General features: G+C 72.8%; 53 protein-coding genes and 1 pseudogene (2 of these 54 cut by a window edge). 32 read left to right on the top strand and 22 right to left on the bottom strand.

Translation table 11 applies throughout. From position 1 onward, the window contains the following. The 4 genes in view from KLP28_06415 to KLP28_06400 are tightly spaced (at most 33 nt apart) and all read left to right on the top strand, a layout consistent with a single transcriptional unit that may run on beyond the window. Positions 1 to 1,064, top strand: partial view of a hypothetical protein gene (locus KLP28_06415; GenBank protein QWC86322.1) — the 3' portion only. It extends 145 nt beyond the left edge of the window; the window shows 1,064 of its 1,209 coding nt (coding positions 146-1,209); its start codon lies off the left edge, out of view; it ends in the stop codon at positions 1,062 to 1,064. Then, positions 1,061 to 2,281, top strand: coding sequence for a hypothetical protein (locus KLP28_06410; protein QWC86321.1), 1,221 nt, complete (start codon positions 1,061 to 1,063; stop codon positions 2,279 to 2,281). The genes KLP28_06415 and KLP28_06410 overlap by 4 nt, the downstream gene beginning before the upstream one ends. Beyond that, positions 2,278 to 3,531: a hypothetical protein gene (locus KLP28_06405; protein QWC86320.1), complete on the top strand. Its 1,254-nt coding sequence runs from the start codon at positions 2,278 to 2,280 to the stop codon at positions 3,529 to 3,531. The genes KLP28_06410 and KLP28_06405 overlap by 4 nt, the downstream gene beginning before the upstream one ends. A gap of 33 nt (positions 3,532 to 3,564) precedes the next feature. Next, entirely contained in the window at positions 3,565 to 4,728 is a 1,164-nt protein-coding gene (locus KLP28_06400; GenBank protein ID QWC86319.1) for a hypothetical protein, read from the top strand. Positions 4,729 to 4,738: 10 nt separating this feature from the next. Here the strand turns inward: KLP28_06400 and KLP28_06395 are convergent, their stop codons facing one another. Next, on the bottom strand, positions 4,739 to 5,449 hold the full coding sequence (locus tag KLP28_06395) for an EcsC family protein (protein ID QWC86318.1): 711 nt from the start codon (positions 5,447 to 5,449) through the stop codon (positions 4,739 to 4,741). A gap of 129 nt (positions 5,450 to 5,578) precedes the next feature. On the opposite strand from KLP28_06395, the gene aat reads away from it, so the two are divergent. Further along, positions 5,579 to 6,328 (top strand): leucyl/phenylalanyl-tRNA--protein transferase, encoded by a 750-nt coding sequence (gene aat / locus KLP28_06390; protein QWC86317.1) that lies wholly within the window; start codon positions 5,579 to 5,581, stop codon positions 6,326 to 6,328. On the opposite strand, the gene KLP28_06385 is transcribed toward aat, so the two are convergent. The 3 genes from KLP28_06385 to KLP28_06375 all read right to left on the bottom strand — a co-directional run bounded on the left by KLP28_06385 (position 6,288) and on the right by KLP28_06375 (position 7,827). Continuing rightward, entirely contained in the window at positions 6,288 to 6,560 is a 273-nt protein-coding gene (locus KLP28_06385; GenBank protein QWC86316.1) for a hypothetical protein, read from the bottom strand. The genes aat and KLP28_06385 overlap by 41 nt on opposite strands. A gap of 76 nt (positions 6,561 to 6,636) precedes the next feature. Further along, positions 6,637 to 7,509, bottom strand: coding sequence for an Fpg/Nei family DNA glycosylase (locus KLP28_06380; GenBank protein ID QWC86315.1), 873 nt, complete (start codon positions 7,507 to 7,509; stop codon positions 6,637 to 6,639). Between the two features lie 72 nt (positions 7,510 to 7,581). Next, on the bottom strand, positions 7,582 to 7,827 hold the full coding sequence (locus KLP28_06375; GenBank protein ID QWC86314.1) for a hypothetical protein: 246 nt from the start codon (positions 7,825 to 7,827) through the stop codon (positions 7,582 to 7,584). Positions 7,828 to 7,922: 95 nt separating this feature from the next. Here KLP28_06375 and KLP28_06370 point away from each other — a divergent pair, with 95 nt between their 5' ends. Both KLP28_06370 and KLP28_06365 read left to right on the top strand, forming a co-directional pair. Continuing rightward, positions 7,923 to 9,113, top strand: coding sequence for an ATP-binding protein (locus KLP28_06370; GenBank protein QWC86313.1), 1,191 nt, complete (start codon positions 7,923 to 7,925; stop codon positions 9,111 to 9,113). A 122-nt stretch (positions 9,114 to 9,235) separates the two neighbouring features. Next, on the top strand, positions 9,236 to 10,564 hold the full coding sequence (locus tag KLP28_06365) for a DUF222 domain-containing protein (GenBank protein QWC86312.1): 1,329 nt from the start codon (positions 9,236 to 9,238) through the stop codon (positions 10,562 to 10,564). 18 nt (positions 10,565 to 10,582) lie between these two features. On the opposite strand, the gene KLP28_06360 is transcribed toward KLP28_06365, so the two are convergent. Continuing rightward, entirely contained in the window at positions 10,583 to 13,024 is a 2,442-nt protein-coding gene (locus KLP28_06360; protein QWC86311.1) for a glycoside hydrolase family 3 C-terminal domain-containing protein, read from the bottom strand. A gap of 59 nt (positions 13,025 to 13,083) precedes the next feature. On the opposite strand from KLP28_06360, the gene KLP28_06355 reads away from it, so the two are divergent. The 4 genes from KLP28_06355 (at position 13,084) to KLP28_06340 (ending at position 16,208) form a co-directional block, all read left to right on the top strand. After that, positions 13,084 to 13,818 carry an NAD(P)-binding domain-containing protein gene (locus KLP28_06355; protein QWC86310.1) on the top strand — a complete coding sequence of 245 codons (735 nt, stop codon included), beginning with the start codon at positions 13,084 to 13,086 and terminating at the stop codon, positions 13,816 to 13,818. 77 nt (positions 13,819 to 13,895) lie between these two features. Then, complete coding sequence (locus KLP28_06350) at positions 13,896 to 14,696, top strand: glycerophosphodiester phosphodiesterase (GenBank protein QWC86309.1); 801 nt, start codon at positions 13,896 to 13,898, stop codon at positions 14,694 to 14,696. 57 nt (positions 14,697 to 14,753) lie between these two features. Continuing rightward, a complete protein-coding gene (locus KLP28_06345; GenBank protein ID QWC86308.1) occupies positions 14,754 to 15,218 on the top strand; it encodes an ATP-binding protein in 465 nt (154 codons plus the stop codon). A gap of 42 nt (positions 15,219 to 15,260) precedes the next feature. Next, positions 15,261 to 16,208 carry an SEC-C domain-containing protein gene (locus KLP28_06340; GenBank protein QWC86307.1) on the top strand — a complete coding sequence of 316 codons (948 nt, stop codon included), beginning with the start codon at positions 15,261 to 15,263 and terminating at the stop codon, positions 16,206 to 16,208. Between the two features lie 178 nt (positions 16,209 to 16,386). Here KLP28_06340 and KLP28_06335 read toward each other — a convergent pair whose 3' ends face one another. From KLP28_06335 to KLP28_06325, 3 genes are read right to left on the bottom strand one after another with little or no spacing between them, the layout of a single operon-like run. Further along, complete coding sequence (locus KLP28_06335; GenBank protein ID QWC86306.1) at positions 16,387 to 17,724, bottom strand: cation:proton antiporter; 1,338 nt, start codon at positions 17,722 to 17,724, stop codon at positions 16,387 to 16,389. Positions 17,725 to 17,753: 29 nt separating this feature from the next. Continuing rightward, positions 17,754 to 18,206, bottom strand: a complete 453-nt coding sequence (locus KLP28_06330; GenBank protein QWC86305.1) for a SufE family protein — start codon at positions 18,204 to 18,206, stop codon at positions 17,754 to 17,756. Then, positions 18,203 to 19,129, bottom strand: a complete 927-nt coding sequence (locus KLP28_06325; protein QWC86304.1) for a sulfurtransferase — start codon at positions 19,127 to 19,129, stop codon at positions 18,203 to 18,205. Before KLP28_06325 ends, KLP28_06330 begins: the two co-directional genes overlap by 4 nt. A gap of 123 nt (positions 19,130 to 19,252) precedes the next feature. On the opposite strand from KLP28_06325, the gene KLP28_06320 reads away from it, so the two are divergent. Further along, positions 19,253 to 19,768: a hypothetical protein gene (locus tag KLP28_06320; GenBank protein ID QWC86303.1), complete on the top strand. Its 516-nt coding sequence runs from the start codon at positions 19,253 to 19,255 to the stop codon at positions 19,766 to 19,768. Between the two features lie 179 nt (positions 19,769 to 19,947). Continuing rightward, complete coding sequence (locus KLP28_06315; GenBank protein QWC86302.1) at positions 19,948 to 20,922, top strand: hypothetical protein; 975 nt, start codon at positions 19,948 to 19,950, stop codon at positions 20,920 to 20,922. Positions 20,923 to 21,017: 95 nt separating this feature from the next. Here KLP28_06315 and KLP28_06310 read toward each other — a convergent pair whose 3' ends face one another. From KLP28_06310 to KLP28_06300, 3 genes are all read right to left on the bottom strand, one after another. Next, positions 21,018 to 21,653 (bottom strand): CPBP family intramembrane metalloprotease, encoded by a 636-nt coding sequence (locus KLP28_06310; GenBank protein QWC86847.1) that lies wholly within the window; start codon positions 21,651 to 21,653, stop codon positions 21,018 to 21,020. 218 nt (positions 21,654 to 21,871) lie between these two features. Beyond that, complete coding sequence (locus tag KLP28_06305; protein ID QWC86301.1) at positions 21,872 to 22,789, bottom strand: NAD(P)H-binding protein; 918 nt, start codon at positions 22,787 to 22,789, stop codon at positions 21,872 to 21,874. An 8-nt stretch (positions 22,790 to 22,797) separates the two neighbouring features. After that, the gene (locus KLP28_06300) at positions 22,798 to 23,727 is read right to left on the bottom strand and encodes a hypothetical protein (protein ID QWC86300.1); all 930 of its coding nucleotides are present in this window, start codon (positions 23,725 to 23,727) and stop codon (positions 22,798 to 22,800) included. 35 nt (positions 23,728 to 23,762) lie between these two features. Here KLP28_06300 and KLP28_06295 point away from each other — a divergent pair, with 35 nt between their 5' ends. Then, entirely contained in the window at positions 23,763 to 24,731 is a 969-nt protein-coding gene (locus tag KLP28_06295) for a pirin family protein (protein QWC86299.1), read from the top strand. Positions 24,732 to 24,754: 23 nt separating this feature from the next. On the opposite strand, the gene KLP28_06290 is transcribed toward KLP28_06295, so the two are convergent. Next, positions 24,755 to 25,258 carry a GNAT family N-acetyltransferase gene (locus tag KLP28_06290; GenBank protein QWC86298.1) on the bottom strand — a complete coding sequence of 168 codons (504 nt, stop codon included), beginning with the start codon at positions 25,256 to 25,258 and terminating at the stop codon, positions 24,755 to 24,757. Positions 25,259 to 25,299: 41 nt separating this feature from the next. Between KLP28_06290 and KLP28_06285 the strand changes: the two genes are divergently transcribed. Next, positions 25,300 to 26,646: a cytochrome P450 gene (locus tag KLP28_06285; GenBank protein QWC86297.1), complete on the top strand. Its 1,347-nt coding sequence runs from the start codon at positions 25,300 to 25,302 to the stop codon at positions 26,644 to 26,646. 80 nt (positions 26,647 to 26,726) lie between these two features. Here the strand turns inward: KLP28_06285 and KLP28_06280 are convergent, their stop codons facing one another. Then, on the bottom strand, positions 26,727 to 26,882 hold the full coding sequence (locus KLP28_06280) for a CsbD family protein (GenBank protein QWC86296.1): 156 nt from the start codon (positions 26,880 to 26,882) through the stop codon (positions 26,727 to 26,729). 181 nt (positions 26,883 to 27,063) lie between these two features. On the opposite strand from KLP28_06280, the gene KLP28_06275 reads away from it, so the two are divergent. Then, positions 27,064 to 27,678, top strand: coding sequence for a hypothetical protein (locus KLP28_06275; GenBank protein QWC86295.1), 615 nt, complete (start codon positions 27,064 to 27,066; stop codon positions 27,676 to 27,678). A 17-nt stretch (positions 27,679 to 27,695) separates the two neighbouring features. On the opposite strand, the gene KLP28_06270 is transcribed toward KLP28_06275, so the two are convergent. The 9 genes from KLP28_06270 to KLP28_06230 all read right to left on the bottom strand — a co-directional run bounded on the left by KLP28_06270 (position 27,696) and on the right by KLP28_06230 (position 40,703). Next, entirely contained in the window at positions 27,696 to 28,400 is a 705-nt protein-coding gene (locus tag KLP28_06270) for a hypothetical protein (protein QWC86294.1), read from the bottom strand. 37 nt (positions 28,401 to 28,437) lie between these two features. Next, a complete protein-coding gene (locus tag KLP28_06265; GenBank protein QWC86293.1) occupies positions 28,438 to 29,550 on the bottom strand; it encodes a uroporphyrinogen-III synthase in 1,113 nt (370 codons plus the stop codon). Between the two features lie 73 nt (positions 29,551 to 29,623). Beyond that, on the bottom strand, positions 29,624 to 30,058 hold the full coding sequence (gene nirD, locus KLP28_06260) for a nitrite reductase small subunit NirD (protein QWC86846.1): 435 nt from the start codon (positions 30,056 to 30,058) through the stop codon (positions 29,624 to 29,626). 2 nt (positions 30,059 to 30,060) lie between these two features. Next, positions 30,061 to 32,682 carry a nitrite reductase large subunit NirB gene (gene nirB, locus KLP28_06255; GenBank protein QWC86845.1) on the bottom strand — a complete coding sequence of 874 codons (2,622 nt, stop codon included), beginning with the start codon at positions 32,680 to 32,682 and terminating at the stop codon, positions 30,061 to 30,063. Between the two features lie 28 nt (positions 32,683 to 32,710). Then, positions 32,711 to 34,387 (bottom strand): FAD-dependent oxidoreductase, encoded by a 1,677-nt coding sequence (locus KLP28_06250; GenBank protein ID QWC86292.1) that lies wholly within the window; start codon positions 34,385 to 34,387, stop codon positions 32,711 to 32,713. Next, positions 34,384 to 36,555 (bottom strand): molybdopterin oxidoreductase family protein, encoded by a 2,172-nt coding sequence (locus tag KLP28_06245; GenBank protein QWC86291.1) that lies wholly within the window; start codon positions 36,553 to 36,555, stop codon positions 34,384 to 34,386. The genes KLP28_06250 and KLP28_06245 overlap by 4 nt, the downstream gene beginning before the upstream one ends. A gap of 2 nt (positions 36,556 to 36,557) precedes the next feature. Continuing rightward, positions 36,558 to 37,937 (bottom strand): MFS transporter, encoded by a 1,380-nt coding sequence (locus KLP28_06240; GenBank protein ID QWC86290.1) that lies wholly within the window; start codon positions 37,935 to 37,937, stop codon positions 36,558 to 36,560. A gap of 145 nt (positions 37,938 to 38,082) precedes the next feature. Next, entirely contained in the window at positions 38,083 to 40,146 is a 2,064-nt protein-coding gene (locus KLP28_06235) for an NADPH-dependent 2,4-dienoyl-CoA reductase (protein QWC86289.1), read from the bottom strand. After that, the gene (locus tag KLP28_06230) at positions 40,143 to 40,703 is read right to left on the bottom strand and encodes a PadR family transcriptional regulator (GenBank protein ID QWC86288.1); all 561 of its coding nucleotides are present in this window, start codon (positions 40,701 to 40,703) and stop codon (positions 40,143 to 40,145) included. Before KLP28_06230 ends, KLP28_06235 begins: the two co-directional genes overlap by 4 nt. A 73-nt stretch (positions 40,704 to 40,776) precedes the next feature. Between KLP28_06230 and KLP28_06225 the strand changes: the two genes are divergently transcribed. From KLP28_06225 to KLP28_06150, 16 genes and pseudogenes are all read left to right on the top strand, one after another. Beyond that, a complete protein-coding gene (locus KLP28_06225) occupies positions 40,777 to 41,670 on the top strand; it encodes a transporter substrate-binding domain-containing protein (GenBank protein ID QWC86287.1) in 894 nt (297 codons plus the stop codon). A gap of 12 nt (positions 41,671 to 41,682) precedes the next feature. After that, positions 41,683 to 42,546, top strand: a complete 864-nt coding sequence (locus tag KLP28_06220) for an amino acid ABC transporter permease (GenBank protein QWC86286.1) — start codon at positions 41,683 to 41,685, stop codon at positions 42,544 to 42,546. A 5-nt stretch (positions 42,547 to 42,551) separates the two neighbouring features. Further along, positions 42,552 to 43,274 carry an amino acid ABC transporter ATP-binding protein gene (locus tag KLP28_06215; protein QWC86844.1) on the top strand — a complete coding sequence of 241 codons (723 nt, stop codon included), beginning with the start codon at positions 42,552 to 42,554 and terminating at the stop codon, positions 43,272 to 43,274. A 72-nt stretch (positions 43,275 to 43,346) separates the two neighbouring features. Then, positions 43,347 to 44,504, top strand: a complete 1,158-nt coding sequence (locus tag KLP28_06210) for a CoA transferase (protein ID QWC86285.1) — start codon at positions 43,347 to 43,349, stop codon at positions 44,502 to 44,504. Positions 44,505 to 44,623: 119 nt separating this feature from the next. Next, positions 44,624 to 44,863, top strand: a complete 240-nt coding sequence (locus KLP28_06205; protein ID QWC86284.1) for a hypothetical protein — start codon at positions 44,624 to 44,626, stop codon at positions 44,861 to 44,863. 43 nt (positions 44,864 to 44,906) lie between these two features. After that, positions 44,907 to 45,416, top strand: a complete 510-nt coding sequence (locus tag KLP28_06200; protein QWC86283.1) for a hypothetical protein — start codon at positions 44,907 to 44,909, stop codon at positions 45,414 to 45,416. A gap of 103 nt (positions 45,417 to 45,519) precedes the next feature. Continuing rightward, positions 45,520 to 46,740 carry an acetyl-CoA C-acetyltransferase gene (locus tag KLP28_06195; protein ID QWC86282.1) on the top strand — a complete coding sequence of 407 codons (1,221 nt, stop codon included), beginning with the start codon at positions 45,520 to 45,522 and terminating at the stop codon, positions 46,738 to 46,740. A 14-nt stretch (positions 46,741 to 46,754) separates the two neighbouring features. Beyond that, the gene (locus tag KLP28_06190; GenBank protein QWC86281.1) at positions 46,755 to 48,947 is read left to right on the top strand and encodes an enoyl-CoA hydratase/isomerase family protein; all 2,193 of its coding nucleotides are present in this window, start codon (positions 46,755 to 46,757) and stop codon (positions 48,945 to 48,947) included. Between the two features lie 60 nt (positions 48,948 to 49,007). Then, entirely contained in the window at positions 49,008 to 49,892 is an 885-nt protein-coding gene (locus KLP28_06185) for an ABC transporter ATP-binding protein (protein QWC86280.1), read from the top strand. Beyond that, positions 49,867 to 51,477 carry a hypothetical protein gene (locus KLP28_06180; protein ID QWC86279.1) on the top strand — a complete coding sequence of 537 codons (1,611 nt, stop codon included), beginning with the start codon at positions 49,867 to 49,869 and terminating at the stop codon, positions 51,475 to 51,477. Before KLP28_06185 ends, KLP28_06180 begins: the two co-directional genes overlap by 26 nt. Positions 51,478 to 51,528: 51 nt before the next feature. Then, positions 51,529 to 52,537, top strand: a pseudogene (locus KLP28_06175) (acyl-CoA dehydrogenase family protein). Positions 52,538 to 52,601: 64 nt separating this feature from the next. Then, a complete protein-coding gene (locus tag KLP28_06170) occupies positions 52,602 to 53,423 on the top strand; it encodes an SDR family NAD(P)-dependent oxidoreductase (protein ID QWC86278.1) in 822 nt (273 codons plus the stop codon). A gap of 4 nt (positions 53,424 to 53,427) precedes the next feature. Beyond that, complete coding sequence (locus KLP28_06165) at positions 53,428 to 54,573, top strand: phosphotransferase family protein (protein ID QWC86277.1); 1,146 nt, start codon at positions 53,428 to 53,430, stop codon at positions 54,571 to 54,573. Then, positions 54,573 to 55,235: a histidine phosphatase family protein gene (locus KLP28_06160; protein ID QWC86276.1), complete on the top strand. Its 663-nt coding sequence runs from the start codon at positions 54,573 to 54,575 to the stop codon at positions 55,233 to 55,235. The genes KLP28_06165 and KLP28_06160 overlap by 1 nt, the downstream gene beginning before the upstream one ends. Before the next feature lie 28 nt (positions 55,236 to 55,263). After that, on the top strand, positions 55,264 to 56,001 hold the full coding sequence (locus KLP28_06155) for an SDR family oxidoreductase (GenBank protein ID QWC86275.1): 738 nt from the start codon (positions 55,264 to 55,266) through the stop codon (positions 55,999 to 56,001). Between the two features lie 183 nt (positions 56,002 to 56,184). Continuing rightward, positions 56,185 to 56,403 carry the 5' end (the start) of a hypothetical protein gene (locus KLP28_06150; protein ID QWC86274.1) on the top strand. It continues 606 nt past the right edge of the window, so only the first 219 of its 825 coding nucleotides appear in the window; the start codon lies at positions 56,185 to 56,187; its stop codon lies beyond the right edge, outside the window.

The following is a 56,403-nucleotide window of genomic DNA, read 5'->3' as shown; positions in this document are numbered from 1 at the left end:
TGGACGGCGGTGACCACTTCAGCGCCGCGCTCGACCTCATCGACATGGACTGGGGCGGTCAGCGCGAGCAGGTGCGCGGCTCGTGGGACGAGCTCGTCGCCGACGTCGCCGCAGCACCCGACGGCGCGACGGTCATCGTGTCGCACGAGCTGCTGGCCGGGGCGAGCAAGGCCCAGGTCAGGCAGGCCGTGGCCCAACTCGAGGCAGCCGGCTGCACCGGGGAGGAGACCAACGAGGTGCACGTCGTGTACGCGGCGCGCGACCTCGCCCGGCAGATCCCCGCCGAGTGGCAGGAGGGCGTGAAGCACCGGCGCAAGCGCTCGTTCGCGAAGTTCACGACGGTCATCGGTTCCGCCCGCAAGGGGCCGGGGGCGAAGATCTGGTTCTGGCGTGCCCAGGACGTGCGCGGCGTGCTGACCCGCTGGGGGGTCGCGGTCCCGACCGAGCGGCTGCACCTGGTGACGGTGCCGCGCTCGGGGGCGGGGCCCGACGAGCTCTTCCACCGCTACTGCACGGCCATGGGCATCGACCCCTCCTGGGCCCCGGAGCCGGCGGGCGGCGCCAACACCTCGATCGGCACCGCGGAGACCGCGATGCTGCGACGGCTCAACAAGCGGCTGAAGGCCGTCGACTTCCGCAACGAGGCCTACCGGGTGCTCGTCCGCCAGCTCGTCGTGCACGAGACCCTCGCGCAGCGACCGGGCAGCGACAAGGCCGCGATCGACGCGACCGTGCACTCCTGGGCCGCACCGCTGGCCGAGGAGTGGATCGGCTGGGTCCAGGAGCAGGGCATCCCCGTGGTGGGGGACCTCGACGAGCTGCGTGTCCCGGCGCCGCGACCCGGCGAGCGCACCCGACCGGTCGACAAGCCGAAGCAGGGCGACGTCGCCGACGCCGCCATGGACGCCCTGGTGGCGGTGCTGCAGCGAGCCGCGCAGCACGACCCGCAGGCCCGGCCCGTCAGCCACCCGCGGGCGGCGGCCCTGGCACGTCGCGTGGCGCGACGGAGCAAGCGCGCGCTGCGCCGCGTGCAGGGCACCCCGACTCCCGGTGAGGGTCCGTGACCCGGCCGCTGCCGGACTTCCAGGCCGCCGCCTGGTCGTGGGTCCACCACCTGCGGGCCGGCGGGTCGACGCCGTGGGACACCTGGAGCGCCGGCGAGGTGCCCTCCGCGGCGCCTCCTGCGTACGGCGTGCCGTTGCCCGGCGCCGCGCAGCTCGAGCTGCTGCGCCGTCTCGCCGAGCGCGCCGAGCACAGCGTGGGCTCGGGCACCGCGGCCGACTTCGCGGCGCTCGCCGACACCGTCATGGCCGTCTCGGGGCCCGGTCGCGGGCTGCCGGAGCTGCCGCTGCCGGGTGCGCCCGTGGAGGGGTCCTCGGGTCCGCGCCCGGTGCCGATGGACGAGCTGCCACCGGCGGAGCTCGTCCGTGTCGCCTCGGGCGTGCTGGTCTCGCTGCTGCTGCGGCACGACGGCGTCCCGGCCGTCCGCGACCACGGCACGAAGCAGCCGTGGCGGCGCGCGGTCAAGATCACCGGTGCCCCGCAGACCGTCGACTCGCTGCGCGGTCAGCTGCGGCAGCGCGCGTACGACGACGCCGGTCCGCTCGAGGCCGCGGTCGTCGTGGTGCTCCCCGTCGACGTGATGGCCGCCGAGGTGTGGGCCCACCGCGTGCTGCGCGGCGCGGAGGTGAAGTGGGGACGGTTCTGGGCCAAGTGGCACAGCGACGACCAGCTCCCGGTGTACGCCGACCCGGCGTCGCTGGCCGAGAAGTGGGTCGACCGCCTCGGCGCCGACCGGGTCTTCGTCGTCGTCGCCCCCAGCTCCGCGCGTGCGGCCCAGCTGCTCGACCAGGTGCTCGAGGTCGACCTCGAGCCGCAGGACGTCGGACACCTCGACCTCGGTGCTGCGTGCGTGGAGGTCGTCCGCAACGTCAACACCGCGCTCGGCGTCGCCACCGACGAGGAGGGGCGCAACGAGGCGCGTCGTACGCTGCGCCGCCTGCTGGCCGTGGAGACGCGCACGCAGGGCCACCGCCCGAGCGGTGCAGACGTCGTGCCGGCGCCCCCGGCCCAGCTGCGTGGGTGGCTGCAGGACATGGCCCGGGAGTCCCAGGCGAGGCTGGCCGAGAGCGGCTGCGTCATCGTGGGCGACCTCGAGGACCACGGCCCCCGGGAGGCGCTCGGCCTCCCCGAGGGGCCCGACGAGCACGCGGTGCTCGAGGCGGCGGTGACGGGATGCCTCGCCGTCGCCCGAGGACTGCACGGACGGGAGTCGGCATGAGCGTGAGGCGTGTGGTGCTGCACATCGGGGCGCCGAAGACGGGCACCTCCTACGTGCAGGACGTGCTGTTCCGGCACGCCGAGCAGCTGACTGCCCAGGGCGTGCACTACGTCGCGGACCGGTTCGACGCCCACTTCCTGGCCTCGCTGGACCTGATGCAGCTCGACTGGGGCGGCCTCGAGCGGGAGGCCGTGGGGGCGTGGGACCGGCTCGCCGCGGCGACGCTGGAGCGTGAGGGCACGGTCGTCATCAGCCACGAGATCCTCGCGCGGGCCTCGCGCACGCAGGTGCGTCGCGTGCTGGAGAGCCTCGACGGGCTCGAGGGCGGCAGCAGCGAGGTGCACGTGCTGTACACGGCCCGGGACCTCGTACGCCAGCTGCCCGCGGAGTGGCAGGAGAACGTCAAGCACCGCCGCACGATGGGGTACGCGGAGTTCCTCGAGCGCATCCGCGAGAACGCGCTGGACGACGACGTGGCCCAGTGGTTCTGGGCCGTGCAGGACGTGCCGGACGTGCTCGACCGCTGGGGGTACGCCCTGCCCCCCGGCCGGGTCCACCTGGTCACCGTGCCGCAGCCCGACGCACCGCGGGAGCTGCTGTGGCAGCGCGTCCGCGACGTGATCGGCCTCGACGACACGGGTCTGGACCTCAGCGCCCAGCGGTCCAACGCCTCCCTGGGAGCGGCCGAGGCGGCCCTGCTGCGCCGGGTCAACGAGGCGGTCAACGCCGACACCCCGGCGCCGATGTACCGCGACTACGTCCGCGAGCTGCTGGCGCACCGCACGCTCTCCACGCGGCGTGACTCACCGCGCCTGGGACTTCCCGAGTCCGACCACGTCTGGGCGGCCGACCTCGCCCGGCAGTGGCAGCGGCTGCTGCAGCAGCGCGACGTCGACGTGGTCGGCGACCTCGCCGAGCTCGTCCCGGCGGACCCCGAGGAGCTGCCGGCGCACGGCAACCCCGACCGTCCCAACGAGGCGTACGTCGCGGACGCTGCCGTCGCCTCGATCGCCGCGCTGCTGGCCGAGACCGTGCGGCTGCGCGGCATCGAGGAGCACCTGCACGGCAAGCTGCAGCGCCAGGAGCGGGAGTTCGCCGAGGAGACCGAGCGGCTGGGTCGTGAGCTCGCCGAGGCGTACGAGACCCCGGGCTTCCGCGTACGCCAGGCCGTCGTCGGTGCTGCCCAGCGCAGCGAGACGGGACGCCGCCTGCACCGGGTGTACCGGCGCGCCCGGGGACGCCGCGACTGACCGACGGGTCGGGGCTGCGGGATACTCACGGCCATGTCACGCCGGGTCTACATCCACGTGGGGGCGCCGAAGACCGGCACCACCTACCTCCAGGACCGCATGCGGCTCAATGCCGGAGCGCTCGCCGAGCACGGCGTGCACTACGTCGTCGACGAGGAGATGCCGACGCACTTCGGTGCCGCGCTGGACCTGATCGAGGAACCGTGGGGCGGTCAGCGCCGTCACTTCGTGGGGGCCTGGGAGGAGCGGCTGATGCGCCGCGTCCGGGCGACCGACCGTGACGCGACGCTGGTCATCAGCCACGAGATCCTCGCCGGCGCACGGGCCGAGCACGTCGCCCGCGCCATGAGGGACCTCGGTGAGGGCGGCGACGAGGTGCACCTGGTCTACACGGCGCGGGACCTGGGGCGTCAGGTGCCCGCGGAGTGGCAGGAAGGCATCAAGCACCGTCGTCAGCGCAGCTTCGCCACGTTCCTGCAGCAGATCCGCGAGGCCGAGCACGAGGACCCGCGCGAGCTGTGGTTCTGGCGGGTCCAGCACGTGCCGGAGGTGCTGGCCCGGTGGGGCGCCTCGCTGCCGCCGGAGCGGGTCCACCTGGTGCTGGTGCCGCAGTCCCGTGACGGCGAGGACTCGCTGTGGTTGCGGTGGTGCCGCGCGCTCGGGGTCGACCCCGCGTGGGCGCCGAGGGACAGCCAGGCATCGAACTCCTCGATCGGTGTCGCCGAGATCCGGGTGCTGCGCGACCTCAACGAGCGCCTCGGCGAGGTCGACCTGCCGGGTCGGCCCTACCGGCGGCTCGTCCGCCAGCAGCTCGTGCACCACAACCTTGCCCAGCGCGAGGGCATGACGAGGGCGGCGATGCCACCGGACCAGCACGCCTGGGCCACCGACCTGGCCAGGGAGTGGGTGCGCGAGCTCGGGGCGTCGGGCTACCGGGTCTACGGCGACCTCGACGAGCTCGTGCCGCGTCCGGGGCCGGATGCCGAGGCGTGGGTGGATCCCGACGAGGTGTCGGTGGAGGACCAGCTCGACGTCGCGCTCGACGCCCTCACGGCGATGACCGAGATCGCGGCGGAGGAGGGTCGGCCCGGGCCTGCGGGTGCGCCCGCGCCGCCGGGCCCGGCCGCGCCGCCGGGCCGCCGCGAGACCCTGACGCTGGCGGTGGCGCGGCGCCTGCGGGACCGGCTGCGGCGCTAGTCGGCGCCCGTCAGCGGGCGGCGGGCCGCTTGCGCAGCTCGCGTGAGGCGTACGTCGCCAACCCGCGCGTGGACCAGGCGTCGGTGCCCGCGGCGACCGCCCCGCCCAGCACCGGCACGCGACGCCCGACCTGGGTGGCGAGGCGCCGTCCCGCGACGCGGGTGACGAGCTCGCTCGCGACCTCGGCGGCGATCACCGGGGCGAGCGTGCTGTCGTGCTCGGGGGCGGTGGCCAGCGCCATCGGAGGTGCGGGGACGCGGCGACGGCGCACGAGCTGGCGTACGCGGTCCTCGCCCAGCAGGGTGGCGAGCACGGCGTCGCGGACGCGCGGGTCCTCGACGTCGTAGCCGCGCAGGTGCGCGATGCCCGCGACCATGCGCGACTGGACGACCGTGATGCCGACGAGGTTGGCGGGGATGGACGCGAGCGAGGTCACGAGGCCGCCGAGGTTGGTCAGCAGGCCCTGAGCGCCGGCGAGCGCGATGTGGTTGCGGGTCCAGGCGTCGATGGCCTTCTCGACGTCGCCGTCGTGGTCTCGCAGCTGCTCGTCGGCGGCCTTCGTCGCGGCGGGGAGGGGGCCCACGCCGTGGAGCGCACGCTCCAGGGCCTGGTGCACGACCTTCGCGCTCATGCCGGGTGCATGCTCGCTCGCACCCTCCGCAGCACGATCGCGGGCGGCGTCGACGACCTTGCCCTTCGCGAAGTTGCGGATCCGGCCCATCGGGTTCCTCCAGGTGGCTGCGTGTCTCGACGGTCCCTGGCGGACGTGCCGGGCTCGTCTGCGAATCTAGCGGTACGGCGGAGGCTTCCCGTGGGAGTGCACGGGCACGCAGCGGGAAGGACGAGACCCATGGCACCGGTCGAACCCGAGCCGTCGCGGTGGGCTCTCCCCGACCTGCGGGGCACCGCTCACGGACGCCGTGCCGGCGACGTCGTCGCACTGGGCGCGGACCTGGCCCCCGGGACCCTCCTCGCCGCGTACCGGGCGGGGCTGTTCCCCATGCGGCTCGACGAGGGTGACTTCTCGGAGATGGCGTGGTGGTCGCCGGTGCACCGCGGCGTCCTGCCGGTCGGGGACTTCCCCGTACGCCGCTCGCTGCGCCAGTCGGCGCGCGACATGGAGGTGCGGGTCGACACGGCCTTCGCGCAGGTGGTGCGGGCCTGCGCCGACCCGCCGCGGGACGGGGCGTGGATCGACCCCGACATCGAGGAGGCGTACAACGAGCTCCACCGGCTCGGCTGGGCGCACTCGGTGGAGGTGTGGCAGCACGACGAGCTGGTAGGCGGGCTCTACGGCATCGCGGTCGGCGGCCTCTTCGCGGGGGAGTCGATGTTCCATCGCGTACGCGACGCCTCCAAGGTCGCCCTGTGGGGGCTGGTGACGCGGCTCGACGACGAGCACGCGGAGCGCCGCCTGCTGGACGTGCAGTGGCGGACGGACCACCTCGCGACCCTCGGCGTGGTCGAGGTCAGCCGCGAGGACTACCTTGACCGGCTCGCCCGCGCCCTGGACCTACCCCTGCCCGCGGCCTTCGCCGGGGCGGGCTCGGAGTCGGTGCTCAGCTCCAGGGACGTCCGTGTGCCTGGTCCTTGTTCGTGACCGCCTCAGCAGTGCCGATCAGCATCACCGCGGCGACCACCGCGAGGATGAAGCCGAGCACGTTGAGCTCCCAGATGCTGCCGGAGCCGATCAGCCAGGCGATGGTGCCGCCGATGAGCGACCCGACGAGGCCGAGGCCGAGGGTGGCGAGGATCGACAGACGCTGACGCCCGGGCTTGAAGAAGCGGGCGAGGACGCCGATGACGAGGCCTGCGACGAGAAATCCGATCATGCCTGCAGCATCCCCCGGTGCCACCGCGTCACGCCTGGCCGCTCCGGCCGCAGGAGGCGGTCTGGTCGGGCGGGACCTACTTCAGGAACTTCGAGGTGCGCCGGTCGGCCAGCGGCTTGCCGTCGGTCTGACAGGTCGCGCAGTACTGCAGCGAGGAGTCCGCGAAGCTGACCTCGCGCACGGTGTCGCCGCAGACCGGGCACGGTTGGCCGGTGCGGGCGTGCACGGCGAGGTTCGCCTTCTTCTCGCTCTTCAGCTCGGTCGCCGGGGTTCCCGAGGCCCGGTCGACGTGCGTACGCAGGGTGGTGCGGACGGCGTCGTACAGCGTGGCGAGCGCGTCGGGGTCCTCGGCGATCGCGCTGGCCGGCTTGAACGGCGACATGCGGGCGGCGTGCAGGATCTCGTCGGAGTAGGCGTTGCCGATGCCCGCGACGTTGCTCTGATGTCGCAGCACGCCCTTGACCTGTGCCCGGCCGGCGCCGGCGAGGATGCCGGCGAGGGTCTCGGCGGTGAAGTCGTCGGTGAGCGGGTCCGGCCCGAGGCGGGCGACGCCCTCGACCTCGGCCGGGTCGCGTACGACGTAGAGCGCCAGGCTCTTCTTCGTGCCCGCCTCGGTGACGTCGAGCCCGGAGCCGTCGTCGAGCACGATGCGCAGCGCCATCGGCGACTTGTTCGACGGCTTGGGTGGCGTGGCCGGCACCTCGTCGCGCCAGCGCACCCAGCCGGCGCGGGCCAGGTGCAGCACGAGCCAGGTGCCCGAGCAGGAGATCGCCAGGAACTTGCCGTGGCGCTCGACCCCGTCGATCGGCCGGCCCGACACCGCGCTGAGGGGCGGGTCGAAGGTCTTCAGTGCACTGAAGGCGGCGACGTCGACGCGCGCGACGGAGCGTCCGGCGAGGCGGCCACGCAGGTCGAGCACGAGCGCTTCGACCTCGGGCAGCTCCGGCACGCCGTCATCCTAGGCCGCAGGGGTGGCGCGACGCGTGCCTCTCGCCCAGTATGGAGCTCTCTAGCGCGAATGCTAGACGCGGTCAGACTTCGCTCGCGAGCGACGGACGAGCCAGAAGACGCCCCAGAGGACGAAGAGCTCCGCCGTGGCGAGCGACAGCAGCCGCACCATGACCTCGGCGCTGGTGGGCCGCGTCTCGCCCGGCTCGAGCGCGTCGAAGCTGCCCGTGACGAACAGGATCACGAGACCGATGGCGATGCTGATCAGGGTGACGAGCAGGGCCAGGGGGAGCGGGGACCGGATCCAACGACGACGCATGGGGCGAACGCTACGGCTCGGCGCCAGCGCGACACGCGCTAGGTGCCGCTAGCGCAATCTAGCAAGGAGCCTAGACAGCGCGATACCGTCCGATCGTGGACCCCGTGAGGAACCCGTACGCCCCCGGCGCCGGTCAACGCCCGCCCGAGCTGGCGGGTCGTGACCTGCAGCTGCAGCAGTTCGAGGTCACGCTCGAACGCGTCGCATCGGGCCGTCCCGAGCGGTCGATGGTCGTCTTCGGTCTGCGCGGCGTGGGGAAGACCGTGCTGCTCAACGCCCTGCGTGGTCAGGCCGTGCAGCGGCTCTGGGGCACCGGCAAGGTCGAGGCGCGCCCCGACCAGTCGCTCCGGCTGCCGCTCGCCCAGGCACTGCACGCCGCCATCCGGGAGGTCGCCCACCGCCACCGCGATCCTGAGCGCATCGACGAGGTCGCCGGGGTGCTGAAGTCCTTCGCGCTGCGCACGGAGCTGAAGGACCGCAAGGGAATCCGCTGGACCCCGCCCACCGACGTGGCGGCGGCGAAGGGGCGCGCCGACTCCGGTGACCTCGAGCTCGACCTGATCGAGCTGCTCACCGACATCGGGGAGCTGGGCCGCGACCTCGGTGTCGGGCTGGCCGTCTTCATCGACGAGATGCAGGACGTCGCCACCGAGGAGCTCGCCGCCCTGTGCGGGGCGTGCCACGAGATCAGCCAGCAGGGGTCGCCGTTCATCGTCGTGGGCGCGGGTCTGCCGCACCTGCCGGCGGCGTTGGCGGCGAGCAAGTCGTACGCCGAGCGCCTCTTCCGCTACGTGCGCGTCGACGCCCTGCCGCGGGAGATGGCCGACCGGGCGTTGCTGATCCCGGCGGAGTCCGAGGGGGTGGGCTTCGAGCCGGACGCGCTCGACGAGCTGTACCGGCTGACCGACGGTTACCCCTACTTCGTGCAGGCGTACGGCAAGGTCGTCTGGGACGCAGCCCTCGCCGACCCGATCACCGTCGACGACGTCCGGGAGGGTTCGCCGGAGGCCGAGGCCGAGCTCGCCGGGGGTTTCTTCGGGGTGCGGTACGACCGCGCGACCCCCGCGGAGCGCGACTACATGCGCGCGATGGCCGACCTGGGTGAGGCGGTCGGCGACGGACCGGTGAGCACGGCAGAGATCGCCAAGCACCTGGCGCGCAAGCCCCAGTCGCTGTCGCCGGCGAGGGACGGGCTGATCAAGAAGGGCCTCGTCTACTCCGCGGAGCGGGGGACGGTCGCGTTCACCGTGCCGCACTTCGGCAAGTTTCTGCGTACGCGCCGGTAGTCGGGTCTGCCTCGAGGCATCGGTTTCACCGCCGTCGCCGAACTGTCGGTGGTCGCACGTATGTTCGACTCAGGCACATCGAGCGCGAGACAGACGGACGGACGGGGCCGACCACGGTCCCCGTGTCCGACCTGCCTGCGGTGCTGCCCTCGCTGCTGTCGACGCACGAGGTCGAGGCCCTCGACGAGTCCGCGCTCCTCGAGCTGATCGGCTCCGCCGAACGCGCGAAGTCCGCACTCGCCGCCCTGCAGGCACGGGCGAGCGCGACACTGCACGAGAAGCGCTGCCGACGTGAGGAGGCCGGTGGCGTCCCGGCAGCCCAGCGGGGGCGGGGTCTGGCGTCTGAGATCGCCCTCGCTCGCCGCGAGTCACCGCACAAGGGATCCCGGCTGCTCGGGCTCGCCCGTGCGCTGGTCGACGAGATGCCTCACTCCCTGCGAGCCCTCGAGCGCGGCGAGGTCAGCGAGTGGCGCGCCACGATCGTGGTCAAGGAGACCGCCGTGCTCACGCCGGTGCATCGACGCCAGGTCGACGCCGAGCTCGCCCATCAGCTGCCCGACCTCGGCGACCGCCGCGCCGGCGCCGCTGCGCGCGCGATCGGCTACCGCCTCGATCCGACGTCCAGCCTTCGACGCGTCCGCGGTGCCGAGTCCGACCGCTGCGTCAGCGTGCGACCGGCTCCCGACACGATGACCTACGTGACCGGCTTCCTCCCGGTGAAGGACGGCGTGGCCTGTCACGCAGCCTTGCAGCAGGCAGCCGACGCCGCGCGGGCGCAAGGGGACGAACGCAGTTGCGGTCAGCTCATGGCCGATCTGCTCGTCTCGCGCGTGACCGGGGCAGAGCCGGCCACCGGCACGCCGATCGCGCTCCACCTCGTCATGGACCAGCAGGCGCTGCTGGCGCCGCCCACCGACAGCGCGGAGGGCGTAGGCGTCGACCCGGATGACGCGATCGACGGCAGCGAGTCCGCTGCGCATCTCGACGGCTACGGGCCCCTGCCCGCGTGGCTGGGGCGTCGTCTCGTGCGCGGTGCCGACCGGGTCTGGCTGCGCCGGCTGTTCACCGACCCCGTGACCGGACAGCTCGCCGCCACCGACTCCCGCGCCCGCGAGTTCCGCGGCGTGCTGCGCCGGCTCCTGGTGCTGCGCGACCAGACCTGCCGTACGCCGTGGTGCGACGCCCCCGTACGCCACCTCGACCACGCCACCGCCGTCAGCGACGGCGGGCAGACCACCTACGCCAACGGGCAGGGCCTCTGCGCACGCTGCAACCTCGTCAAGGAACTCGACGGCTGGTCACACCGACCAGACGCCACCGGCACCACCGTGCGCGGGCCGACCGGCCACACCTGGTTCAGCCCCACCCCGGTGCACCGCCCACCCGCGCGGGCACCCTCACCCCGCCGCAGCCCCGCGGAGACACAACTGGCCGGGCTGATCGCTGCCTGAGGGCCGGCAGCGATCGGCTCAGCCGAGGTCGAGCCGTGCCCTGACGTCCCCGAGACCCCGGGCCAACAGCACGGTGCCGTCCAGCGGCATCTGCTCCCATCGACCGGCCGCGGTGTCCCATCGGCGCATCATCCGCGCGTCCGCACAGACCCGCACCCGTCGCTCGGCTCCGGAGTCCACCGTTGCCGCGGTCCAACCGACGAGGCGTACGGGTTGGTCGTCGGCCGCCGGGTCCCAGTAGAGCTGCACGACCTCGCGACTCTCCCGCTCACCGAGGTTGCGCAGCGTCACCGCCACGTCCAGGGCGCCCGGGCCGGTGCCGTCGATGGTCACCTCGGCGTCGGCGTACTCCCAGGCGCCGTACCCGAGGCCGTGCCCCGCCCAGAACAGCGGCTTTGGCGCCCGTCCCGCCCAGTGACCCCGGTAGCCGATCCACGGCCCCTCGTCGTAGGTCAGCTCACCGTCGACCGGCGTCACGCTCCAGGCGACCGACCCGCCGTCGGCCCGTGGGAACGTCGTCACCAGTCGACCCGCCGGCTCGACCTCGCCCAGCAGGGCGGCTGCGACCGCGTGTCCGCCCTCCTGACCGGGAAGTCCCGCCCAGAGCACCGCGTCGACCTCATCGAGCCACGGCATGAGCACCGGCGTCGCGGCGTTCACGACCACGACCGTCCGCGGGGCGACCGCCGCGACGGCACGGACGAGGTCGTCCTGGTCCCCCGGCAGCGCGAGAGTGCTCTTGTCGACGGCCTCGGTCTCCTGCTCCTCCGTCAGACCGACGACCACCACCGCCACCTCGCACGCCCGGGCAGCGCGCCGGGCCTCCTCAAGGACATCCTCGGTCGGCCGCACCGCGGTGGTCGCCGCGATCTGCAGCCGTGCCACCCCGGCCATCGCCCCCTGGTCGTCAGCGTCCAGCAGGCGCACCGTGCCCTCCAGGTGGTGCGGTCCCTCGCCGCGCAGGTCGACACGGAACGTCTCCCCGGGCAGCTTCAGCATCTCCTCGCCGAAGCCGTCACCGTCCACGCGCGCCGCGTACGACCGCTCCTCGCCGGCGAGCCGCAGCGTCCAGTCGCCCACGCCGAGCCCGCCGACCTCGACCCCGCCGTCGAGCAGCACCTCGGCGCGTACGCGGATCCCGACGCACGGCCGAGGCAGGTCGTCGTCCCACCCGACGACGGTCTCGGCCTCCTCGGTGCGGCGGGTCTCCAGCACCTCGCCGTCGGCGTCGAGCAGCTCCCACACCACCGACGCGTCGCTGCCGCCGGGTGCGCACAGCACGTCCTGCCGCGCCATCGTCGGGCGCCGACGCACGGCCACCCCGTCGACCACGGCCGGGCCGGAGGCCAGCCGCGTACGCAGGCCCTCGACGATGCTCACCTGATGCGGCGGGTTGACCTTCGAGGAGCCTCCTCCCATGCAGATCGTCTCGACGGCGTGGCGGCCGACCAGCGCCACGGCGTCCGTCGACCGCAGTGGCAGCACCCCGCCGCGGTTGGTCAGCACGGTGAGGCCGGCCGCGGCGAGACGCGTCATCTGTTCGCGGCGCACCGTGGAGTCCGGCGTCGGCAGGTCAGCCGGCGCCTCGCGAGGAGCGCCCCGGGCCCCGACCCGGTCCGCGAGCAGCAGCAGGCGGCGTACGTGCTCGTCGACGGTCGACTCCGCGACCTCGCCGGACTCCACGGCCCGCACCAGCGCATCGCCCCAGGGCCCGTCCGGCCCGGGCATCACCAGGTCGAGGCCGCCGTTCGCCGCGGGGGCGGCAGAGGTGGTCGCGAACCAGTCCGACATCACCAGCCCGGTCCAGCCCCAGTCGTCCCGGAGCACCTCGACCTGCACGTGGTGCTGCTCGGTGGCGGGGATGCCGTTCACGCGGTTGTACGCCGACATCACCGACCACGGGTCGGCGTCGGCGACGGCGATCTCGAAGGGCAGCAGGTAGATCTCTCGCAGGGTCGCCTCGTCCACGACCGAGCTGACGGTGTTGCGCTGGGTCTCGGACTCGTTGGCCACGAGGTGCTTCAGGCAGGCGCCGACGCCCGCGGCCTGCATCCCGCGCACGTACGCCGCAGCCAGGCGCCCCGAGAGCAGTGGATCCTCGGAGTAGGCCTCGAACAAGCGCCCGCCGAGCGGCGAGCGGTGCAGGTTGATGGTCGGTCCGAGCACGACGTGCACGCCCTGGGCGAGCGCCTCCTCGGCCAGGATCCGGCCGACCTCCTCGGCGGCGTCCTCGTCCCAGGACGAGGCCAGCACGGTCGCGTTCGGCAGCAGCGTCACCTCGGGTCCGCCGCTGAACTGCAGTCCGCGCACACCGGTCGGACCGTCGGAGAACGCCATCGGTCGCAGCCCCAGACCGTCGTGGCCGTGCAGCGTGAAGGTGCTGGCGCCGGTCAGCAGGCGCACCTTCTCCGCCAGCGGCACCGTCGAGAGCTCCACCGGGGACTGCGGGACGTCGTTCATCGGACTGCACCTCCGCTCGCGGCGGGAACACGCGCCGTGCCCCGCGGGTTGACCCCAGCATGACGCGTGAGACGACACCTGAGGCGACCGAGACGACCATCGGGTTCATCGGTGCGGGCAACATCGGCGGCACCGTGGCGCGCCTGGCGGTCGACGCCGGACTGGACGTGGTGCTGTCCAACAGCCGTGGCCCGGAGACGCTGGCGGATCTCGCCGCCGACCTCGGCGAGCACGCGCGCGCCGGCACGACGGCCGAGGCGGCGGCCGCCGACGTGGTCGTGCTGACCGTGCCGCTGAACGCCCTGGACGACGTCGTGGCGGCGGTGCCGGAGGGGACGCTGGACGGCACGGTCGTCCTCGACACCCTGAACTACTACCCCGAGCGCGACGGGCGCGTGACGGCGCTGGAGGAGGAGTCCACGACGACCAGCGAGATGGTCGCGGAGGCGTTCCCCACCGCCCACGTGGTGAAGGCGTTCAACAACATCTTCTTCGGGCACCTCGGGGCGCTGGCGCGCCCTTCCGGCAGCCCCGAGCGCTCCGTGCTCGCGATCGCCGGCGACGACGAGGACGCCAAGCGCGCCGCCACCGAGGTGCTCGACCGCCTGGGGTACGACGCCCTCGACGCGGGGCCCCTGGCCGAGGGGTGGCGGTTCCAGCGGGACACGGCCGCGTACGGGCTGCCCTACGACGGCAGCGCCGACGGACGGTGGCAGGCAGCCACCGCCCGACCGGTTCCGGCCAGTGCGATGCAGGACGCCCTCGACCAGGCGCGGCGCTACCGCGACATGTGAGCCGACCCCACCCCTGAGGGGGCGGTCCCGGCCCCCAGGTGCGTGCAATCGCCCACGACGTGCGGTTGCATGGGTGCGTGCCCCCTCCGTCGCAGCCGCAGATCGTCGCCCACCGCGGCGACAGCGCGACGGAGGCCGAGCACACGCTGGGGGCATACGTGCGCGCACTCGAGGCAGGTGCCGAGGCGGTCGAGTGCGACGTACGCCTGACCGCGGACGGGCACCTCGTCTGTGCGCACGACCGGGACCTGCGACGCACCGCGAGCCACCGTGGCGTCATCAGCACGATGACGCTGGAGGAGCTCGACGCCATCGACGTGGCGAGCTGGAAGAACCCCTGGCGCGACTTCGACGACGAGGCCGAGGAGCGCGACCGCTCCTGGGACACGGTGCTGCCGCTGCGCACGCTGCTCGAGACCATCGCGAGCCAGCCCCGGCGCATCGAGGTCGCCATCGAGACCAAGCACCCGACCAGGTACGCGGGGCTGGTCGAGAAGCGGGTGGTGGACCTGCTGCGCGAGTTCGGGTGGCACACCGGCGAACGCGCCCGGGTGCTGAGCTTCTCGTGGGTGGCGCTGACGCGGGTCCGCCGGCAGGAGCCGCGGATCCCGATCGTCTACTGCATGGACAAGCGGCGCACGTGGGTACTCGCGCAGGGTGTCGACGACAGAGGGTGGATCGCCGCCCCGGACATCAAGCTGCTGCGGCGTGACGCCTCGCTGCGTGACGCCTGCCGTACGGGGGCGCGCCGCATGCACGTCTGGACGGTGAACGAGCTCGCCGACCTGGAATGGTGTGCCTCGCTGGGGGTTGAGGCGGTCATCACGGACAAGCCGGGCGACATGCTGCGAGGCCGTGACTCTTTACCCAGCGGCTAGTTGTTTCTTGTGCAGACACGCCGATCAACCCGTTGACTTGACGCTGAGGAGGTGTCGATGAATCCGCAGAAGGTACGCCCGTCGGTCGTCGACACACGTCTCGACGCCACGCGACAGGTCGAAGGCCACCTGCGCGTGCCGTTCCACCCCTCCTCGGCGGCGGTCGCGCGCCGCCAGCTGCGGCTGTGGCTCACGCGCCACGGGGCCGGCACGCGGGTTCCCGACTTCGAGGACCTCGTCGACTGCGCCGAGCTCGTCGTCTCCGAGCTCGTGGGCAACGCGATCCGCCACGCCCAACCGGTGCAGGGCGGCGTGCTGACGCTCTGCTGGAGCCTGAGCCCCGACGGCCTGGTCGTCTCGGTGACCGACGGTGGCTCCGCGCTCGTGCCGCACCGGGTGGACGCACCGCCGTCGGCACAGTCCGGCCGCGGCATGGCGATCGTCGACTCGCTGACCAAGCGCTGGTGGACCGAGCTGACCGCCGAGCGAGCCACGGTGCACGCCCTCATCGCTCCCGGCTGACCAGCGGCCTTCCCGGCGGCCGCCCCGCGTACGCTGCGCGCCATGGCGAAGAAGAACCGCACCAAGCCCTCGACCGGCGCCGGCGCCGGGACCCTCGCGCCCGGCGAGGTCGGCCCCAGGCAGCCGTGCCCGTGCGGGTCGGGCAAGCGCTTCAAGAACTGTCACGGTGCGTCGAGCGGCGCGGCCCCGTACGTCGCCCGGCCCTTCGCCGGCATGGCGGCCGAGGCCGAGCTCGTCGCGCTGCGTGAGCTGGTCCCCGCGGCGACGGCGCCGCTGCGCCTGGTCGGCGAGCACGCCGACCGTACGGTCACGCTCGCGACGCTGCTGCCCGGCGGCGCCCCCGCGCTCGTGCGGGAGGACGGCGAGGTGATGCTGGGCCTGCAGGTGCAGCGGGACTCGGGCGACGTCTCCCGCGACCTCGCCGTCGCGCTGCTCGCGGCGCTCGAGGCCGCCCCCGGCTCCGTGGTCGAGGTGCCCGCCTCTCCGGGGGTCGGGCCCCGCCTCGGCGACCTCCTCGCCGACGAGCCGCTCGAGGTCACGGTGCACGACGGGTTCGCGTTCTGGGTGGCCGAGGACGAGCCCGACCCCGGCGTGGCGGCGGCGATCGAGGCTGCGGACGACGTCATCTGGCCGACCCGGCGCCTGCCCGACCACGGCGCCGCCTACTGGACCGACGTCGGGTCCAAGGAGCACCTGCGGTGGGTGATGGGCGATGACGAGGACGCGTTGCTCGACGCGCTCGCCCGTCTTCACGCCGCGGACGAGGACCGCCTGGTCGAGGGTGGACGCCTGGTCGGCATGTTCCGCGCGCACGGCGTCCTCGCCCCGGTGTGGGACCTGCCGCTGGGCACCGGCGCGGACGTGCTCGCCGAGCCCGCGACCACGCTGCGTACGCGGCTGGAGGAGCTGATGGCCGAGAACGCCCCGCTCACCGCGTCGGAGCGCTCCGCGCGGGCCGGCCTGGCCAACCGTCAGGTCACCATCCGGTAGGCGGCCCGGTGCGCAGCCCGGTAGACAGCCCGATCGACGTCGGCGACGCAGACCACACGCCCGTCCCGGCGCGGCGCACGATGCACATGCGTCCCACTGGATAACGTCTGTCACGCCGGTCGCCGTTGTCTCCCCCGTCAACGGCGGCCGTGCTCACCTCATGGTCCCCTCAGCCGTCTCAGACGCTCGTCTCCTGGTGTCCCCGGCGGTGCTGACGCCGGTGGGCGTCGACCTTGCCCAGCACGGGCGTCGCGGTGATGCCGTGCAGCGTCACCGACAGCACGATCGCGAGGCCCGCGATCGACCACAGCTCGACGGTCTCGACGCCGAGGAAGCCCGTCGCGTACGCCAGGTAGTAGATCGTGCCCACGCCACGGACCCCGAAGAACGCGATGGTCCAGCGCTCGCCCTCCGTGGTTGCGTGCCGACAGTCGGCGGGTGCGGGGGCGATGCGCAGCGACAGGTAGGCCGTCAGCGGGCGGATCACCAGCACCAGCAGCACCGCCACCAGGGCGCCCTGCCAGGTCAACGCGCTCAGCAGGCCGCGGCTGACCGCGATGCCGAAGAACAGCAGCACCGCGAGCGTCAGTACCACCTCGACCCGCTCGATCACCTGGTGCATCGCACGGTTGTAGGCGGCGCGACGCTCGGCCGAGCGCATCGCCATCGCGCACAGGAACACCGCGAGGAAGCCGTAGCCCTGCAGCACCTCGGTCAGCCCGTACGCGGTCAGCAGCGCTGCGAGCACCAGCAGCGGCTCACCCCGGTCGGCCAGGCGCAGCGCCTTGATGCGGGACCCGTACGCGAACCTCGCCAGGACCCGCCCGACCGCGAGCCCGACGACCACGCCGATGGCCACCTTGACCAGCACGTAGTAGGAGCCCCAGCCCAGCGCGGCCTGCCAGGAGTCGACGGTGTGCACCGCGCCGGCGGCGAGCAGCGCGATGTAGACGAACGGGAACGCGAGACCGTCGTTCAGACCCGCCTCGGAGGTGAGCGAGAAGCGCACCTCGTCGTCGTCCACCTGGCGCGGGTCGACACCGGACTCGGAGTCCACCACCGGTCCGCCGATCTGCACGTCGGAGGCGAGCACCGGATCCGTCGGCGCCAGCGCGGCGCCCAGCAGCAGCGCCAGCGCGATCGGGACGCCGGCCAGCCACCAGGCCGACAGGGCGACGAGGGCGATCGAGAGCGGCATGCCGATCGCGAGCAGGCGCCAGGTGCCCGACCAGCGTCGCAGGGAGCCCTTGTCGCGCAGCGACAGCGGCCTCTCGATCGCCAGACCGACACCCATCAGGGCCACGATCACCGTCAGCTCGGTGACGTGCTCGATCGCCTGCTGGTTGGTGAAGGGGTCGATCGTGATGCCCTCGGTGATCGGGCTCAGGCCCAGCACGATGCCGAGTCCCATCAGCACCAACGGCGCCGACACGGCCACGCGCGTCAGTGCCGTGGGCAGCACGACCGCCAGCAGCAGGCAGGCACCGAAGAGGAGGAAGGCGACATCAGAACTCATCGTGGTGTCACTCTGCCCACCGACGTCCCTTACAGCCCTGCCTTCTGCGTCACCTGACGCGTGATCCGGGTGAGCATGCCCGCCATGCCGTTGAGGCGCAGCGGGCTGACCTGGTCGGTGATGTTGAGCCGCAGCGGCAGGTCCGGGGGAGTGCCGACCACCTCGGCGGCGGTACGGCCGTCGAGTCCCTCGTGCAGGATGCCCGCGAACCCACGCGTCGTCGGAGCCTCCGCCGGCGCGGAGAAGAACAGGTCGACCCGCGCCTCCGGACCCTCACCGTCGACCTCGACGACGACGAAGATCGGCGACTGGCACTCCGGCACCGGCTCGAGCAGCTCGGGGTGGTCGGCGTACCGCTCGGGCAGGTCGGGCAGCTCGTCGGAGAACTCCAGCAGCAGCGAGAGCCGCTCACCGGGTGGCATCGCGCCGAAGTCGTCGGCGATCTCCTGCAGCGCCGCGGGAAGGGGCTGCTGCCCGCTCATCGACCGAAGCCCGCGGGGACCTCCCCGGGCTCCTCGCCGGTGACGATCGGGACGCGGACGGCGTTGCCCCACTCGGTCCAGGAACCGTCGTAGTTGCGGACGCCGTCGTAGCCCAGCAGGTAGGTCAGCACGAACCAGGTGTGGCTCGAGCGCTCGCCGATGCGGCAGTACGCGATCACCTGGTCGGTGCTTGCGAGACCCTTCTCGCCCTCGTAGATCGCCTCGAGCTCCTCGCGGGACCTGAAGCGGCCGTCCTCGGCCGCGGCCCGGGCCCACGGCACCGAGTGCGCGGACGGGATGTGGCCGCCACGCAGGGCGCCCTCCTCGGGGTAGTCGGGCATGTGGGTGCGCTCGCCCGTGTACTCCGCGGGGCTGCGTACGTCGATCAGCGGGCCGTGTCCGAGGAAGCCGAGCACGTCGTCCTTGTACGCGCGGATGTCGCCGTCGTGGCGCTCCACGACCGGGTAGTCGGTCGCTTCGGGGGTGGGCTTGTCGCGGGTCATCGCGCGGTCCTCGGCGGTCCAGGCCGCGCGACCGCCGTCCAGGAGACGTACGTCGGCGTGACCGAACAGCTTGAAGACCCACAGGGCGTACGCGGCCCACCAGTTGGACTTGTCCCCGTAGATGACCACGGTGGAGTCGCGGTGCACGCCCTTGGCGCTCATCAGCGCGGCGAAGCCCTCGCCGTCCACGTAGTCGCGCGTCACGGGGTCGTTGAGCTCGGTGTGCCAGTCGATCTTCACCGCCCCGGGGATGTGGCCGGAGTCGTAGAGCAGCACGTCCTCGTCGGACTCGAGCAGCACCAGGTCGGCGGTGCCGACGCGACCGGCGTCGATCTGCTCGGCCAGCCAGTCGGTGCTCACGAGCACCTCGGGGTGTGCGTACGCGGCGAACTTGTCGTTGGTCTCGGTCTCGACGGTCATGACCCCATGGTGCCCGCTCGGTGATGACCGGTCACGGCGACGGTCGCGTGGTGAGACGTGGACCGCAGGACGGCCCCGCGTCGGCGTGGTTGGCGCGTGGCGAGCCCGGAAAGGATGCGGGGCATGAGTGAGCCCACGAACACCGAGTCCACACACGACGTCAACGACACCGAGCAGTTCTCCGGCGCCTACTCCGTCGACGCGGAGGACCAGCTGCAGCCCGAGGACACGCTCGTGCAGGGCGGCGCCGAGGACGTGCTGGAGGAAGGCATCGTCCCCTCGGAGAGCTACTCGCCCGGCCAGGGTTTCGGCACCACCCCCGAGGAGGCGCGGCAGGGCGAGACCATCGACCAGCGTGAGCGCCAGCGCGTGCCCGAGCCGGACCCGTACGCCGAGCCCGCCCGCGACGAGGACGGCGGCCCGGCCGACCGCGCCAGCCAGCTCGGCGACGAGCCCGCGGGTCAGATCAACGCCGACAACGACGAGATCTCCGCCGCCGGCCGCATGGACGACCGCTTCGCCACCGAGCGTGACCCCGCCCGTGGTGGGGACGACGTGCCCGCCGAGCAGGACGCCGTCCGTGTGATCCCCGAGCCCGGCGACGAGCACGACCACCAGAAGCCCCGCGGCTCCGCCTGACGCCGAGGGGTCACTTCTCGCGAGAGGGCAGTTCTCGCGAGGGGGCATTTTCCGCGAGAGGTCAGTTCTCGCGGGCGTGAGTGGGCCGGTTGTCCTCCCGGACGCCGCCTGGTGGGGGTTCTCCACCGCCGGCGTACGACTCGCGCGACCGCGAACCGGTTGGTCCCGAGGGTGTCCGCATGTCGACACCTTTCCTGTCAGACCTCCGCGTGCCCGGCGACCTGGATCGCGGCGACCCCTGGACCCGCGCCATGGCGCGCGACTGCGGCGTGGGCGACCACGACCTGCGTGCGCTGCTCGAGGCTGGTCTGGTGCGGCGCATCCTGCGCGGCGCGTACGCGACATCCGACGTCGCTGACACCCTGTCGCTGCGGTTGGCGGCGCTGCGTCTGGTGGTCCCTTCGACCTCTGTGACGACGGACGGTTCGGCGGCCTGGCTGTTCGCAGGAGACGCGGCCCTGGCGCCGGGTGAGCACATCTCCCTCGAGCCTCCGACCGTCTTCGACGCACGCCGCGGCCGTCGGCTCCGGCGGTCCGACGTCGCCAGTGGCACCCGGGACCTCGAGCCGGGCGACGTGATCGAGATCGAGGGCGTACGCGTCACCTCGCTGGTGCGTACGGCCATGGACGTGGCGCGGCTGCAACACCCGCAGCGCGCGCTGGCGACACTGGACGCCCTGCTCCGGCACACATCTCTGGTGAACGCCGAGATGGTCGCCGAGCTCGCGCGCTTCCGCGGAGCTCGCGGGATCGTGCAGGCCCGCAGCCTGGTGCGCTGGGCCGACGGGCGTGCGGAGTCGTACGGAGAGTCCGCGGGACGCTACGTGTGGCTGACGACGCCTGGACTGCCCCCGCCTCAGCTCCAGGTGCCGGTCGAGGTGGACGGGCATGTCTTCTACCTCGACCTGGCGGACGAGGACCTCATGATCGGCGTCGAGTACGACGGCGAGCGCTGGCACGGGCCGGACCGCGCCGAGCACGACGACTGGCGTCGTTCGCTGATCGAGGAGCTCGGGTGGCTCCTCGTGGTGCTCCGGCGTCGGCACGTCTTCGGGCGCGACCGCAACGTCGAGCAGATCCTCGTACGCACCTTCCACCAGCGTCGCCAGGCACGGGAGAGAGCCGAGCGAGAATCGACCTCTCGCGGGAAGTGACCCCTCGCGGGAAGTGACCCCTCGCGGGAAGTGACCCCTCGCGGGAAGTGACCCCTCGCGGGAAGTGACCCCTCGCGGGAAATGACCCCTCGGCGTCAGGCGGCCAGCGCGTCGAACAAGGGCGGCAGCACCAGCAGCATCGTCATCGACCACGTCACGTGGGTGATCATCGAGGCCTGCACACCACCGGTCACCCGTCGCTGCAGGCCGACCACGAAGCCCAGGATCAGGGCCGCGAAGACGAGCATCACGTTGAGCGTGGCGACGGTGGCGAGGCCGTAGACCACGGTCGAGATCGCCACCGGGTGCTTCACACCGATCGCGGCGAACAGCGCTCCTCGGAAGAAGAGCTCCTCGCAGAGCCCGTTCAGCAGCGTGATGAAGACGATGACCCACAGCGGGTTGTTGCGTGCGTGCACGAGCACCGAGTTGACAGCGTCGGTCAGGAACGGAACCTGCGCCACGAGCAGGGCACCCGCGACGAACACCGCGGCGGCGATGAGTCCGAGCAGGAACGGCTGCAGCACCGGACGCTCGAGCTTCTCGTTGCGCATGATGTAGCCGGCGTGGAGCGGCCCGGAGGCGAAGGCGCCACCGGTCCACACCAGCGCGAGCAGCACCGTCAGCCAGATGAAGCGTGGGTCACCGGGCTCGGTCGCCATCGACATCGCCAGCACGGCGGAGCCGATGACGAGCGTGATGGCGGCGACGATGCGCCGGCGCAGGAACATGCGGTCGGTCTGACGGTGGTCGCGGTCGACCCGCTGCACGAGGTTCTCGTTGAGCAGGGTGCCCAGCCAGGTGCCGGAGACCCGGTCGAGGATCTTGTCGGAGAACGAGACCACGGCCTCCGACCGCTCGTCGTCGAAACCGTCCGTCGGGTGGTCGGCGCCTCCTCGGTAGGGACCTGCCTCGGTCCCGGCCGTGCGGCTGGGGTCGTTGCCGGAGCTCATGCAGCGCCGGCCTCCTCCCGTGCTCGGAGTGCTTGCCTGACGGATTCGTCGTACCCGAGGGGTTCCCCCGGGACGATCGAGAGGATCGTGTCGTCGGTCACGACCACCTCGTTGTCCATGGAGTCGATGAGGTGACGGGCGGTGATCACGTCGACGTCGGTGACGAGGCTGAGCCAGTACGAGGACAGCCTCGGCGTCAGCAGCGGCACCTGCACGATGCGCGCCTTGCGCCCGTTCAGCAGGTGCGAGGCGCGCTCCATCATCTGCCGGTAGGTGAGCACGTCGGTGCCGCCGATCTGCAGCACCTTGCCCTTGGCCTCGTCGTTGTCGAGCACGCCGACGAGGTAGCGGATGACGTCGGTCAGGGCGACCGGCTGGCTGCGCGTGCTGACCCACTTCGGGGCGACCATGAGAGGGAGGTTCTTGACCAGCTGCCGGGTCAGCTCCCAGGAGATGCCCCCGTGGCCGATGACGATCGCCGCGCGCAGCACGGTGACCGGCACGCCGCCCTCGGCGAGGATCGCCTCGCAATCCCGCCGTGAGCGCAGGTGCGGCGACAGCGCGTCGGGGTCCCCGTCGGCGCCGAGTCCGCCGAGGTAGACGATCTGGCGTACGCCGCACGAGGCGGCCGCCTTGCCGAACGCCCGCGCGGCGGCGGCGTCCTTCTCCGCGAAGTCCGCGGAGTCCAGCGAGTGCACGAAGTAGTAGGCGACATCGACGCCGTCGAGGGCCTTCTCGAGCGACGCCGGGTCCTCGACGTCGCCGTGGACCGGGGAGCCGGGGCCGTCGTACGCCTCGGGGCGGCGGGTCATGGCCCGCACCTCGTGGCCGCGCTCGAGCAGCGCCGGGACGAGGTGGCCTCCGACGAATCCGGTGGCCCCGGTGACCAGCACGGTGAGTGACATGGGGTCCATGTACCCGGTCAGGCCTGCCGCGGCACCTCGTCGCGGGTGTCGGACGACCCGGACGACCCGGACGCGCCGGACGACCCGGACGACCCGGACGCGCCGGACGCGCGGTCGGCGGTCATGGCGAGCCAGGTCGCGTACGCGGCGCCGAGCGCGGCGTACGCCCAGAACCACGCACCCTCCGGGCCGACGGTCACCAACCGGACCAGCAGCACGGGGGCGAGCAGCCACGGCGCACCGGTCCGCAGGGCGACCGCCACGAACGGGAGCACCAGCAGACCGTCGACGAGCAGACGCTGGGCCAGGTCGACGAGGTCCAGGTCGACCACGGGCGGCGAGAGGTAGCCCGGGCCGACCACGGCGTAGACCGCCTCGCCGCCGAGCCCCGCGAGGGCGATCACCACGCCGGTCATCACCACCACCTCGGCCTGGGGGCGTCCCTGCCCCGGCCCCTCGCCCGCTCCGAGCAGCCGGGGCACCAGGGCGAGAGCGAGCAGCACCGAGGCGACGGCGATCAGGAGCAGCAGCACGGCGTACGACGCGACGTCGGCCGCGGAGCGCTCCGTGATGCCGACCAGGGCCCACGCCTGGCCGGCCTGCACGCCCCCGACCACCGCGCCGAGCACGACAAGCGCCACGAGCGGCAGCGCCGTCCACCCGTCCCGGCGGGCCGTGAGGCGGGTCAGGCCGGTGATCCTCCACCAGCGGGCCCAGGTCAACACAGCGACCAGCAGCAGCACCCCGACGGCGTCGCCGAACCACGGCTGCAGCAGCGGGCCGCTCAACGGGCCCGGCAGGTAGTCCAGGTACGCCCCGCCCCCGAGCAGCAGCAGCGCCGTGAGGGCGGCGTGCAGCGAGGCGAGTCCGAAGGCCCACAGGTACCCGGCCCGGGGCGCCCGGCGCGGCGCGGATGTCTCCGTGCTACCGGTATCCGAGCTCGTCATGGCCCCAGCGTAGGTGGGCGCGGCACGATGGGGCCATGAGCGCGACCGGCACCGCCCAGGCCCCCGACGTCCAGCTTCTCGAGCCCCGCGACGTGCCGCTGGGCGGCCAGCGGGCGATGACGGTGCGGCGTACGCTGCCCGCCCGGCAACGCTCCTTCGTCGGGGCGTGGTGCTTCGCCGACCACTACGGGCCCGACGACGTCGCCGAGACCGGAGGCATGGACGTCGCCCCCCACCCGCACACCGGCCTCGCGACCGTGTCGTGGCTCTTCGAGGGCGAGATCGAGCACCGCGACTCCGCCGGCGTCGTCGCGTGCGTACGCCCCGGCGAGATGAACCTGATGACCGCCGGCGCCGGCATCTGCCACTCCGAGGTCTCCACGGCCGAGACCACCGCTCTGCACGGCGTGCAGCTGTGGGTCGTGCTGCCCGAGCACGCGGCCGACGCGCCCCGGGACTTCCAGCACCACCGCCCCTCGCCCACGCATCCCGCCGGGCCCGAGGGCGGCGTGGAGCTGCGGGTGATGGTGGGCGAGCTCGCCGGGCAGTCCTCCCCGGTCACCTTCCCCACGCCGCTGCTGGGGGCGGAGGTCCGACTGGCCCCGGGCACGACGTGGCGGGCACCGGTCGACCCCGCGTACGAGCACGGGGTGCTCCTCGACGTCGGGTCGGTGACCGTCGAGGGTGTCGACGTCGGTCGCGGTGCCCTGGCGGTGCTCGACACGGGCCGCGACGCGCTGACGCTGGTCGCCGGCGAGGGCGGCGCGCGCCTGATGCTGCTCGGGGGCGAACCGTTCACCGAGGAGATCGTGCTCTGGTGGAACTTCGTGGGACGCAGCCACGACGAGGTCGTCGCGTTCCGGGAGGCCTGGCAGGCCGAGGGGGACCGGTTCGGTGCGGTCGAGGGGTACGTGGGCGGCGAGGACACCCCGCAGCGCATCCCGGCGCCGGAGCTGCCCGGCGTACGCCTGAAGGCGCGGGGGCGGCTCGGCCGGGGCTTCTAGCCGCGAGCCCCGAGCTCCCCGCGCTACTCGGGCTCCCCGACGGGGCCGACGAACAGGAGCATCCGGCCGTCCTCCTCACGCTCGACGTTGACCAGCCCGTGGCGCTCGTAGAAGCGCCGCGCACCGGCGTCGACCTCGTCGACGTTGACGTGCAGCTCGGGGCAGCCGCGGTGGCGCAGCTCCGCGCGGACCGCGGCGAGCAGTCCGGTGCCGTGGCCGGCACCCCGCTCCTCGGGCGCGACGTACAGCTCGTCGAGGGTCGCCACGGGGCCGTCGAACCAGATAGCGGGGCGCAGCGTCACGAGCGCGAAGCCGACCGGGGCCGCCCGCGCGGCACCGCCGACACCGTGCGCGAGGAGGGCGAACGCGGCGTCCCCGGTGAGGATCCGCCGGAACCGCGCGGCCAGCACCGGCTGGTCGTCGTGGGCGGTGCCGAACTCGTCGTCGAACGCCGCCAGCAGCTCGGCGAGCGCCTCGACGTCGTCGGTCGCGGGCCGCGCCAGGCGTACGTCCGTGTGCTCGCTCACTGACATACCGTCAGTGTGTCCGGTCTCCTACGATCGGGTCCATGGCTCTGCTCGATCCCGCCGCCCGTGTCGTCGACCGCGTACGCCAGCCGGTGCGCTGGGGCGTGAACCACGCGATCCCGCGTACGTTGGTCGCGCGGTCCGCCCGCAACGGCGACCTGCAGGGGCAGATGATCCTCGCCGGCAAGAGCGAGGACCACTGGGCCGTGCTCGACGTCTTCGAGCAGGTGCGCGCCAAGGGCACGCTGCACCAGGGCATGTTCGGCTTCGTCACCACCGACCTCGCGGCGTGCAAGGAGGTGCTGACCTCGGCCGACTTCGTCACCGGGTTCCCCACCGACGGCAACGGGCTGCTCGCGAAGGTGTCACGCTGGGCCGAGGACGACCGCCTCCTGGGGCCGCTGATCCCGCCGTCGCTGCTGGTGACCGAACCGCCGGACCACACCCGCTACCGCAAGCTCGTCACCCGGGTCTTCACGGTCAAGGCGGTCGAGAAGCTGCGCGAGCGCGCCGAGCAGATCGCCCACCAGCTGCTCGACGACCTCGAGGCCCGGGCGCGGGCGGGCGAGACCGTCGAGCTGGTCGAGGCGTACTGCTCCCAGCTGCCCGTCACGATGATCGCCGAGATCCTCGGGGTCCCCGAGTCCGACCGGCACCGCGTGCTCGACTTCGGTCAGGGGGCCGCGCCCAGCCTCGACCTCGGGCTGTCGTGGGGCGAGCTGCGTCGGGTCGAGCGGTCGCTCGCGGAGTTCGACGCGTGGCTCGGCGAGCACCTCGCCCAGCTGGCGGCTCACCCCGGCGAGGACCTGCTCAGCCAGCTCGCCGTTGCGCAGGAGGAGGGTGTCGGGCTCACCGACACCGAGCTGAAGTCCACCGCCGGCCTCGTGCTCGCCGCCGGCTTCGAGACCACGGTCAACCTGCTCGGCAACGGCGCCGTGCTGCTGCGTGAGCACCCCGAGCAGCTGCAGGCGCTGCGCGAGGACCCGGCGCTGTGGGGCAACGCCGTCGACGAGATGCTGCGCATCGACCCGCCGGTGCTGCTGACGGGGCGGCTCTGCGTACGCGACACCGAGATCGCCGGCCACACCGTGCCGGCCGGCTGGTTCGTCACCACCGCCCTGGCCGGCGCCAATCGCGACCCGCAGGTCTTCGACGACCCCGGCACCTTCGACGTACGTCGGGAGAACGCCAAGGACCACGTGGCCTTCTCCTCGGGCCGCCACTACTGCCTCGGTGCGGCGCTGGCACGCATGGAGGGCGAGGTCGGCCTGAAGGTGCTGTTCGACCGTTACCCCGACCTCGAGCTGGCACCCGGTCGTCGGCGGCGACCCACCCGCATCCTCCGCGGCTGGTCGCACCTGCCGGTGACGCTGGGTGAGCCGGCCTGAGCGGACACACGAAGGGGCCGTCGCGCACCTGCGCCACGGCCCCTCGAGCAGGTGCCGCGCGAGGCGGCACCTCGTGAGTCTCAGTTCTTGAACGCGTCCTTGACCTTCTTGACGCCGTCCTTGAGGTCGGACTTGGCCTGGTCGACCTTGCCTTCGGTCTCGCGCGACTTGTCGCCCGTGACCTTGCCCTCGGTCTCCTTGGCCTTGCCCTTGATGTCGTCTCCCATGCTGCCCATGGTGATCTCCTCTCGTCGGGGGTGGTGCCTGCTCTCAGGCGATGCCCGGGGGCACCACCAGTGAGATACCCGTGTCCAGACCACGGAAACAGCCGCGCACGTGAGGTGGATCCCGCGCGTGCCGCCTCGGATCCGGCCGAAAGGGCTCCGGCCGGGCCGCCGGCTTCCTAGGCTCCGCAGTGTGAGCAGCGGACCGCGGACACCTGGTGACGCGACCCTCGTGCGCGACCTCGCGGCGGCGATCTTCGGCCCCGCGGACACCCAGGGCAGCCGGGTGCGGTTCGCCGACGGCACCATCAGCCGGCTCGACCCGTACGGGCTGGTCTCCCGACCCGGGCTGCTGCACCGGGTCGCGGACGCGATGGTGCAGCACCTGCCCGACCGCACCGAGGTGATCGCGGGGCTCGAGCTCGCCGGGATCCCCCTCGCAGCCGCCCTGTCCTACCGCACCGGGCTGCCGGCGGCGTTCGTACGCCGCGCCGTCGTCGCCGACCCCGACGCCGCCCGCGTCGAGGGGACGGACGTGCGGGGCCGGCACGTGGTCGTGGTGGACGTGCTCACGGACTCCGGCGCGACGATGACCAGCGGCATCCGGGCCGTACGCCGCGCCGGTGCCGGCACCAGCACGGCCGTGTGCGTCGTGGACGTGCAGCACGGGGCGCGCGCCCGCACGGTGCGCAGCGAGGTCGAGCTGGTGCCGCTGTTCGGCGTCACCGAGCTGCCGCAGCCCGCCGTGCACCGACCGGTGCTCGCGCCGTCGCCCGGGTCGATGCTGGGCCGGCTCTTCTCCCCCTGACAGGGCGGGAGCGGGGGTCAGGCCGGCAGGGTCGCGTCGAAGCGCGCCTCGAGCAGGTCGACGAGACGCTCGTCGACCTCGCGGTCCGGCTCGACGAGCGGCCGGGTCACCTCCGCCGCACCGCACTTCTCCACGCGACCGTGGAAGAAGCCGGGCGCCAGCAGGTACGACAGGGCGACGAGCCTCGTGTCGTGCTCGAGGCGTACGCGGGCCGACTCGCACCCCAGGCGCGGACGGGCCGAGGCGCCGTATCCCAGTCGCAGCCCCGGCCACCGTGCGCGGAGCAGGTCGGCCTGCGCCTCGACGTCGGCCACCGCGTCGGCGTCGCTGGAGCCGGCGGCCCCCATCAGCACCAGGTCGGCGGGGGTCGCGCCGACCTCGTGCAGCCGGTCGTCGAGCAGGGAGGTCAGCCGCGGGTCCGGGCCCATCGCCGGGGCGACCCGGGCGCGTACGTGCGGTGCGACGGCACCCGCCATGTCGACCTTCACGTGGAATCCGGCACTCAGCAGCAGGGGCACCACGACGACGTCACGGGCGCCCGAGCCGGCGACGCGCGCCACCACGTCGGGGAGTGCGGGACCGTGCACGTCGACGTACGCCTCGGTCACCTCGGCCCGGTCGCCCGTGCGCAGCGCGAGGGCACCGATGAGCGCGGACACCGCCGCCCGACCGGCCCCGGAGCGGGTGCCGTGGCCGCAGGCGATCAGCACGGGGGCGCTCATGCGCGCAAGTCTCCCAGGCGTGAGGAGGGGACCGGCCTCAGAGGGGCAGGCCGAGGGTGTACCCCCGCTTCACCACGGTGCGGACGAGGTCCTTGCGACCGGCGTTGTCGCGCAGTCGCGCGACCGCCACCTCGACGGCGTGCGCGTCGTCGGAGGCGCCGGGCAGCATCTGGAGGAGCGCGGCGCGTGACACGACCTCGCCGGGCTCGTGGGCCAGACGCCTCAGCACGGCGAGCCCGCTGGGTGAGAGCGGCAGCACCCGGTGGTCCAGGGTCGCCGCGGCCGCGTGCAGCCGCAGGTCGCCGGCGACCGTGGGGATGCCGTCGTGCTGGTCGCCGAGCTGCATGATGACGAGCCGCACCAGCGCACCCATGCGCGAGCGCTCGGGTTGCACCGTCGGCAGTCCCGCGGTCCCGAGCGGTTCGGCCGTCACGGGTCCGACCGCCGCGAGCAGCAGCCGACCGTCGCGGGCCAGGGACTCGACCCGGGGCCGCACCCCGAGCTCGTCCACGACGCCGAGCCACGCCAGGGCACCCGGGGCCGAGGTGAACAGCACCGCGTCGATACCACCCAGGGCGACCTGCTCGACCGAGGCCCGCACGGCCGCGGGGTCGGGCATGGGGCCCCAGCGGTAGACCTCGAGACCCGTGACCAGCGCCCCTCCCTCGGAGAGGGACCGGTCGAGGGCGTCGTCGCCGGCCCCGTGGTGCTGCACCGCGATGCGCGTGCCCCTCACCCCTTCGGCGAGGAGGAACTCGGCGATCTCGGCGGAGGTCTCGGACTCCGCGACCCAGTCGGCAACCAGGCCGACCGCCTGCAGGGCGCCGCGCGCCTTGGGGCCGCGGGCGATGAGCCGGCACCGTGCCAGTGCTGCGACGACCTGCTCGGCGAGTCCGCCGGTCTCGGCGACGTCCATCCAGCTGCGGAACCCGATGCCGGTGGTAACGACGACGATGTCGGGCGGGTCGGCGACCAGGGCGGCCGAGTGCTCGAGCAGGCCGGCCTCGTCGACGGTGCTGCCGACGCCCAGCGTCGGTGCGTGCACCACCGCGGCGCCACGGCGCACCAGCGCGGCGCCGAGCTCCTCGGCCCGCCGCTGGGCGGTGATCACGATGCGGGTACCGGTCAGCACCGGTGGCACGGGACTCATGCGAACAGCATGGGTCGTGGCGGTCGCGCCTCGGCGTCGGGGCGTGACGGGCGCGTGAGGATGCGTACGCCGCTCACCCCGCCAGCACACCCGCCCGCGGGAACGTCACCGATGTGACCGGACCGGCGCGGACGGGGTCCACGCCGAGGAAGACCTCCCCGTCCCGCACCCGCACCGGCCACGTGTCGAGGCGGCCCTCCTCGGTGAGGCACTCGCCGGTCGCCAGGTCGAACACCTGCTTGTAGACCGGTGACGCCACCGTCGTCGCCTCGCCGCGGCTGCCCACGATGCCGCGCGCGATCACGTTGGCGCCGCTGAACGGGTCGTGGTGGTCGACGGCGTAGACGTGAGGGCGGCCGGAGCCGTCCGGACCCGTCTCGGGCACCAGGAAGACCGCGACCTGCCGGTCGCCCAGCAGCACGGCCACCCCCCGCTCGGCGATGAGCTGATCGACGCGGCAGGCGCGCACGAACGCGAGCCCGGCCGAGAGGCGGGTGAACGGGATCATGCTCATCGTCGGACCTCCAGGGTCGGGCCGGACAGCATCACGGTGCGCTCCTCGGCGGTCGCGGGCCTGCGCTGACCGCGCTCGGGCACGTACGCCAGGTCGGGGTCGGGCACGTCCGGGGCGTTCACGAAGGTGACGAACTGGGCCAGCTTCGCCGGGTCGGCGAGGGTGGCTGCCCACTCGTCGGTGTAGCCGGCGACGTGGTCGACCATCTGCGTCTCGAGGTCGGCGTTGATGCCCAGGGAGTCCTCCAGCACGACGTCGCGCAGGGCGTCGAGGCCACCGTCGTACGCCTCGACCCACGCGGCGGTGCGCTGGAGCCGGTCGGCGGTGCGTACGTAGAACATCAGGAACCGGTCGATGACCCTGACCAGCGTCTCGGTGTCGAGGTCCTCGGCCAGCAGCTGTGCGTGCCGCGGGGTGAAGCCACCGTTGCCGCCGACGTAGACGTTCCAGCCCGCGTCGGTGGCGATGACGCCGACGTCCTTGCCGCGCGCCTCGGCGCACTCGCGCGCGCAGCCCGATACGCCCAGCTTGATCTTGTGCGGGGCGCGCAGGCCGCGGTAGCGGTTCTCCAGCTCGATCGCCAGGCCGACCGAGTCCTGCACGCCGAAGCGGCACCAGGTCGACCCGACACAGCTCTTCACGGTGCGCAGCGACTTGCCGTACGCGTGGCCGGACTCGAAGCCCGCGTCCACCAGCCTGCGCCAGATCGCGGGCAGCTGCTCCAACCGCGCACCGAAGAGGTCGATGCGCTGCCCGCCGGTGATCTTCGTGTAGAGGTCGAACTCCTTCGCGACCTCGCCGATCACGATGAGGCCCTCCGGCGTCACCTCCCCGCCGGGGATCCGCGGCACGACGGAGTACGTGCCGTCCTTCTGCATGTTCGCCATGACGTGGTCGTTGGTGTCCTGGAGCCTCGCCTGGTCGGGGTCGAGCACGTGGCCCGTGCCGAGCGAGGACAGGATCGAGGCGATCGTCGGACGGCAGATGTCACAGCCCCGGCCGGTGCCGAAGCGTTGCATGATCTCGGAGAAGGTACGCAGGCCCGTGACGCGCACGCCGTCGAAGAGCTGGGCCCGTGAGAGCGGGATGTGCTCGCACAGCGCGTGGTCCACCTCGACGCCGGCCTCGATCAGCTCGGTCGTCATCAGCTTCTTGACCAGCGGCAGGCAGGACCCGCAGCTGGTGCCGGCCTGGGTGCACGCCTTGACCGCGGTCAGGTCCGTGCAGCCCCCGTCGGTGACCGCGCACCGCACGGCCCCGGCGGTGACGTTGTTGCACGAGCAGACCGGGGCGGCGTCGGGCAGCTCGCCGCGCTGCTCGGCGGCCCCCTCCATCCCCTCGGGGAGAAGCCAGGCCGCGGGGTCGCCACCCAGCTCGAGGCCGACCAGCGGGCGGAGCGAGGCGTACGCGTCGGCGTCGCCCACCAGGATGCCGCCGAGCAGCGTGGCGGCGTCGTCGGAGACCACGAGCTTCTTGTAGGTGCCCGCCACCGGGTCGGCGAAGGTCACCTCGACCGCTCCCGGTGCGGTGGCGAACGCGTCGCCGAACGACGCGACGTCGACCCCCAGCAGCTTCAGCTTCGTCGAGACGTCCGCGCCCGAGAAGGACGCGTCGCCGCCCAGCAGCCGGTCGACCACGACCTCGGCCATCGTGTTGCCCGGACCGACGAGCCCCCACGTACGACCCTGCGCACAGGCGACCTCGCCGATGGCCCACACCCCGTCCACGGCCCGGCACGACTCGTCGACGACCACGCCGCCGCGCTCGCCGATGGCCAGACCCGCGACCCGGGCGAGCTCGTCGCGCGGGCGTACGCCGGTCGCCCACACGACGACGTCGACGGGGATCTCGGTCGGCTCCTCGGCGCCGGGCGCCGCGTACGTCATCGCGGTGCAGGGACCGGCCGGGTCGTCCGGGTCGCCGAGGACCCGCTGCGTCGCCACCCCGGTGGCGACGACGACCCCGAGGCGGCCGACGATGCGGGCGAGCGCCTCGCCGCCACCCTCGTCGACCTGCAGGGGCATCAGCCGCGGGGCGAACTCGACCACCGTCGTGGTCACTCCCAGGCCGTGCAGGGCCCCCGCGGCCTCGAGACCGAGCAGCCCGCCGCCGACGACCGCGCCGGTGAGCGGTCGCCCGAGCTGCTCCGACCGCGTGCGCACCCAGTCGGTCAGGCGCACCACGTCGTCGGTGGTGCGGTAGACGAAGCAACCCGCGAGGTCGGCCCCGGGCACCGGCGGTACGAAGGCCGAGGACCCCGTGGCGAGCACGACCTCGTCGTACGCGTGGGTCTCCTCACCGGCTCGCACGGTGCCGGACCCGATCTCGTCGACGCGTGCGCCGGTGCGCAGGGTGACCAGCGGGTCGTCCCACAGGGACGCGTCGCCCATCAGCAGGTCGGTCGGCGTGCGGCCGTCGAAGAAGGAGGACAGCGCCACCCGGTCGTACGGCGCGGAGGGCTCCTCGCACCACAGGTCGACGGCGTACGTGCCCTCGGTGTCACGGTCGCGCAGGGCCTCGACGAACCGGTGCGCGACCATGCCGCCGCCGACGACGGCGACGCGGCGGGGTGCTGCGGCGGTGTCGGACCGGTCGGTGCCGGGCGTCGGGTCGGGCATCGAATCAGGCGTCGGGTCAGGCCTCATGTCAGGCACCGTAGGAACCGGACGTCACAGGCGCCGTCCCCTCGTGTTGCGGGCTCGGAACGGGGTGCTCACCCGTCGCCGACCGTGGCTGTGAGGTCCCCGTCCCGCGGCCCGGGGCACCCGCGGCGTCGTGGGGGTCGACCTCGCGCAGCCAGTCGACGAGGCCGCACACCAGGGACCGGCAGCCCCCGCACCCGGTGGTCGCGCGGGTGGCGACGGCGACGTCCTCGACGGAGTCGGCGCCCGCGTCCCAGGCGGCGACGACGTCGCGCTTGGCCACCCCGTTGCAGCGGCACACCGCGACGTCGCCCGGCATGAGAGCGGGGTTGCCCTCCTCGTCGGCGGTCTCGGGAAGCAGCAGTGCCAGGGGGTCGAGCGGCGCGGGCGTACGCCGCTCCCAGGCCACGGAGAGGGACGACGAGAGGTCGGGGGCGCCGAGCGCGGTGACACCGACGAGCCGTCCCTCCGCGAGCACCAGGCTGACCGACCGTCGGGCGTGCGGATCGTCGACGGTGACGACGCGGGTGCGCGGGCCCGGGACGTCGGGGCCGCCCGCTGCGTCCGGGCGGTCCGCGTCGGACCGGACCCCCATGACGACCAGGTCGACGCCGGCCGCCTTGAGCCGGGTGAGCGGACGCGACGGCGCGCCGGACCCGTTCCCGACGGTCGGACGCTCCGTCCCCGGGGCCAGCAGGTCGCCTGCCAGCCAGGAGGCCTGGGCCCAGCCCGGGCCGAGGAGACCGGTGCCGCCCTCGGGCGGTGCGGCGCAGTCGCCGACGGCGCGGACGCGAGCGTCCGCCGGACTGCGCAGGTCGGCGTCCACCGTGATCCCCCGGTCGGTCGGCAGCCCCGCCGTCTCGGCGAGCTCGACGCGGGCCCGGGCCCCGACCGAGAGCAGCAGCAGGTCGCAGTCGAGCACGTCGCCGCCGCGCGTACGCACCCCGCGCAGCACACCGTCGTCGCTGAGCACCTCGCTGATGCCGTCGCCGCAGCGCACGTCGATGCCCTGGTCGCGCAGGGTGTCGGCCAGCAGGGCGGCGGGGCGTTCCTCGAGCTGGGCGCCCGCGAGCCGGTCGTCGAGCTGGAGGAGCGTGACGTCGAGACCCCGGCAGCGCAGCGCGGTAGCGGCCTCGAGCCCGAGCAGGCCGCCACCGAGCACCACCGCGTGACGCGCGGACAGGCTGCGCGCGAGCACGTCGCGGGCGTCGTCCACGCCGCGCAGCACGTGCGCGTGGCGCGGGAGGCCGGCCGTCAGTCCCGGGATCGGGGGCACCACGGCGTCGGCGCCGGTCGCGAGCACGAGGTGGTCGTAGGCGAGGCGGCGACCGTCGGCCAGCTCGACCCGGCGGCCCGTGCGGTCCAGGCGGCGCACCGGGACGCCGAGATGGGTGGTCAGCCGCGGATCCGTGAGCCGTGGCAGCTCCAGCGCAGCGAGGTCGTGCCGGCCGGCGAGCACCTCGGAGAGCAGGATGCGGTTGTACGCGCCGTACGCCTCCGCCCCGACCCAGTGGACGGCGAGACCGGACGGACCCGACGCGCCACCGGTCGACCCGTCCTCGTGGCGCCGCAGCAGCTCCTCGACGACCCGGTGCCCGACCATGCCGGCGCCGACGACGACCACGCGCGTCGGGCCCGGGGCGGGACGGGTGACGGGGTGGACCTCTGGCGCGTACGTCACGGGATCTCCTCGGCGACGGGGTCAGGGGCGGGTGCTGGGGCGGGGGCCAGACTGACGGCGCAGGTCTTGAACTCGGGCATGCCCGAGACCGGGTCCGTCGCGCTCGTGGTCAGGGAGTTCGCACGGCCCTCGCCGGGCCAGTGGAACGGCACGAAGACGGTGTCCGGCCGGATCGAGCGGGTGAGTCGCGCCGGGGCGACCACGCGGCCGCGGTCGGAGGTGACCTCGATGCGGTCGCCGTCCCCGACGCCAACGGTGCGGGCGGTCCGCGGGTGGATCTCGACGTGCGCCCCGTCGGCGCTGCGGGCGAGCGCGTCGACGAGGCGGGTCTGGGCGCCCGACTGGTAGTGGGCGAGCACCCGGCCGGTCACGAGGTAGTACGGCCGGGCGGCGCGCACGTCGTCGGCGGGGCCGGTGGGCGGTGTGGTGGCGACCATGCGCGCGAGACCGTCCGGGTGCGCGAACCGCTCGGTGAACAGGCGCGGTGTGCCCTGTGGGGCGTCGGCGCCGACCGGCCAGTGCAGGTCCGGCTCGTCGCCGGCCCGCTCAAGGGTCAGGGCGCCGTAGTCGGCGCGCCCGCCCGCGCTCGCCGCAGCCAGCTCGGCGGTCACGGCGGCCGCGTCGCGCGCCAGGGGCACGGGGCAGCCGAGGCGTGCAGCCAGGTCGGCGAGCACGGCGAGCTCGTCGCGCACCTCCCCCGGAGGATCGACTGCACGGCGACGACGCAGGATGCGCCCCTCGAGGTTGGTCATGGTGCCGTCCTCCTCGGCCCACTGCGCAACGGGCAGCACGACATCGGCGAGCGCGGTGGTCTCGTTGGGCACGAGGTCGCAGACCACGAGCAGGTCGAGCGACCGCAGCGCCGAGGTGACAGCGCCTGCGTCGGGGGCCGAGACGGCAGGGTTGGAGCCGTGCACCATGAGTGCGCGGACGCCCCCCTGGTCGGCCGGACGCCCGAGACGTCGCAGCAGCTCGACAGCCGGCACGCCGGCACCGGGGATGACATCGGGAGCGACTCCCCAGACCCGGGCGACGTGCTCGCGGGCAGCCGGGTCGGTGATCATCCGGTAACCGGGCAGCTGGTCGCTCTTCTGTCCGTGCTCGCGACCCCCCTGGCCGTTGCCCTGACCGGTGAGGCAGCCGTACCCGCTGCCTACGCGGCCGGGCAGCCCGAGCGCGAGGGCGAGGTTGACGGCCGTGGTGACGGTGTCGGTGCCGTCGACGTGCTGCTCGGCGCCGCGTCCGGTCAGCACGTAGGCCCCGCGGCCACCGCCCGCGGGCGACGCCGCCGCCAACAGCCGGGCGGCGGCCCGCAGCTGCGACTCGGGGACCCCGGTGCGGTCGGCGACGCGCTGCGGCCACCAGGCGGCGACGGCACGGCGTACGTCGTCCCACCCGCTGGTGCGCTGCGCGAGGTAGTCGTGGTCGACACGTCCCTCGGCGACGAGCAGGTGCAGCAGTCCCAGCAGCAGCACCTGGTCGCTGCCGGGCAGGGCCCGCAGGTGCAGGCCCTGCCCGTCAGAGGTGAGGCCTGCGGTGGCCGAGAAGCGCGGGTCCACCACGACGAGTCCGCGGCGGCGCCGCACGCCGTCGAGGTGCGCCACGAACGGCGGCATCGTGTCGGCGACGTTGGAGCCGACCAGCAGCACGGCGTCCGCGCCCTGCAGGTCCGGGAGGGGGAAGGGGAGGCCCCGGTCGACCCCGAACGCGCGGTTGCCGGCGGCGGCGGCCGAGCTCATGCAGAAGCGTCCGTTGTAGTCGATCATCGCCGTGCGCAGCGCGAGACGGGCGAACTTGCCCAGGGTGTACGCCTTCTCATTCGTCAGCCCGCCGCCGCCGAAGACGCCGATCGCGTCGGGGCCGTCGGCCTCGCGGATCCCGTGCAGGCGGGTGACGACGAGGTCCATGGCCTCCTCCCAGGAGGCCCGGCGCAGCTCGCCGTCCGCGCCGCGCACCAGCGGGTGGGTGAGCCGGCGGGGGTGGTCGAGCAGCGCGGCGGAGGTCCACCCTTTCTGGCACAGGCCGCCCTGGTTGGTGGGGAAGTCGCGCGGGGCGACCTCGACCGTCCCCTCCTCGGTCGCCGTCAGCGTCATCGCGCACTGCAGTGCGCAGTACGGACAGTGCGTGTCGACGCCGCGCGTGCCGGGGGCGTCCCTCAGCTCGGTCATGCTCAGACGCCGGCCTGGGCCATCGTGGCGCCCCTGCGCAGGTAGAAGACCCAGGTCACGGCGCACATGACGGCGTACAGCCCGACGTAGAGGTACAGCGCCGGCACGATCGAGTCGAACGCGCCGTCGGACCAGCCGTAGGTGCGCGGCACGATGAAGCCTCCGTACGCGCCGATCGCAGAGATGATGCCGATCGCCGCGGCCGCCTCGCGCTTGGCGGTGAGTGTGGCCCTCGCGTCGCCGGTGTCCACGCCGTGGCGGAAGATCGCGGGGATCATGCGGTACGTCGAACCGTTGCCGACGCCGGTGGCGACGAAGAGCACCATGAAGCAGGCGAAGAACAGCCAGAAGCTCTCGATGCTCAGGGCGTAGACGACACCGAGCACGCCGAGACCCATGGCCGCGAAGCTCGCGAAGGTGATCAGCGCGCCGCCGATGCGGTCGGCGAGCCGACCCCCGACGGGTCGGATCAGCGAGCCCACGAGGGCTCCGAGGAAGGCGTACGAGACGGGGTCGACGTCCTCGAAGGTCGTCTTTATGAGCAGTGGGAACGCGGCGGAGTAGCCGATGAAGGACCCGAAGGTGCCGATGTAGAGGAAGCTCATCACCCAGGTGTGCCGGCGCTTCGCCACCCGGGCGCTGGGGGCGAAGTCGGTCTTGGCGACGGTGAGGTTGTCCATGTACTTCCAGGCCAGGAAGGCCGCGACCAGCGCCAGGGGGATCCACATCGCACCGGCACGCCACAGGGCGATGCCGCCGCCGATGCCGATCACCGCCGCGACGATGAACGGCGCCTGCACGACGGCGACGCCGATGTTGCCGCCGGCGGCGTTGAGGCCGAGCGCCCAGCCCTTCTCGCGCTCGGGGAAGAACCAGGTGATGTTGGTCATCGAGCTGGCGAAGTTGCCGCCGCCGACGCCGGCGAGCGCCGCGACGAACAGCATGGTCCCGAAGGAGGTGGTGGGGTCGTTGACCGCCCAGGCCAGACCGGCGCCGGGCACGATCAGCAGCAGCGCGGAGACGATCGTCCAGTTGCGGCCGCCGAAGGCCGGCACGGCGAAGGTGTACGGCAGGCGGAGCGTCGCTCCGACCAGGCCCGGCAGCGCGACCAGCCAGAACAGCTGGGAGTCGGTGAACGCGAAGCCGACCTCGTTGAGGCGGACGGCCACGATCGACCAGATCACCCAGACCGAGAAGCCGAGGTGCTCGGCGAGGATGGAGAAGACCAGGTTGCGGCGTGCGACGGCCTTGCCGGTGGACTCCCAGAACTGCTCGTCCTCGGGACGCCAGTCGGTGATCCACCCGCGGTCGTCGCGTGTTGGCGGCACCTGTCCGGGCGCGGTCTTCTGCGAGGCGCCTGCGGCCTCCGGGGCGATGGTCATGGGGGCTCCTGCGGGACGAGGTCCCCGAGCGGGACCGTCTGCGCAGGACGCTAGGAATCAGATGTTTCGGCCCGACCCGGCACGCGTGAGGCCTGCGTAACGCCTTCCTCTCGCGTGCCCGGTCGCGACCGTGAGGTCGCATCGCTCAGAGAGCGGCGACGACCTCCGTGGCCTGCTTGATGGCCCGCTTGGCATCGAGCTCGGCGGCCACGTCAGCGCCTCCGATCAGGTGGACCCGTGGGCGGCCCTCACCCTCACCGAGGTCGGCGAGCGCGTCGTAGAGGCCGCGCTCGGACTCCTGGCCCGCGCAGACGATGACGTGGTCGACGTCGAGCACCTTCGCCTCACCGTCCACCTCGAGGTGGAGGCCGGCGTCGTCGACCCTGACGTACTCCACGCCCGGCACCCGGTGCACCCCGGAGTCCTTCAGCACGGCCCGGTGCGCCCAGCCCGACGTCTTGCCCAGGTCCTTGCCGATCGCGGAGGTCTTGCGCTGGCACAGCCACACCTCGCGCTGCGCCGGACGGTCCTTCTTCGGGGCCAGTCCGCCGCGGTAGTTCGACGGGTCGCCGACGCCCCAGTAGGCCAGCCAGTCCTCCGGCGTCTCGTCGGGGTCGTGCACCAGGTACGTCGACATGTCGACACCGATGCCGCCGGCGCCGATGACGGCGACCCTCTTGCCCGGGGTGACGGTGCCGTCGAGCACGTGGTTGTAGAGCACGACCTTCTCGTGGTCGATGCCCTGCAGACCCGGCACCCGGGGGGTCACCCCGGTGGCGACCACGACCTCGTCGTACGCGGCGAGGTCGTCCGCGGAGGCCTCGGTGCCGGTGCGCACGTCGACGCCGAGCACCTCCATGCGCCGGGCGTAGTAGCGCAGCGTCTCGGCGAACTCCTCCTTGCCGGGCACGGCCATCGCCAGCCTGAACTGACCCCCGATCTCGGGGTTCTTCTCGAAGACGGTCACCTCGTAGCCCCGCTCGGCCGCGCTGACGGCCGCGGCGAGGCCGGCGGGGCCGGCACCGACGACGGCGAGGCGGCGTACGCGCTGGGTCGGGATCGGCAGCAGGTTCAGCGAGGTCTCACGGCACGCGCGCGGGTTCACCAGGCACGACGCCGGCTTGTTGGCGAACACGTGGTCCAGGCACGCCTGGTTGCAGGCGATGCAGGTGTTGATCTCGTCGCTGCGCTCGTCGCGGGCCTTGTTGATGATGTCGGCGTCGGCGAGGAACGGCCGCGCCATCGACACCAGGTCGGCCGTGCCGTCGGCGAGCAGCTCCTCGGCGAGCTCGGGGGTGTTGATGCGGTTCGAGGTGCACACCGGCACACCGACCTCGGGGCGCAGACGGCGGGTGGAGTCGGCCCAGATGCCCCGCGGGACCTGCGTGATGATCGTGGGGATCCGCGCCTCGTGCCAGCCGATGCCCGTGTTGAAGATCGAGACCCCGGCCGCCTCGAGGTGCTTCGCGAGCTCCACGACCTCCTCCCAGGTCTGCCCGTCCTCGACGAGGTCGAGCAGCGAGATGCGGTACATGATCGCGAAGCCGTCGCCGACCTCCTCGCGCGCGCGACGCACGATCTCGATCGGGAACCGCATCCGCTTCTCCGCCGTGCCGCCCCAGCGGTCGTCGCGGTCGTTGGTGCGAGCGGCGAGGAACTGGTTGATGAGGTAGCCCTCGGATCCCATGATCTCTACGCCGTCGTACCCGGCCTTCTTCGCCAGACCCACCGATTTCGCGAACGCCGACGCGGTCCGGTCGACCTGTGCCGTGCTCATGCGCGAGGGCTTGAAGGGGCTGATGGGCGACTTGCGTGTCGAGGCCGACTGGTTGAGCGGGTGGTAGCCGTAGCGGCCCGCGTGCAGCACCTGCAGCGCGATCGCGCCCCCCTCCGCGTGCACGGCATCGGTGACCGCGTGGTGGCGCATCGCGTGCAGCCGGTTGCTCATCTCCGAGGCGAACGGCTTGAGCCACCCGCGCTTGGTGGGGGCGTACCCGCCGGTGACGATCAGGCCCGCCCCGCCGCGCGCCCGCTCGGCGAAGAACGCGGCCAGCCGCGGGATCTGCCAGGGGTGGTCCTCGAGCCCGGTGTGCATCGACCCCATCACCGAGCGGTTGCGCAGGGTGACGCCGCCGACGGTCAGGGGAGTGAACAGGTGCGGGTACGTCGGGTGGTTCGTCTCGCCGTGCGCATCGGTGGGGGTGCTCATGCCGTGTCCTTCTTCTCGGGGGAGACGCGCTGCCACGCCTCCAGGTACTCGTCGAGCCAGTCGACCCAGAACCGCTCGAGGCGTACGCCGCCGCGCAGCACCAGGTAGCGGTCGAGGTCGGCGCCCTCGAGAGCGTCGGGGTCGGGGTAGTCGCGCAGGCTCATGGACTCGTACGACCGCAGCCTCGCGGCGTGCTCGGCGCGGGTCTCGGCGACGTGGTCGAGCAGGGCCTCACGGTCCCCGTACGCCGCTCCCCGCATCTTGACCGCGAGGTCGCTGCGCATCGGCTCGGTCTCGCTCGGGGTGGCGATCCACTCGGCGAGGGCCTCCCGGCCGTCGGCGGTGAGGGAGTAGACCCGCTTGTCCGGGCGGCCCCGCTGGGCGACGGTCTCGGCGGTGATCCAGCCGTCGGCCTCCATGCGGGCCAGCACCCGGTAGATCTGCTGGTGCCTGGCCTGCCAGAAGAGCCCGATGGACTTCTCGAAGCGGCGGGTCAGCTCGAGCCCGGCCGCGGGTCGCTCCTGCAGCGACACAAGGAGGGCGTGCTCGAGGGCCATACACCGGAGTGTGCCTGCAACGAGGTGCATATGCAACGGCGTGCACACGGGTCCCTCTCTTACGCTTCTGCTCATGCGTACGCGTGCCCGCCTGCTGTCTGCCGCCCTCGTCCCGCTGGTCGCGACGACCGTCCTGGGCTGCGCCCCGGTGGAGGAGGAGTCACCCGCGACGGGGACCGGGTCGTCCTCGACCGCCTCGTCGTCCGCGCCCGAGGCGACGTGCACGCCGCAGCAGCTGGGGACCATCACGCCCGGCACGCTCACGGTCGGCACCGACTCCCCGGCGTACGAGCCGTGGTTCGCCGACAACGACCCGACCAACGGCGAGGGCTTCGAGTCGGCGGTGGCGTACGCGGTCGCCGAGGAGCTCGGCTACGCCCGGGGCGAGGTCGAGTGGGTGACCGTGCCGTTCAACAACAGCTACGCGCCCGGGCCGAAGCGCTTCGACTTCGACATCAACCAGATCTCGATCACCCCGGCGCGTGCCGAGGTCGTCGACTTCTCCGAGCCCTACTACGTCGCCAGCCAGGGCCTGATCGCCCTGGAGGACTCCCCGGTCGCCGACGCGACCAGCATCGAGGACCTCCAGGAGTTCACGCTCGGCGCCCAGACCGGCACCACGTCGCTGACCGCGATCCGCGAGCAGGTGCAGCCGAGCACCGACCCCCTGGTCTTCGAGGACACCAACTCCGCGAAGCAGGCGCTGCTCAACGGCCAGGTCGACGCCGTCGTGGCCGACCTTCCGACGGCGTTCTACATCACCGCGGTCGAGATCCCGCGGGCGACGATCGTGGGGCAGTTCGAGGACGAGGCGAACGCCGACGCGTTCGGGATGCTCTTCGAGAAGGGCTCGACCCTCGTGCCGTGCGTGGACGAGGCCCTCGCCACGCTCGAGCAGGACGGCACCCTCGACGACATCGAGCAGCAGTGGCTCTCCGACGTCGTCGACGTGCCCGTCCTGGACTGACCGACGGCACCTGTGAGCCAGCCCCCCGAGGCGGCGTGGGTCCCGAGCCCCGCGCAGCGTGACCGTGACGCGTACCGTCGCCGCCGCTCCCGGCGCGACGCGAGCGTCGCGACCCTGGCGACCGTCGTGCTGCTCGGCGGCCTCGCACTCGTGGTCGTCTCCTCGCCGGGGTGGCCGCGCGTGCAGAGCACGTTCTTCAGCGGCTTCCACTTCGCGGCGTCGTGGCGAGACGTCCTGAGCGCGTTCTGGGTCAACGTCTCGATGTTCCTCATCGCCGAACCGATCATCCTGGTCCTGGCCCTGCTGATCGCCGTCGTGCGGGGCACCCGGGCGCCGGTGCTGTTCCCGGTGCGTCTCCTGGCGGTGCTGTTCACCGACATGCTGCGTGGCATCCCGACCATCCTGCTGGTGCTGCTGCTCGGCTTCGGGATGCCGGCGCTGGGACTGCAGGGCGTGCCGACCTCCCTCTACTTCTGGGCGCTGACGGCGCTGGTGCTCTCCTACTCGGCGTACGTCGCGGAGGTGCTCCGCGCGGGCATCGAGTCGATCCACCCCTCGCAGATCGCGAGTGCGCGCACGTTGGGCCTCTCGCGGACCCAGACCCTGCGGCACGTCATCGTGCCGCAGGGCGTACGCCGGGTGATCCCGCCGCTCCTCAACGACTTCGTCTCACTGCAGAAGGACACGGCACTGGTCTCCGTGGTGGCGATCTTCGACGCCGTCTACACCGCCCGCGACTACGGCGCTTACAACTTCAACTACACGCCGTACGTCGTGGCCGCGCTGCTGTTCATCGCGCTGACGGTGCCGCTGGCTCGGTTCACCGACTGGCTGAGCGCACGCGCCCGACGGCGTGAGGTGGCGGGGTCGTGGTGACGCCGCTGCTGCAGGTGCGCGGCCTGCGCAAGACCTACGGCGACCGCGTCGTGCTCGACGGGATCGACCTCGACGTCTCCGCGCACGAGGTCGTCTGCCTCATCGGCGCCTCGGGGTCCGGCAAGTCGACGCTGCTGCGCTGCCTGAACCTGCTCGAGGACGTGGACGACGGCGAGGTGCACCTGGACGGGCAGGACCTGCTCGACCCGCGCGGGGACCTGCGTGCCGTGCGCCGGCGCATGGGCATGGTGTTCCAGGCCTACAACCTCTTCCCTCACATGACCGTGCGGGAGAACCTCGTGCTCGCGCCGGTCAAGGTGCACGGCACCTCCCGTGACGAGGCCGAGCGGCGCGCGCAGGAGCTCCTCACGCGGTTCGGCCTGGGCGAGGTGATGGACGCCCACCCCGACCGCCTCTCCGGCGGGCAGCAGCAACGGGTCGCGCTCGTCCGGGCCCTGGTGCCCGCCCCGTCGCTGCTGCTGCTCGACGAGGTGACCTCCGCGCTGGACCCCGAGCTGGTCGGCGAGACGCTCGACGTGCTCCGCGAGCTCGCCGCCGAGGGCATGACGATGGTGCTCGCCACCCACGAGATGTCCTTCGCCCGCGAGGTCGCCAGCACCGTCTGCTTCCTCGACGCCGGGCGCATCGTCGAGCGTGGGACGCCGGCCGACGTGCTGGGCAACCCCCGCGAGGCGCGTACGCAGCGCTTCCTCGCCCGGGTCCTCTGAGAGGACTGCGGCCCGCCACGCGGACGCCGGCACCGTGACAGCACTGCTGTCACGATCTGCCATGCTGCGCGGATGAGCATCGAACTCGGTCGGGGCACCGGCCCCCTCGCAGGCATCAAGGTCGTCGAGATCGCGGGCATCGGACCCGGGCCGCACGCGTGCATGCTGCTCGCCGACCTCGGCGCCGACGTCATCCGCGTGGAGCGTCCCGGTGGGGCGATGAGCGTGACCAGCCGAGAGGGCGACCTGCTGCTGCGCGGTCGGCCCAGCGTCGCGCTCGACCTGAAGCACCCCAGGGCGCTGGAGACCGTGCTCGAGCTCGTCGACGACGCCGACGTGCTGATCGAGGGCATGCGTCCCGGTGCCGCCGAGCGCATGGGCATCGGACCCGACGCCTGCCTGGGTCGCAACCCGCGACTGGTGTACGGCCGCATGACCGGCTGGGGCCAGGACGGCCCGTGGGCTCAGATGGCGGGCCACGACATGAACTACATCGGCCTCACCGGCATCCTCGACGGCCTCGGTCAGGACCGTGGGCGCCCGCACTTCCCCGCCAACCTGCTCGGCGACTTCGGCGGCGGGTCGCTCTACCTGGTCGTCGGGGTGCTCGCCGCCCTGCTGGAGGCGCAGCGCTCCGGTGAGGGGCAGGTCGTCGACGCCGCCATCGTCGACGGCACCGCGCACCTCGCCGCGATGACCGTCGCACAGCTCGTCGAGGGTGCCCTGACGGAGAAGCGCGGACGCGGTCTGCTCGACGGTGGCGCGCCCTTCTACGACGTGTACGCGACCTCCGACGGCCGCCACATGAGCGTCGGCCCGTTGGAACCGCAGTTCTTCGCCGAGTTCGCGCGCCTGCTCGAGCTGCCGGACGACGCGCCGGGACAGTTCGAGCTGGAGCGCTGGGGGGAGCTGCGCGAGACGCTCACGCGGCGGTTCGCGGAGCGTACGCAGGCCGAGTGGGCCGGGGTGTTCGACGGCACGGACGCGTGCGTCGCGCCGGTCCTGCGCTTCGGTGAGGCGGTCGACCACCCGCACCTGACCGCCCGGGGCGTGTACGCACCGCACGAGGGCCTGCGCCAGCCCGCGCCGGCGCCACGCTTCTCGCGTACGCAGGCCTCCCTGACCCGCAACCCCGGCGCCGTCGGCGCCGACACGCTGGCGGCGCTGCGCGCGTGGGGCGTGGAGTCCCCCGAGCAGCTCGTCGCCGAGGGGGCTGCCCACCAGGCCTGACGAGCTCGGATCCGCGTCCCACCCCGGGGGGTGAGGATCCGTATAGACCCGTTGTCCTGTTCGGGACCGAAGACCTAGGTTGTGAGACCTGGGCCGGGGGGCCTGACCGAGGAGGGGACATGACGCACGACGACGGCGTCCGTGCCGAGGGTGCGATGGTGGTGCCGTTCGCGCCGACCGGGCCCCGTGCGGTCGTCCCTCCGCAACGCGGCGGCGACCACGAGGACCTCGCGTCGCTGGGCATCTCGGTGGAGGACCCGGTGCGTTTCTTCGCCGGCCTGGTGCACGCCGTCTGGATGATGGCCCTGGCGTCCGCCGTGGTGGTCGCCGTCGTGCTGGCGACCGACACGGTCATCTGAGCGGGTCCGTGCGCAGGTCGGCCTCGGGGGGCAGGCTGCGGCCATGACCCGACGTCCCGAGACCGGCGCCGGCGCCGTGGCTCCCCTCCTCGCGTTGCTGCTGCTCGTCGTCGGGCTGGCGGCGCTGAACTACCCGCTCTACGACCACGTGCGTGACCAGCGGGTGCTCGAGCAGACCGGCGTGGTCAGCAGCGCCTCCGTCCTGACGACCGAGGTGCAGGGTGAGGCGGGCGAGGAGACGTACGCGGTCGTCTGGCAGCTGGGCGAGGCCGGCGGCGAGCGACGCTCGGAGGTGGACGAGGAGACCTACCGGGTCGCGGAGAACGAGCGCACCGTCGAGGTGCGCTACCCCGAGGGCGAGCCGGAGGTCGCGTACGCCGTGGGCCGCACCAGCGACCCCGACGCCCCGACCTGGGTGCTGGGGGCGGACGCCGCGCTGCTCGTGCTGCTCGTGCTGCTCGCGGCCACCGTGGGGCGCCGGCGCGTACGCGGTGCCGCCGACCGGTTCCTCGGCACGTCGCGGCAGCACGAGGAGAGCGACGTCACGCGCTGAGGGGCGTACGGGACCGGGTCGCACCTTCCAACCGTGACAGTGCTGGTGTCATGATGGCTGCGCAGCAGAACCCACGCAGCCGACACGAGAAGGGTGGCAGTCCATGACGCCACAGCCCGAGGCCCTCATCTACGACGCCGTCCGTACGCCCCGCGGCAAGGGCAAGAAGGACGGCTCCCTGCACGAGGTCAAGCCGGTCGACCTGGTCGTCGGCCTGATCGACGAGGTGCGCAAGCGCAACCCCGAGCTCGACGTCGACCAGATCGACGACGTGGTGCTCGGCTGCGTCAGCCCGGTCGGTGACCAGGGCGCCGACATCGCCAAGACCGCCGCACTCGCCGCGGGCCTGCCCGAGACCGTGTCGGGCGTCCAGCTCAACCGCTTCTGCGCCTCCGGCCTCGAGGCCGTGAACCAGGCCGCCTCCCGCGTCGCGTCCGGCTTCGAGGACCTGATCCTCGCCGGCGGCGTGGAGTCGATGAGCCGCGTGCCGATGGCCTCCGACGGCGGCGCCTGGGCGATGGACCCCGCCACCGCGCTGGCGACCGACTTCGTGCCCCAGGGCATCGGCGCCGACCTGATCGCCACCGTCGAGGGCTTCAGCCGCCGCGACGTCGACGAGTTCGCCGCCGAGAGCCAGGCCCGCGCCGCCAAGGCGCGCGCGAACGGCTTCTTCGACAAGTCCGTGATCCCGGTCGTCGACGCCAACGGCGTGACGATCCTCGACCACGACGAGTTCATCCGCGAGGGCACCACCGCGGACGGTCTGGCCAAGCTCAAGCCGAGCTTCGCCCAGATCGGCGACCAGGGAGGCTTCGACTCGGTCGCCCTCGAGAAGTACCACTGGGTCGAGAAGATCGACCACGTCCACCACGCCGGCAACTCCTCCGGCATCGTCGACGGCGCCGCCCTGGTGGTCATGGGCAGCCGCGAGGCCGGCGAGCGGCTGGGCATGACCCCCCGCGCGAAGGTGCTCAGCGTCGCGGTGTCCGGCGCCGACCCGACGATCATGCTGACCGGCCCCGCTCCCGCCTCGCGCAAGGCGCTGGAGAAGGCCGGCCTCGAGGTGGGCGACATCGACCTCTTCGAGATCAACGAGGCCTTCGCGGCCGTGGCCATGCGCTTCATGAAGGACATGGGCATCAGCCACGACATCACCAACGTCAACGGCGGCGCGATCGCCATGGGCCACCCGCTCGGCGCCACCGGCGCGATGATCCTCGGCACCCTGCTCGACGAGCTCGAGCGCCAGGACAAGCAGCGCGGCCTCGCCACCCTGTGCGTGGGCGGCGGCATGGGCATCGCGACCATCATCGAGCGGATCTGAGGAACCTCCCCGACATGAGCACCACGACTGAGAAGCAGAGCTCCGTACGCGTCGAGATCGGTGAGGACGGCGTCGCCGTCCTCACGCTGGACGACCCGAACGCGTCGGCGAACACGATGAACGACCTCTACCGCGAGTCGATGAGGGCCGCGGTGGACGAGCTCGAGGCTGCCGGCGACGCCGTCAAGGGCATCGTCATCACCAGCGCGAAGAAGACCTTCTTCGCCGGCGGCGACCTCAAGGGCATGATGAGGACCACGCCCGCGGACGCCGAGGCCGTCTTCGAGCAGGTCGAGGGCATGAAGGCGGACCTGCGCCGCCTCGAGAAGATGCCGGTCCCTGTCGCCGCGGCCATCAACGGCGCCGCGCTGGGCGGCGGCCTCGAGATCGCTCTCGCCTGCAACCGCCGCTTCTGCCTCGACTCCTCGTCGGTGCAGATCGGTCTCCCCGAGGTCACCCTCGGCCTGCTGCCCGGCGGCGGCGGCGTGACGCGTACGGTCCGCATGTTCGGTCTCTCCGACGCCCTCATGGGCGTGCTGCTGCAGGGCCCGCGCATGAAGCCGGCGCAGGCGCTGGAGAAGGGCCTCGTCGACGAGCTGGTCGGCAGCCTCGACGAGCTCGTCCCGGCCGCCCGCGCCTGGGTAATCGCCAACGCCGGCAACGAGGACGCGGCCATGCAGCCCTGGGACAAGCCGGGCTACAAGATGCCTGGCGGCACCCCGAGCAACCCGAAGCTCGCGCAGTTCCTGCCGGCCTTCCCGGCCAACCTGCGCAAGCAGCTCAAGGGCGCGAACTACCCCGCCCCGCGGGCCATCATGTCCGCGGCCATCGAGGGCGCGCAGGTCGACTTCGACACCGCGAGCCGCATCGAGTCGCGCTACCTCGCGGGCCTGATCACCGGCCCGAACGCGAAGAACATGATCCAGGCGTTCTTCTTCGACCTGCAGGCCATCAACTCCGGCGCGCTGCGGCCCGAGGGCTACGACGTCTACAAGCCGGCCAAGGTCGGGGTGCTCGGCGCGGGCATGATGGGCGCGGGCATCGCGTACTCCTTCGCACGGTCCGGCATCGAGGTCGTGCTGCGCGACGTCTCGATCGAGTCGGCCGAGCGCGGCAAGGCGTACTCGACGAAGATCCTCGACAAGGCCGTCTCCCGCGGCAAGATGACCGAGGAGGCCAAGGGCGAGGTGCTCGCTCGCATCACCGCCACCGACTCTGTCGCTGACCTCGCGGGCTGCGACACGATCGTCGAGGCCGTCTTCGAGGACCCGTCGCTGAAGCACAAGGTCTTCGCCGAGGTGCTCGAGGTCGTCGGCTCCGACGCCCTGATCTGCTCCAACACCTCGACGCTGCCGATCACCGAGCTGGCGACCGGGGTGGACCGTCCCGAGGACTTCGTGGGTCTGCACTTCTTCAGTCCCGTCGACAAGATGCCGCTGGTGGAGATCATCCGCGGCGAGAAGACCTCCGACGCCACCACCGCGAAGGCGCTGGACCTGGTGATGCTGCTGAAGAAGACCCCGATCGTGGTCAACGACAGTCGCGGCTTCTACACCAGCCGCGTCATCGGCACGATGGTCAACGAGGGCCTCGCGATGCTCGCCGAGGGCGTCGCGCCGATGTCGATCGAGCGGGCGGCGACACAGGCCGGCTACCCGGTCGGCCCGCTGCAGCTCTCCGACGAGCTCAACATGGAGCTCATGGCCAAGATCGGCAAGGCCAACCGCGACGCGGTCGAGCGCGAGGGCGGGGAGTACACGCCCCACGCCGCCGAGTCGGTCATCTCGAAGATGATCGAGCTCGAGCGGTCGAGCCGGCTCAAGGGCGCGGGCTTCTACGACTACGACGAGGACGGCAGGCGTGCCGGCCTGTGGTCGGGCGTGACGGAGGAGTTCCCGACGGCCGAGCGGCAAGTCCCGTTCGCGGACCTCAAGGAGCGCCTGCTCGTCATCGAGGCCGTCGAGACCGCCCGCTGCTTCGCCGAGGGCGTCATCCAGTCGGCCGCCGCGGCCAACATCGGCTCGATCTTCGGCATCGGCTACCCGGCCCTGACCGGTGGCTGCGTGCAGTACATGGAGGGCCACGAGGGCGGTCTGCAGGGATTCGTCGCCCGGGCGAACGAGCTCGCCGATCAGTACGGCGAGCGGTTCCGTCCGCCGTCGGACCTCGTCGAGCGCGCCGAGGCGGGTCGCACCTACCGCGACTGACCCGCCCACCGGTCCCCGACGCCGGTCCCCGCACCTGTCCCGACACCTGGACGCCCGCACATGCGGGCGTCCAGGTGCTTCTGCGGGTCTGTACGCCCGCACAAGCACGGGGAGGCCCGCGTACGCGGGCGTTCAGGGGGGCGGCCCAGGGGCCGGCAGGGGGGTTGGGCGGCGGGGCTTTGCCGTCACCGTGCGCGAACCCCGGCGGCGGGCCGCCCCGCAGGGGAGACTGGTCGGGTGAGCAACCCGTTGATCGACGTACGCGGCCTGGGCGTGCGCTTCGACGGCGTCGTGGCCGTCAGCAGCGTCGACCTCACGGCGTACGCGGGCCAGGGGCTCGCCCTGCTCGGGCGCAACGGTGCCGGCAAGTCCACGACCATGCGGGTGCTGGCCGGGGTGGTGCCCGCGACAGGCGGGCACGTACGCGTCGCCGGGGCCGACCCGCGGCTGCAGCCGATGGTGGTCAAGCGGGCGATCGGCTACTGCCCCGACGTCGGCGGCCTGGTGCCGCGAGCGACACCGTGGGAGCACCTGCAGCTCTCCGCCCGGCTGCGCCGCCTGAGCGACTGGGAGGAGCGCGGCCGCGCCCTGCTCGACCGGTTCGACCTCGGCGACGCCGCGCACCGGGTGACCGCCGGCTTCTCCCACGGCATGGGACGCCGCCTCTCGGTCGCGCTCGCCGCCCTGCACGAGCCCGAGGTGCTCCTGCTCGACGAGCCCTTCGACGGCGTGGACCCCACCGGCGTCGAGGCGACGCTCGAGGTCATCGCCGACGCCCGCGCCCGCGGCGCCGCCGTGCTGGTCTCGACCCACCTGCGCGACCTCGCGCTCGAGGGGTGCGGCGAGGCGCTGGTGCTCCGTGGCGGTGAGGTGGTCGCCTCGCTGACGGCCCAGGAGCTGCGCGGCGAGGAGGGTGCGGGTGTCTACCGCAGCCTCCTCACCTGATCCCGGGACCGACAGGCCGCCGCGGGCGTACGCCTTCGACCTCGGCCAGGTCGTGCGCGCCGTCGGTGACGTGCGCACCCTGGTCAGGTTCCGGGTCGGGGTCATCCCGCCCGCCGGGCGCCGCCGGCTGCGGCTCGCCGCCCTGGGTGTGGGTCTGCTGACCCTGCTGGTCGCGTTCGTGCCGGCCCAGGTATCCGGCGCCGACGCCGCCACCAGCGACTCGGCCTCCGACGTGCTCCTGCTGCTGCCGACCGCGTACCTCGCCGTGCTCCTGGTTGCTCTCGTCACCGCGGCGGCCTCCGGCGGCGGCCGCGAGCTGGTCGCGCGCGACCTCGCGGTCGCGTTCCCGGTCAGCCCGACCGCCGACCACCTCGGTGCCCTGCTCATGGCCCCGCTCAACATCGCGTGGCTGCTGCAGACCTGGACGGTGCTGGGGTTGACCGCGTACGCGCTCGGCCCCGGCGACGGCCTCCTCGGCAACCTCGGTCTCGTCGCCGCCCAGGTGCTCGTGCTGGTGTGGGTGCTGGCGGCGACCGCGATCGCGCAAGTGCTCGCCTGGGCGTTGGAGTGGCTGCGGCGCGGTCGTCACGGGCCGTGGCTCCTGCGCGGGCTGCTGCTCGTCGTCGGCGCGGCGGGTGCCTGGCTCGTGCTCACCGGACAGGTGACCAGCACGCTGGACCGTTCCCCGACGGTGCAGGTCGCCATCGGTGTGGTGCAGGGCGCGGACACCGCGTGGCTCGGCTGGCTGGTCACCCTGACCCGCCTGCTGGCGCTGACGGTCGCCGCCGTCGCCTTCGGGGCCTTCGTGGCCCGGTTGGCGCTGCGGCGTGCGCCGCGTGACGAGGCCGGGCTGGAGTCCCGGCGCTTCGCGCCGCGGCGTACGCCCACCTCCGACGTCGTGGCCATGCTGCGCACCGACCGGGCAACCGTGTGGCGGTCGGTGCCGCTGCGACGCGGGCTCGCCGTGCTGGCCGTGACCCCGGGGCTCGTCGCCCTGGCGGGCGGCGTCGGCTGGGACGTGCTGCCGATCCTCCCCGGCCTCGTCTGCGCCGGCGGCGCCCTGCTCTTCGGCGTCAACACGTGGTGCCTGGACGGTCGCGGGGCGATCTGGCGCGAGAGTCTGCCGGTCTCGCCGGGGCTGGCGTACGCGGTGCGCTCCTGGGTGCTGCTCGAGGTGCTCCTGGTCGCCGAGCTCACGACCATGGCGCTGGCGGTCTGGCGCGCCGGTCCCGTCACCGCACCGATCCTGGTCGCGACGGCGGTGACCCTGGTCGTGCTGCCGCTGCAGGTGGTGGCGACCTCGATGCAGTGGTCGGGACGCCGCCCGTTCGCGGTCGACATGCGCTCGGCGCGGGCGACGCCGGCGCCGCCGGCGCTGATGGTGGGGTACTCCGCCCGCCTCGCCCTCATCACCACCCTCACCGGCGTGCTGCTCGCGAGCGTCGCGATGCTCGGCTCGTGGTCCTACCCGGTGGTGTTCGGGGTTCCCTTCGTGCTGCTGGCGCTGCGTCGTTGGGAGGCCGCGCGGGCCGTGTGGGCCGACGCCGACCGGCGTACGGAGATCGTCGCCGTCGTCGCGGGCTGACCGCCTGCGACGTCGTGTGACCGCAGCCACCCCTGCTACTAGGGTCGGTCCATGGACTTCGCCCACTCCGACCGTGCCCAGGACCTCGCCGATCGCGTACGCCGGTTCGTCGTCGAGAAGGTCGAGCCGGCCGAGGAGACCATCACCGCCGACCTGCGCGAGGCCAGGGCGGCGGGCAAGGACACCTGGTACGTCCACCCGCTCGTCGAGGAGCTGAAGACCGAGGCCCGCGACCAGGGCCTGTGGAACCTCTTCCTTCCCGCCGGTCACGAGCGCGACTACGCCGAACGGTTCGGCACCGACGGCGGCACCGGCCTCTCCAACGCCGACTACGCACCGGTCGCCGAGCAGATGGGCCGCAGCTCGCTGGCCCCGCTCGTCTTCAACTGCAACGCTCCCGACACGGGCAACATGGAGGTGCTGCTCAAGTACGGCACCGACGCCCAGCGCGAGCAGTGGCTCGAGCCGCTGCTGCGCGGTGAGATCCGGTCGGGCTTCGCGATGACCGAGCCGGCCGTGGCCTCCTCCGACGCCACCAACATGGCGGCCACCGTGGTGCCCGACGGGGACGAGCTGGTCGTCAGCGGCCGCAAGTGGTGGACCACCGGCATCGGGCACCCGCAGAACGAGATCCTCGTCTTCATGGGGCTCGCCGACCGCCGAGCGTGCGCTCGAGCTGGCGATCACCCGGTCGACCTCCCGCGAGGCGTTCGGACGCCCGATCGTGCGCCTCGGCGGCAACCGCGAGCGCATCGCCGACGCCCGCATGGCCATCGACCAGGCCCGCCTGCTGGTGCTGCACGCGGCCTGGAAGCTCGACACCGCCGGGTCCCGTGGATCGGTCGCCGAGGTCTCCGCGATCAAGGTCGTCGTGCCCCGCATGGCGCAGCAGGTCATCGACATGGCGATGCAGCTGCACGGCGGCGGCGGTGTCTCCACCGACTTCCCGCTCGCCGAGGCGTGGGCCGGTGCCCGTAGCCTGCGGCTGGCCGACGGTCCCGACGAGGTCCACCAGGGCGTCGTCGCGAAGATCGAGCTCGGCAAGTACGCCGGCGCCTGACGTACGGACAACCAGACATCCCCCGAGACATCCCCGAGACATCCCCGAGGCAGAAGGACACCGCGTGACCGAGCCAGCCACGACCAACCCCCAGGGCCGTCGGGTCCTCATCACCGGCGCCGCCTCCGGCCTCGGCGCCGCCCTCGCGCGCGCCTTCGCCGCGAACGGCGACCGGGTGCTGCTCACCGACATGACCGCTGCGGCCGACACCCCCGAGGGCGACACCTCCTACCTGCTGCTCGACGTCTCCGACCAGGACGCCTGGGACTACGCGAGGACGCACGTCGAGGAGACCTGGGGCGGCCTCGACGTGCTCGTCAACAACGCCGGGGTCGCCGGCGGTGGACGCCTCGACGTGGTCGGCGAGGACGAGTGGTACCGGGTGCTCGACATCAACCTGCTGGGCGCCGTCCGCGGCATCAAGGCCTTCGGCGGCATGCTCAAGGACTCCGACGGCGACACGGCGATCATCAACATCGCCTCGCTCGCCGGCATCGTGCACCCCGCGGGCATGGCCTGCTACTCCGCCTCGAAGGCCGCGGTGCTGGCGCTGACCGAGACCATCCGGCACGAGTTCGGCCACGCCGGCGTGCACGCGATGGCGGTGTGCCCCAGCTACTTCAAGACCGCGCTGTCGAGCACCTTGAGCGACGCCGACGACGTCGTGGCCGGCATCGCCGCCGACCTGATGACGAAGTCGGAGGAGAAGGCCGACGAGATCGCCGCCGAGGTGGTGCGCGCCCTCGACGCCGGCGAGACGCTGCTGCTGCCCGACGAGGACGCCAAGCGGGCCGTCGCGATGAAGCACGACGACCCCGAGGCGTACGAGAAGCAGATGGCCAAGCAGGCCGCCAGCCTGCGCGAGCGGGCCGGCGAGAAGGCCTGACGGCGTGGCTGCGCAGGTGGACAACAACCCGGCCGGCGAGCTCCGCGAGGAGGACGCCTTCGACGTCGCCGCGGTCGTCGAGTGGCTCCGCGGTGTCGTCGGCGCCCAGGCGTGGCTCGAGGACGAGCCGCGCGTACGCCAGTTCGGCGGCGGCGCCTCCAACCTCACCTACCAGCTCGACTTCGGCCCCGAGGGTGGCGAGCCCAGCCAGGTACGGTCCCTGATCCTGCGCCGCCCACCGGTCGGGGCGAAGGCGTCGGGAGCGCACGACATGGTGCGCGAGTTCACGGTGCAGCACCGGCTGCGCGACCACTTCAGCAAGGTCGCGCCCATGATCGGCCTCTGCCAGGACCACGACGTCATCGGCTCGGACTTCTACGTCATGGAGCGCGTCGACGGCGTCATCCTGCGCCGCGACCTGCCCGAGGGCATGACGCTGGACGAGCAGCAGGCCCGCGCCCTGTGCGAGCGCATGCTCGACACCCTCGTGGAGCTGCACGGCGTCGACCACGAGGCCGCCGGCCTCGACGACCTCGCCAAGGGCTGGGGGTACGTCGAGCGACAGGTCTCCGGCTGGTCCAAGCGCTACCGCAACGCCATCACCGACGACGCCGGCGACTACGAACGCGTGATGGGCTGGCTCGCCGAGCACCAGCCCGATGACGTGGCGCAGACGATGATCCACAACGACTACCGCTTCGACAACCTGGTGCTCGACACCTCGGGGGTCGACGGTGAGGACCGCGAGCCTCGCATCCGCGCGCTGCTCGACTGGGAGATGGCGACCGTCGGCGACCCGCTGATGGACCTCGGCGGTCTGGTCGCGTACTGGATCCAGGACGACGACGACGAGGTCTTCCAGCAGTTCCGTCGCCAGCCCACGCACCTGCGGGGCATGATGACGCGCTCCGAGGTCGTCGCCTACTACTGCGACCGGGCCGGCTACGACATGACCGAGGAGCGGTGGCGCTGGTACGAGGTCTTCGGCCTGTTCCGCCTCGGGGTGATCGCGCAGCAGATCTACTACCGCTACTTCCACGGGCAGACCCACAACGAGGCGTACGCGCACTTCGGTCCCGTCGCCCGCTACCTCGAGCAGCGGTGCGAGAAGATCATCGACGGCTCCTCGACCGCGGGCACGGGCCACTGATGGGGCGACTGCTCCTGGTCCGGCACGGCCAGGCCTCGTGGGGAGCGGCGGACTACGACCAGCTCTCCGGCACCGGCGAGAAGCAGGCGCGCCAGGTGGGCGGCTGGCTCACCCGCCACGGCGTGAAGCCCTCGCTGCTGGTGCACGGCGGCATGAAGCGGCACCGTCAGACCCTCGACGGCATGCTCGAGTGCGCGCCCTGGAACGCCGAGGTGGAGCACGACGACGGCTGGGCGGAGTTCGACCACGTCGCGGTGCTCGCCGCCCACCGGGCGCCCTGGGGGGAGGACCGTCCGCCGTCGAAGGAGGCGTTCGGGTCCTGGTTCACCGAGGCCCTCACGAAGTGGATGGACGGGGACGGCAGCGTGGACGCGGAGTCCTACGCCGACTTCACCGCCCGCGTGGAGGTGGCGCTGCGGCGTACGGCCGAACGTCTAGCCCAGCTCGACCCCAAGGGCACCGCGATCGTCTCCACCTCCGGCGGCCCGATCGCCTGGGCCGTGGCGCACCTGATCGGCGCCGGGTCGGGCTCGTGGCAGCCGCTGAACCGCGTCACCGTGAACTCGTCGGTGACCACCGTCGTCTCCGGCGCCTCGGGCCTGTCGCTGATCACCTTCAACGAGCACCCGCACCTGCCGACCGAGCAGGTCACCTACCGCTGAGTCCCCACAGATCGACGCAGGAGCTGCCATGACCGTCACCCTGATCACCGGCGCGTCCTCCGGGCTCGGCGCCGAGACGGCGCGTCAGCTCGCCGCGAAGGGACACGACCTCGCGCTGTGCGCGCGGCGTACCGACCGGCTCGAGGAGCTGACGGCGGAGATCACCGCCGCCCACGACGTCCGCGTGGAGCACCGCGCGCTCGACGTCGACGACCACGACGCCGTACGCGAGGTCGTGCAGGCCTTCGCCGCCGACTTCGGCGGCCTGGACCGTGTCGTGGTCAACGCCGGCATCGGCAAGGGCGCGAAGCTCGGCACGGGACGCTTCGACGCCAACCGCGACACGCTGCTGACCAACGTCGTCGGTGCACTGGCCCAGATCGAGGCGGCGCTGGAGGTCTTCCGCGCCCAGGAGCGCGGTCACCTCGTGCTCGTCTCCTCGGTCGCCGCGCTGCGAGGCCTGCCACGGGCCCAGACCGCGTACGCCGCCTCCAAGGCCGCGCTCGCCCACCTCGGCGAGGGACTGCAGATGGAGCTGCACGGCACGGACATCTCGGTGACGGTGCTCTACCCCGGCTACATCGACTCCGAGATGAACCACGGCAACACCAGCCCGCTGATGGTCTCGACCGAGAAGGGCGTCCGCGCCATGGTCGCCGCGATGGAGAAGGGCACCGACCACGCCGTCGTGCCCGCACTGCCGTGGTCGGTGCTCGGTCGGGTGCTCGAGCACGCGCCGCGCGCGATCGCGCGACGCCTGGTCTGAGGCGTCCGCTGTTCTCCGGGCCTTCGACGGGGCCGTTCACGATGAACGGTTGCGACGTCCTCAGCGAGTGAAAACGGTCGCAATGGCTCACCGTGAACGGTTGTGACGGCGGCCCTTTCTCGGGCGCGGGCAGGCCTGTGGATGACGCGAGCGACACGTGCCGATACCGCGCACGATGGCGTCATGCTCGACACTCGCCGCCCTTTCACCCGCTCGGACGCGCTCGCGGCCGGCGTTCCCGCCTCCCTGTTGCGCGGCTCGCGGTTCCGCAAGATCTTCCGAGGCGTGTACGTCGACGCGGCGGTCATGGCATCCACTCGCGAGCGCACCGAGGCAGCGCTGCTGATCTTCCCCGATTCGGCGCGGGCATCGCACACGAGCGCTGCCCGCATCTACGAGGTC

It is taken from the genome of Nocardioidaceae bacterium (genome assembly GCA_018672315.1).
Taxonomy (GTDB): domain Bacteria; phylum Actinomycetota; class Actinomycetes; order Propionibacteriales; family Nocardioidaceae; genus TYQ2.
Note: the sequence above shows the minus strand (reverse complement) of the source record. Positions and strands in the feature narration are given on the sequence as shown.

Excerpts from the sequence above, each read along its gene's own strand:
- KLP28_06295 (QWC86299.1), top strand. The coding sequence starts at position 23,763 with ATGAGCGCGACCGGCACCGCCCAGGCCCCCGACGTCCAGCTTCTCGAG.
- KLP28_06405 (QWC86320.1), top strand. The coding sequence starts at position 2,278 with ATGAGCGTGAGGCGTGTGGTGCTGCACATCGGGGCGCCGAAGACGGGC.
- KLP28_06205 (QWC86284.1), top strand. The coding sequence starts at position 44,624 with ATGACGCACGACGACGGCGTCCGTGCCGAGGGTGCGATGGTGGTGCCG.
- KLP28_06210 (QWC86285.1), top strand. The coding sequence starts at position 43,347 with ATGAGCATCGAACTCGGTCGGGGCACCGGCCCCCTCGCAGGCATCAAG.
- nirB (QWC86845.1), bottom strand. The coding sequence starts at position 32,682 with ATGCCCGACCCGACGCCCGGCACCGACCGGTCCGACACCGCCGCAGCA.
- KLP28_06340 (QWC86307.1), top strand. The coding sequence starts at position 15,261 with ATGGCGAAGAAGAACCGCACCAAGCCCTCGACCGGCGCCGGCGCCGGG.
- KLP28_06305 (QWC86301.1), bottom strand. The coding sequence starts at position 22,789 with ATGGACCCCATGTCACTCACCGTGCTGGTCACCGGGGCCACCGGATTC.
- KLP28_06240 (QWC86290.1), bottom strand. The coding sequence starts at position 37,937 with ATGACCATCGCCCCGGAGGCCGCAGGCGCCTCGCAGAAGACCGCGCCC.
- KLP28_06265 (QWC86293.1), bottom strand. The coding sequence starts at position 29,550 with ATGAGTCCCGTGCCACCGGTGCTGACCGGTACCCGCATCGTGATCACC.
- nirD (QWC86846.1), bottom strand. The coding sequence starts at position 30,058 with ATGATCCCGTTCACCCGCCTCTCGGCCGGGCTCGCGTTCGTGCGCGCC.
- KLP28_06320 (QWC86303.1), top strand. The coding sequence starts at position 19,253 with ATGAGTGAGCCCACGAACACCGAGTCCACACACGACGTCAACGACACC.
- KLP28_06310 (QWC86847.1), bottom strand. The coding sequence starts at position 21,653 with ATGTTCCTGCGCCGGCGCATCGTCGCCGCCATCACGCTCGTCATCGGC.
- KLP28_06385 (QWC86316.1), bottom strand. The coding sequence starts at position 6,560 with ATGATCGGATTTCTCGTCGCAGGCCTCGTCATCGGCGTCCTCGCCCGC.
- KLP28_06325 (QWC86304.1), bottom strand. The coding sequence starts at position 19,129 with ATGACCGTCGAGACCGAGACCAACGACAAGTTCGCCGCGTACGCACAC.
- KLP28_06395 (QWC86318.1), bottom strand. The coding sequence starts at position 5,449 with ATGGGCCGGATCCGCAACTTCGCGAAGGGCAAGGTCGTCGACGCCGCC.
- KLP28_06270 (QWC86294.1), bottom strand. The coding sequence starts at position 28,400 with ATGAGCGCCCCCGTGCTGATCGCCTGCGGCCACGGCACCCGCTCCGGG.
- KLP28_06235 (QWC86289.1), bottom strand. The coding sequence starts at position 40,146 with ATGAGCACCCCCACCGATGCGCACGGCGAGACGAACCACCCGACGTAC.
- KLP28_06195 (QWC86282.1), top strand. The coding sequence starts at position 45,520 with ATGACGCCACAGCCCGAGGCCCTCATCTACGACGCCGTCCGTACGCCC.
- KLP28_06360 (QWC86311.1), bottom strand. The coding sequence starts at position 13,024 with ATGAACGACGTCCCGCAGTCCCCGGTGGAGCTCTCGACGGTGCCGCTG.
- KLP28_06190 (QWC86281.1), top strand. The coding sequence starts at position 46,755 with ATGAGCACCACGACTGAGAAGCAGAGCTCCGTACGCGTCGAGATCGGT.
- KLP28_06375 (QWC86314.1), bottom strand. The coding sequence starts at position 7,827 with ATGCGTCGTCGTTGGATCCGGTCCCCGCTCCCCCTGGCCCTGCTCGTC.
- KLP28_06200 (QWC86283.1), top strand. The coding sequence starts at position 44,907 with ATGACCCGACGTCCCGAGACCGGCGCCGGCGCCGTGGCTCCCCTCCTC.
- KLP28_06285 (QWC86297.1), top strand. The coding sequence starts at position 25,300 with ATGGCTCTGCTCGATCCCGCCGCCCGTGTCGTCGACCGCGTACGCCAG.
- KLP28_06330 (QWC86305.1), bottom strand. The coding sequence starts at position 18,206 with ATGAGCGGGCAGCAGCCCCTTCCCGCGGCGCTGCAGGAGATCGCCGAC.
- KLP28_06185 (QWC86280.1), top strand. The coding sequence starts at position 49,008 with ATGCGGGCGTCCAGGTGCTTCTGCGGGTCTGTACGCCCGCACAAGCAC.
- KLP28_06245 (QWC86291.1), bottom strand. The coding sequence starts at position 36,555 with ATGACCGAGCTGAGGGACGCCCCCGGCACGCGCGGCGTCGACACGCAC.
- KLP28_06335 (QWC86306.1), bottom strand. The coding sequence starts at position 17,724 with ATGAGTTCTGATGTCGCCTTCCTCCTCTTCGGTGCCTGCCTGCTGCTG.
- KLP28_06300 (QWC86300.1), bottom strand. The coding sequence starts at position 23,727 with ATGACGAGCTCGGATACCGGTAGCACGGAGACATCCGCGCCGCGCCGG.
- KLP28_06355 (QWC86310.1), top strand. The coding sequence starts at position 13,084 with ATGACGCGTGAGACGACACCTGAGGCGACCGAGACGACCATCGGGTTC.
- KLP28_06225 (QWC86287.1), top strand. The coding sequence starts at position 40,777 with ATGCGTACGCGTGCCCGCCTGCTGTCTGCCGCCCTCGTCCCGCTGGTC.
- KLP28_06345 (QWC86308.1), top strand. The coding sequence starts at position 14,754 with ATGAATCCGCAGAAGGTACGCCCGTCGGTCGTCGACACACGTCTCGAC.
- KLP28_06230 (QWC86288.1), bottom strand. The coding sequence starts at position 40,703 with ATGGCCCTCGAGCACGCCCTCCTTGTGTCGCTGCAGGAGCGACCCGCG.
- aat (QWC86317.1), top strand. The coding sequence starts at position 5,579 with ATGGCACCGGTCGAACCCGAGCCGTCGCGGTGGGCTCTCCCCGACCTG.
- KLP28_06160 (QWC86276.1), top strand. The coding sequence starts at position 54,573 with ATGGGGCGACTGCTCCTGGTCCGGCACGGCCAGGCCTCGTGGGGAGCG.
- KLP28_06155 (QWC86275.1), top strand. The coding sequence starts at position 55,264 with ATGACCGTCACCCTGATCACCGGCGCGTCCTCCGGGCTCGGCGCCGAG.
- KLP28_06280 (QWC86296.1), bottom strand. The coding sequence starts at position 26,882 with ATGGGCAGCATGGGAGACGACATCAAGGGCAAGGCCAAGGAGACCGAG.
- KLP28_06315 (QWC86302.1), top strand. The coding sequence starts at position 19,948 with ATGTCGACACCTTTCCTGTCAGACCTCCGCGTGCCCGGCGACCTGGAT.
- KLP28_06400 (QWC86319.1), top strand. The coding sequence starts at position 3,565 with ATGTCACGCCGGGTCTACATCCACGTGGGGGCGCCGAAGACCGGCACC.